Annotated in this window: 47 protein-coding genes (2 of these 47 only partly in view); 25 read left to right on the top strand and 22 right to left on the bottom strand. The window is 64.3% G+C overall.

All coding sequences use genetic code 11. The features are described 5' to 3' along the window. Window positions 1-1,193: the 5' portion of a serine/threonine-protein kinase gene (locus A9976_RS05525; RefSeq protein ID WP_183018155.1), read on the bottom strand. 877 nt of this gene lie to the left of the window's left edge; 1,193 of the gene's 2,070 nt are visible here — the first part of the coding sequence; the start codon lies at window positions 1,191-1,193; the stop codon falls past the left edge of the window. A 615-nt stretch (window positions 1,194-1,808) separates the two neighbouring features. On the opposite strand from A9976_RS05525, the gene A9976_RS05520 reads away from it, so the two are divergent. The 4 genes from A9976_RS05520 to A9976_RS05505 all read left to right on the top strand — a co-directional run bounded on the left by A9976_RS05520 (window position 1,809) and on the right by A9976_RS05505 (window position 6,697). Then, window positions 1,809-2,291: a type VI secretion system tube protein Hcp gene (locus tag A9976_RS05520; protein WP_013802370.1), complete on the top strand. Its 483-nt coding sequence runs from the start codon at window positions 1,809-1,811 to the stop codon at window positions 2,289-2,291. 814 nt (window positions 2,292-3,105) lie between these two features. Further along, window positions 3,106-3,843: a GntR family transcriptional regulator gene (locus A9976_RS05515; protein ID WP_183018154.1), complete on the top strand. Its 738-nt coding sequence runs from the start codon at window positions 3,106-3,108 to the stop codon at window positions 3,841-3,843. Window positions 3,844-4,066: 223 nt separating this feature from the next. Then, on the top strand, window positions 4,067-4,900 hold the full coding sequence (gene fliD / locus A9976_RS05510; protein WP_183018153.1) for a flagellar filament capping protein FliD: 834 nt from the start codon (window positions 4,067-4,069) through the stop codon (window positions 4,898-4,900). A gap of 39 nt (window positions 4,901-4,939) precedes the next feature. Beyond that, on the top strand, window positions 4,940-6,697 hold the full coding sequence (locus tag A9976_RS05505) for a methyl-accepting chemotaxis protein (RefSeq protein ID WP_183018152.1): 1,758 nt from the start codon (window positions 4,940-4,942) through the stop codon (window positions 6,695-6,697). Between the two features lie 11 nt (window positions 6,698-6,708). On the opposite strand, the gene A9976_RS05500 is transcribed toward A9976_RS05505, so the two are convergent. The 3 genes from A9976_RS05500 to A9976_RS05490 form a co-directional block, all read right to left on the bottom strand. Continuing rightward, a complete protein-coding gene (locus A9976_RS05500; RefSeq protein ID WP_183018151.1) occupies window positions 6,709-7,116 on the bottom strand; it encodes a hypothetical protein in 408 nt (135 codons plus the stop codon). Between the two features lie 107 nt (window positions 7,117-7,223). Continuing rightward, on the bottom strand, window positions 7,224-7,613 hold the full coding sequence (locus tag A9976_RS05495) for a hypothetical protein (protein ID WP_183018150.1): 390 nt from the start codon (window positions 7,611-7,613) through the stop codon (window positions 7,224-7,226). Then, on the bottom strand, window positions 7,610-7,822 hold the full coding sequence (locus tag A9976_RS05490) for a hypothetical protein (protein ID WP_183018149.1): 213 nt from the start codon (window positions 7,820-7,822) through the stop codon (window positions 7,610-7,612). Before A9976_RS05490 ends, A9976_RS05495 begins: the two co-directional genes overlap by 4 nt. Between A9976_RS05490 and A9976_RS05485 the strand changes: the two genes are divergently transcribed. Genes A9976_RS05485 through A9976_RS05470 form a run of 4 tightly spaced genes read left to right on the top strand, consistent with a single transcriptional unit; the run spans window position 7,821 to window position 14,014 of the window. Then, window positions 7,821-11,342, top strand: a complete 3,522-nt coding sequence (locus A9976_RS05485; protein WP_183018148.1) for a response regulator — start codon at window positions 7,821-7,823, stop codon at window positions 11,340-11,342. The genes A9976_RS05490 and A9976_RS05485 overlap by 2 nt on opposite strands. A gap of 39 nt (window positions 11,343-11,381) precedes the next feature. After that, window positions 11,382-12,221: a protein-glutamate O-methyltransferase CheR gene (locus tag A9976_RS05480; protein WP_183018147.1), complete on the top strand. Its 840-nt coding sequence runs from the start codon at window positions 11,382-11,384 to the stop codon at window positions 12,219-12,221. Continuing rightward, complete coding sequence (locus tag A9976_RS05475) at window positions 12,221-12,835, top strand: chemotaxis protein CheB (RefSeq protein WP_183018146.1); 615 nt, start codon at window positions 12,221-12,223, stop codon at window positions 12,833-12,835. The genes A9976_RS05480 and A9976_RS05475 overlap by 1 nt, the downstream gene beginning before the upstream one ends. A gap of 48 nt (window positions 12,836-12,883) precedes the next feature. After that, window positions 12,884-14,014: a hybrid sensor histidine kinase/response regulator gene (locus A9976_RS05470; protein WP_183018145.1), complete on the top strand. Its 1,131-nt coding sequence runs from the start codon at window positions 12,884-12,886 to the stop codon at window positions 14,012-14,014. Between the two features lie 44 nt (window positions 14,015-14,058). Here A9976_RS05470 and A9976_RS05465 read toward each other — a convergent pair whose 3' ends face one another. The 4 genes from A9976_RS05465 to A9976_RS05450 all read right to left on the bottom strand — a co-directional run bounded on the left by A9976_RS05465 (window position 14,059) and on the right by A9976_RS05450 (window position 19,209). Continuing rightward, window positions 14,059-14,427 (bottom strand): response regulator, encoded by a 369-nt coding sequence (locus A9976_RS05465; protein WP_012205652.1) that lies wholly within the window; start codon window positions 14,425-14,427, stop codon window positions 14,059-14,061. Between the two features lie 184 nt (window positions 14,428-14,611). Then, a complete protein-coding gene (locus A9976_RS05460) occupies window positions 14,612-15,427 on the bottom strand; it encodes a metallophosphoesterase (RefSeq protein WP_183018144.1) in 816 nt (271 codons plus the stop codon). Window positions 15,428-15,450: 23 nt separating this feature from the next. Further along, window positions 15,451-16,452, bottom strand: a complete 1,002-nt coding sequence (locus A9976_RS05455; protein WP_183018143.1) for a diacylglycerol kinase family protein — start codon at window positions 16,450-16,452, stop codon at window positions 15,451-15,453. Window positions 16,453-16,575: 123 nt separating this feature from the next. Continuing rightward, window positions 16,576-19,209 carry a GGDEF and EAL domain-containing protein gene (locus A9976_RS05450; protein WP_183018142.1) on the bottom strand — a complete coding sequence of 878 codons (2,634 nt, stop codon included), beginning with the start codon at window positions 19,207-19,209 and terminating at the stop codon, window positions 16,576-16,578. A gap of 441 nt (window positions 19,210-19,650) precedes the next feature. Between A9976_RS05450 and A9976_RS05445 the strand changes: the two genes are divergently transcribed. The 8 genes from A9976_RS05445 (at window position 19,651) to paoC (ending at window position 33,633) form a co-directional block, all read left to right on the top strand. Further along, window positions 19,651-20,139, top strand: coding sequence for a YjfI family protein (locus A9976_RS05445; RefSeq protein WP_232245805.1), 489 nt, complete (start codon window positions 19,651-19,653; stop codon window positions 20,137-20,139). 41 nt (window positions 20,140-20,180) lie between these two features. Then, window positions 20,181-20,891 (top strand): PspA/IM30 family protein, encoded by a 711-nt coding sequence (locus A9976_RS05440; RefSeq protein WP_183018140.1) that lies wholly within the window; start codon window positions 20,181-20,183, stop codon window positions 20,889-20,891. A gap of 75 nt (window positions 20,892-20,966) precedes the next feature. Next, complete coding sequence (locus tag A9976_RS05435; RefSeq protein ID WP_013802385.1) at window positions 20,967-21,635, top strand: hypothetical protein; 669 nt, start codon at window positions 20,967-20,969, stop codon at window positions 21,633-21,635. Window positions 21,636-21,733: 98 nt separating this feature from the next. Next, the gene (locus tag A9976_RS05430) at window positions 21,734-23,809 is read left to right on the top strand and encodes a hypothetical protein (RefSeq protein WP_012205645.1); all 2,076 of its coding nucleotides are present in this window, start codon (window positions 21,734-21,736) and stop codon (window positions 23,807-23,809) included. Window positions 23,810-23,959: 150 nt separating this feature from the next. Continuing rightward, window positions 23,960-29,539 (top strand): DNA repair ATPase, encoded by a 5,580-nt coding sequence (locus A9976_RS05425; RefSeq protein WP_259649112.1) that lies wholly within the window; start codon window positions 23,960-23,962, stop codon window positions 29,537-29,539. A 236-nt stretch (window positions 29,540-29,775) separates the two neighbouring features. Next, window positions 29,776-30,429: an aldehyde dehydrogenase iron-sulfur subunit PaoA gene (gene paoA / locus A9976_RS05420; RefSeq protein WP_183018138.1), complete on the top strand. Its 654-nt coding sequence runs from the start codon at window positions 29,776-29,778 to the stop codon at window positions 30,427-30,429. Beyond that, window positions 30,426-31,376: a xanthine dehydrogenase family protein subunit M gene (locus tag A9976_RS05415; RefSeq protein ID WP_183018137.1), complete on the top strand. Its 951-nt coding sequence runs from the start codon at window positions 30,426-30,428 to the stop codon at window positions 31,374-31,376. The genes paoA and A9976_RS05415 overlap by 4 nt, the downstream gene beginning before the upstream one ends. 4 nt (window positions 31,377-31,380) lie before the next feature. Then, on the top strand, window positions 31,381-33,633 hold the full coding sequence (gene paoC, locus A9976_RS05410; RefSeq protein WP_183018136.1) for an aldehyde oxidoreductase molybdenum-binding subunit PaoC: 2,253 nt from the start codon (window positions 31,381-31,383) through the stop codon (window positions 33,631-33,633). A gap of 255 nt (window positions 33,634-33,888) precedes the next feature. Here paoC and A9976_RS05405 read toward each other — a convergent pair whose 3' ends face one another. Together A9976_RS05405 and A9976_RS05400 are read right to left on the bottom strand one after the other, a co-directional pair. Next, on the bottom strand, window positions 33,889-34,902 hold the full coding sequence (locus tag A9976_RS05405; RefSeq protein ID WP_183018135.1) for a helix-turn-helix domain-containing protein: 1,014 nt from the start codon (window positions 34,900-34,902) through the stop codon (window positions 33,889-33,891). A gap of 129 nt (window positions 34,903-35,031) precedes the next feature. Further along, window positions 35,032-35,184: a hypothetical protein gene (locus tag A9976_RS05400; RefSeq protein WP_183018134.1), complete on the bottom strand. Its 153-nt coding sequence runs from the start codon at window positions 35,182-35,184 to the stop codon at window positions 35,032-35,034. Between the two features lie 14 nt (window positions 35,185-35,198). On the opposite strand from A9976_RS05400, the gene A9976_RS31855 reads away from it, so the two are divergent. From A9976_RS31855 to A9976_RS05355, 9 genes are all read left to right on the top strand, one after another. Beyond that, window positions 35,199-35,549 (top strand): TIGR04438 family Trp-rich protein, encoded by a 351-nt coding sequence (locus A9976_RS31855; RefSeq protein WP_409049531.1) that lies wholly within the window; start codon window positions 35,199-35,201, stop codon window positions 35,547-35,549. Next, window positions 35,524-35,679: a hypothetical protein gene (locus A9976_RS05390; protein ID WP_183018175.1), complete on the top strand. Its 156-nt coding sequence runs from the start codon at window positions 35,524-35,526 to the stop codon at window positions 35,677-35,679. Before A9976_RS31855 ends, A9976_RS05390 begins: the two co-directional genes overlap by 26 nt. 70 nt (window positions 35,680-35,749) lie before the next feature. After that, window positions 35,750-36,184 (top strand): type IV pilin protein, encoded by a 435-nt coding sequence (locus A9976_RS05385; RefSeq protein WP_183018132.1) that lies wholly within the window; start codon window positions 35,750-35,752, stop codon window positions 36,182-36,184. Continuing rightward, complete coding sequence (locus A9976_RS05380) at window positions 36,151-36,741, top strand: GspH/FimT family pseudopilin (protein ID WP_183018131.1); 591 nt, start codon at window positions 36,151-36,153, stop codon at window positions 36,739-36,741. The genes A9976_RS05385 and A9976_RS05380 overlap by 34 nt, the downstream gene beginning before the upstream one ends. Further along, entirely contained in the window at window positions 36,735-37,247 is a 513-nt protein-coding gene (locus A9976_RS05375; protein WP_183018130.1) for a hypothetical protein, read from the top strand. Before A9976_RS05380 ends, A9976_RS05375 begins: the two co-directional genes overlap by 7 nt. 9 nt (window positions 37,248-37,256) lie before the next feature. Next, window positions 37,257-38,381 carry a PilW family protein gene (locus A9976_RS05370; RefSeq protein ID WP_183018129.1) on the top strand — a complete coding sequence of 375 codons (1,125 nt, stop codon included), beginning with the start codon at window positions 37,257-37,259 and terminating at the stop codon, window positions 38,379-38,381. A 5-nt stretch (window positions 38,382-38,386) separates the two neighbouring features. Next, complete coding sequence (locus tag A9976_RS05365) at window positions 38,387-38,947, top strand: hypothetical protein (protein ID WP_183018128.1); 561 nt, start codon at window positions 38,387-38,389, stop codon at window positions 38,945-38,947. A gap of 123 nt (window positions 38,948-39,070) precedes the next feature. Then, the gene (locus tag A9976_RS05360; protein WP_183018127.1) at window positions 39,071-44,977 is read left to right on the top strand and encodes a PilC/PilY family type IV pilus protein; all 5,907 of its coding nucleotides are present in this window, start codon (window positions 39,071-39,073) and stop codon (window positions 44,975-44,977) included. Between the two features lie 539 nt (window positions 44,978-45,516). Next, window positions 45,517-47,007 carry a multiprotein-bridging factor 1 family protein gene (locus tag A9976_RS05355; protein ID WP_003462893.1) on the top strand — a complete coding sequence of 497 codons (1,491 nt, stop codon included), beginning with the start codon at window positions 45,517-45,519 and terminating at the stop codon, window positions 47,005-47,007. Between the two features lie 35 nt (window positions 47,008-47,042). Here the strand turns inward: A9976_RS05355 and A9976_RS05350 are convergent, their stop codons facing one another. The 12 genes in view from A9976_RS05350 to A9976_RS05295 are tightly spaced (at most 17 nt apart) and all read right to left on the bottom strand, a layout consistent with a single transcriptional unit that may run on beyond the window. Beyond that, window positions 47,043-47,261, bottom strand: a complete 219-nt coding sequence (locus tag A9976_RS05350; RefSeq protein WP_183018126.1) for a DUF2274 domain-containing protein — start codon at window positions 47,259-47,261, stop codon at window positions 47,043-47,045. Beyond that, on the bottom strand, window positions 47,258-48,535 hold the full coding sequence (locus A9976_RS05345; protein WP_183018125.1) for a TrbI/VirB10 family protein: 1,278 nt from the start codon (window positions 48,533-48,535) through the stop codon (window positions 47,258-47,260). Before A9976_RS05345 ends, A9976_RS05350 begins: the two co-directional genes overlap by 4 nt. Before the next feature lie 2 nt (window positions 48,536-48,537). Then, the gene (gene trbG / locus A9976_RS05340; RefSeq protein ID WP_183018124.1) at window positions 48,538-49,542 is read right to left on the bottom strand and encodes a P-type conjugative transfer protein TrbG; all 1,005 of its coding nucleotides are present in this window, start codon (window positions 49,540-49,542) and stop codon (window positions 48,538-48,540) included. Further along, the gene (gene trbF, locus A9976_RS05335; RefSeq protein ID WP_183018123.1) at window positions 49,539-50,243 is read right to left on the bottom strand and encodes a conjugal transfer protein TrbF; all 705 of its coding nucleotides are present in this window, start codon (window positions 50,241-50,243) and stop codon (window positions 49,539-49,541) included. The genes trbG and trbF overlap by 4 nt, the downstream gene beginning before the upstream one ends. 17 nt (window positions 50,244-50,260) lie before the next feature. Then, window positions 50,261-51,655: a P-type conjugative transfer protein TrbL gene (gene trbL / locus A9976_RS05330; RefSeq protein WP_183018122.1), complete on the bottom strand. Its 1,395-nt coding sequence runs from the start codon at window positions 51,653-51,655 to the stop codon at window positions 50,261-50,263. A 12-nt stretch (window positions 51,656-51,667) separates the two neighbouring features. After that, window positions 51,668-52,411 (bottom strand): P-type conjugative transfer protein TrbJ, encoded by a 744-nt coding sequence (gene trbJ / locus A9976_RS05325; RefSeq protein ID WP_183018121.1) that lies wholly within the window; start codon window positions 52,409-52,411, stop codon window positions 51,668-51,670. Further along, entirely contained in the window at window positions 52,408-54,858 is a 2,451-nt protein-coding gene (gene trbE, locus A9976_RS05320) for a conjugal transfer protein TrbE (protein ID WP_183018120.1), read from the bottom strand. Before trbE ends, trbJ begins: the two co-directional genes overlap by 4 nt. Window positions 54,859-54,870: 12 nt before the next feature. Next, window positions 54,871-55,140 (bottom strand): VirB3 family type IV secretion system protein, encoded by a 270-nt coding sequence (locus A9976_RS05315; RefSeq protein ID WP_183018119.1) that lies wholly within the window; start codon window positions 55,138-55,140, stop codon window positions 54,871-54,873. Continuing rightward, the gene (locus tag A9976_RS05310; RefSeq protein WP_183018118.1) at window positions 55,137-55,523 is read right to left on the bottom strand and encodes a TrbC/VirB2 family protein; all 387 of its coding nucleotides are present in this window, start codon (window positions 55,521-55,523) and stop codon (window positions 55,137-55,139) included. The genes A9976_RS05315 and A9976_RS05310 overlap by 4 nt, the downstream gene beginning before the upstream one ends. Next, window positions 55,520-56,590: a P-type conjugative transfer ATPase TrbB gene (gene trbB, locus A9976_RS05305; protein WP_183018117.1), complete on the bottom strand. Its 1,071-nt coding sequence runs from the start codon at window positions 56,588-56,590 to the stop codon at window positions 55,520-55,522. The genes A9976_RS05310 and trbB overlap by 4 nt, the downstream gene beginning before the upstream one ends. Continuing rightward, a complete protein-coding gene (locus tag A9976_RS05300) occupies window positions 56,587-57,063 on the bottom strand; it encodes a ribbon-helix-helix protein, CopG family (protein ID WP_183018116.1) in 477 nt (158 codons plus the stop codon). Before A9976_RS05300 ends, trbB begins: the two co-directional genes overlap by 4 nt. Next, window positions 57,060-57,671, bottom strand: partial view of a conjugal transfer protein TraG gene (locus A9976_RS05295; RefSeq protein WP_068639533.1) — the final stretch only. 1,386 nt of this gene lie beyond the right edge of the window; the window shows 612 of its 1,998 coding nt (coding positions 1,387-1,998); its start codon lies beyond the right edge, outside the window; its stop codon occupies window positions 57,060-57,062. The genes A9976_RS05300 and A9976_RS05295 overlap by 4 nt, the downstream gene beginning before the upstream one ends.

The raw sequence follows: 57,671 nt of genomic DNA, 5'->3' as shown, positions 1-57,671 counted from the left end.
GCAGATGGGAGTGCCATCTGAGGCGTCGCCATGGCAGCAGGTGTGCCGGGGGCCGGTGATGCCGGGGCCACGGGTGGAACCGTCGCCACAGGCGCCACAGGCGTAGCGGGTGCCACCGGCATGACCGTCGCCACGGGCGCAACCTGCGGGGTGGGGGCGGGAACGTAGGTTTCCGTGATCGGCAGGAACCGGGGTGCCTGCGCGGATGCCGACCCGCTGGCCATGGCGGCCTGAACGGACGCAGGCGTCGTGATCGGGATGTAGATGGGGCTGGGCTCCACAGGCGCAGGCGCCACCCGGTTTCCGGCAGACAGGCCCAGCAGGCTGCGCAGCTCGGCAATCGACTGGGGCCGGTCCTGCGGACGCACGGCCAGGGCTTTTTGCATGCCCTGCAGGAAAGCGTCGGAGTAGCCGGGAACCTGCTCGGAGGTCAGCGGCTGCATGGGGTCCGTGACCATGCGAGCCACCGAGGTGGCCGGGGTGCGGCCCGTGGCGGCCTGGTGAATGAGGGCGCCGACCTGGTAGATGTCCGTCCACGCGCCCTGGGGCATCGCGCCGTCGTCCACGTACTGCTCGATGGGTGCGAAACCGGGCTTGAGCACCATGGTCAGCGCCTGGGTCATGTCGCCGATGATGCGGCGCGCGGCGCCGAAATCCAGCAGCACGGGGCTGCCATCGCGCTGCACGAAGATGTTGTCCGGCGCGATATCGCGGTGGAAGCAGTCCTCGGCATGCAGGACCTCGAGCACATCGAGCAACGGGGCCAGCAGGGTGCTGAGCTGGGCCTGGTCGATGCGGCCCGACGATGCCTGCAGCACGCGGCCCAGCGTCTGGCCCTCGTAGTGGCGCATCACCATGTAGGCCGTGCCACCGGCTTCGAAGAAGCGGTAGACATGCACCAGGGTGGGGTGCGAGAAACGCGCCAGCAGGCGGGCCTCGTTGATGAAGCTGCGCAGCCCGGCGTCGAACGCGCCACGGTGCTGCGAGCGCACGTGCACCTGATGGGAGCTTTGCCGTCCGGCCAGGGCCGAAGGCATGTACTCCTTGATCGCGACCTCGCGGTCCAGCGAGAGGTCACGGGCCTTGTAGACGATGCCGAAACCGCCTTCGCCGATGACATCGAGCACGCGGTATTCGCCAATCTGGACACCTGCCGGAAGGCAGTTGGTCGAACATGCTGCTTCGCTATCCATGCAATCCCACCCAAGATGTTGTTTCCCACCCTGGCGGGCGATGTCTGTAGCGCAGCCAGGGTGCCGAACCTGTTCGAGGCCATTGGGCAAGGAGAAAGCCGGCATCACGCCGGCAATGCGTCTCTGCAACCCGTTGGTTTTCCTCAATCAGCCTATTGTCTGAAGCCGGGGGCCAAAGACGAGCGTCATGGATTCGTCATGAATACAAGATCGTATTTCAATCGGACTCCGAATGCGGCGTGAGTGTAGCTTGAGTTCCGCAAAAAGCCATGACACGAATCGAATGGATATGAGGTGGATACATTTTTTTTCAGATGTATCCGCCGTAACAATTCAGTCTGCTCAATTGTTTGTATTTTTCTGGCCTTATCCACTATCATCGCGGCTCCAACAAAGGAGGGCGGTTCACGACAGTGAGGATTGCAGGCGATCGTCAATACATTCCTTGACCATACAGGGTATGCGCCGCACTGATCTGAATCACGTGTTAAGTGAATCGGTTTCGTGCGCTCTACCCGAGAGTGGTTTCCCCTTTGTTCGCATGTGAACTATCCGATGCAATCAGGCTATTGGGTTGCATGCGAACGTTTAATCCATTAGTTCGAGAGGTGTGCAATGTCCGTTGATATGTTCATGAAGGTCGAGGGCGCCAGTGGCGAATCCCAGGATTCCAACCACAAGGGCTGGACCGACATCGACTCCTTCACCTGGGGCGCGACCCAGCCCAACACCATGTCCAGCGGCGGTGGTGCCGGCGCCGGCAAGGTGAGCTTTCATGACCTGAACGTCATCGCCAAGGTGGACAAGTGCTACCCCGCCGTGCTCAAGCACTGCGCCACGGGCAAGCACCTGGGCCAGGTCGACATCTCGCTGTGCAAGGCCGGCGGCTCGCAGATCGAGTTCACCAAGATCACCCTGACCGATGTCATGGTGACGAACGTGACCGTCAGCGGCGCCAACTCCTCTGACACCGTGACCGTGAACTACTCGTTCCAGGCTGCCAAGGTCAAGACCCAGTACTGGGAACAGACCAACCAGGGCGGCAAGGGCGCCGAGAGCCAGATGGGCTTCAACATCAAGGAAAACCGCGAAGCCTGAGTCTTCTTCCGCAGGCTTGCTGCTGCGGCGACGCGCGTCGGATGCATCTGGCGCGCGGATCGCCGTGGGCGCGCGGGAATATGGCCTCCATCTATCGATGGAGGCTTTTCAGTATGGAGGGCTGGAATCTGGCTGTGAATGGATTATCAGAGAGGACGTGCTTTGTGGCTGTGCCGGCAAGAGCACCGCTAGCAGATTCGCATGTCAGTTCCTTGACGTGGGACAGCCTTCCATTCCTGTCAGAAGCTGAATGTCAGGATATCTTGCAATATTTGACAAACACAGAAACCCATGGCCGCAGGCATGGGGTATGGACGTGCTCGCTGCACTGTGAGTGTGCAGGAATTCCTGGAAAAAAGGATTGGCGTGAATATGCGCAGGATTACCGTGTATGGGTTCCTGTCTTTTTTGATCCAAGCACTATGAATGCCTGGTGCCGGGGCCTGCGAACCGTTGTGGTGCGTGCGGTCCGTACGGCGGCGAGTGGCGGAGCATACACGAAGATCGGCCGTTGTCGAGAATATTTTTGTTGGTCCAATTATTAAAACGCAATTCGTTTCTTTAATAAATTCCACTGCCAACTTGTGTACAAGAAAGAGTACTAAATGCGTGAATGGACCATTGCCCATTGCCTGATTGCAAATCAGGCAAAGAGATTGCTGCTGCACTCAGCGTATACCCTGTCTCCGGCCGTGCGCGAGTCCCGCGCCGAGGGCATGGTCTTGCCCTTCTTCAGGGTCTCGAGCACGGTCCTGGCGGGCCTTGGCAGCCGCCAGCGGCAGGGCCGGTGTTCCCCAGCGGGCGCGGCAGTCGCATGAGCATCGCGGTTGTTTCCTCGCCGGCGAGCGAGACGCGCCAGGGGCCTGCAAGCAGCGCGCATTCGCTGGCTGCGCAGATCTACGCCTGCCTGAAGAACGACATCTTCGATTTCCGCCTGCTGCCGGGCGACCGCTTCAGCGAGGGCGAGATCGCCACGCGCATGCAGGTCAGCCGCACGCCCGTGCGTCAGGCGCTGTTCTGGTTGCAGCGCGATGGCTATGTGGATGTGCACTTCAAGAGCGGGTGGCAGATCAAGGCCTTCGACTTCAAGTACTTCGAGGATCTCTATGAGGTGCGAACCCTGATGGAGACCAGCGCCGTGGCCAGCCTGGTGGGCGAGTCGCTGAAGTCATTGCAGCCGCTGCGCGAAGTCTGGTGCGTGCCCGAGGAGCAGCGCGAGACCGACCCCGCCGTGGTGGCCTCGCTGGACGAGGCCTTCCATACCGGCCTGGTGGCTGCAACCGGCAACCAGGAGATGGCGCGCATCCACCTGGACATCACCGAGCGCATCCGCATCATCCGGCGCCTGGATGTCATCAAGCTGCCGCGGGTCTCGGCTACCTATGACGACCATGCCGCCATCCTCGCGGCCATCGAGGCTGGCGATGCGGCGCGGGCCCAGTCCTGCCTGAGGCAGCACATTGCCGACAGCCGGGCCGAGGTCAAGCGCATCACGTTCTACATGCTGCAAACGGCGCGCGAGCGCTATGGCGCCCTGACGCAGATGGCCTGAGGCCCGCAATGTGTTGGTGGAGGGCCTCTTCGGAGGCCCTTTTTCATGGCCGGGCCGCTGCGGGAAGGCGGCGGACATTCGTTCCAGCGCAGCAAAGCCTGCAAGTCGTGGGCAAGGGGCCTGCTTTTCCCCGTATCGCTGCGGCGGCGTCCCGGTAGTCTTCCTGCCAAACCGTGGACGGGCCCTGCGCCCGCACCATCCGCAAACTTACAGGGAAGAGAACATGAGCATCAGAACCGACAATCTGAACGTGCAAAGCCTGCTGGCCCGAGCCCAGTCCAGACTCAACAGCAGCAGCACGGCTCAGACGCCTTCGGACTCGGCCAGCAAGAAGAACGCTGCAGAGACCAGCGCCACGAAGACGGAGAGCACCAAGACGGAGACCACCGAGGCGGAGAAAGTCCGCAAGCTGGCGCCGTCGCTGTCCAAGGCGCACGAACGCATTGCGGCCCAGGCCCAGGCGGGCTCGACCTCGCTGTCGGCGTTGGGACAGTTCAAGTCGTCCCTGGTGGATCTGGCCACGGCGGGCAAGGATGTGGCGGCCCTGACGGCGACCAGCACCACCCAGTCGGTTCAAGGTGCGCTGGAAAAGCTGGTGGCGCGCTACAACGCCAGCGTGGCCAAGGGCAGTGCCAGCGCGGCAGCAGGGTCCACCACCGACGTGGGGGCCAGCCGCGCGCTGCGCGAGCTGCGTTCGGCCATCATGAGTGTCACGGGCAGCGCGACTTCGCCCAGCCTGGCCAGGATCGGCATCGTCCAGCGCCAGGACGGGACGCTGGCGCTGGACGCCAAGGCCCTGGAAAAGTCCATGGCCGCCGATGCCGCAGGCGTGACCTCGGCCCTGGCCGGCATTGGCAAGGCGGTGGAAAACAGCGCCAACGATGCACTGTCCACGGGCAGCCGCCTCAGCTCGTCCATGGCCAGCCTGGGCGACCGGGTCAAGGCGCTGCAGCAGCAGCAAAGCGCCGTGGTGGCGACGGCCGAGAAGCTCGGCGATTCCCTGGTCGGCTCGGCCAACTGGAATCGCATGGTGCTGGACGCCTACCTCAAGAACTAGCTTTCGTCGCGTTCCCGTCCAGCATCCTGTTTCTCCATCATGAAAAATTTGCGCATAGGCCTTCGTCTCGGAGGCGGTTTCACCGTTCTTTTGCTGATCATGCTGCTGATCAGCGTCACCAGCATCGTCAGCATGGGGCACATGGCCCGCTCGACCACGGAGATCACCGAGGTGGCCCTGGCCAAGGAGCGGATGATCAGCGACTGGTTCCGCAACATCCACTCCGGCTCGCGCCGGACCACGGCCATTGCCAAGAGCAGCGATCCCTCGCTGGCCACCTTCTTTGCGGAAGACGCGGCCGAGTCCTCGCGCCAGTCGGGCAAGCTGCAGGACCGCATCGAGCCGCTGCTGCAGACCCAGGAGGAAAAGGACATCTGGGTCGAGATCAAGAAAGCTCGCGCCGGCTACCTGGCTGGCCGCGACGTGGTGACCAAGGCCAAGGCCGAGGGCCGCGCCGAAGACGCCGAGCGCCTGTTCACCCAGGAATACCAGCCCGCCACGCAGCGCTATATCGACATGGTGCAGCGCCTGCTGGACATGCAGCGCGCCGCCATCGACAGCTCCGCCGCCGATGTGCTGGTGCGTTTTTCGGCCAGCCGTACAGCCATCATCACGGTGGTCTCGCTGGCCTTTGTGCTGGGCGCGCTGGCCGCCTGGTGGATCACGCGCGGCATCACCAGGCCGCTGGCCGAAGCCCTGCGCGTGGCACGCACCGTGGCCAACAACGACCTGACCAGCCGCATCACCGTCGATTCGCGCGATGAAACCGGCCAGTTGCTGCAGGCGCTGCGCCAGATGAATGACAACCTGGCCCAGGTCGTGGGGCAGGTGCGCTCGGGGGCCGACAGCATTGCCACGGCTTCGGGCGAGATCGACGCGGGCAACCAGGACCTGTCCTCGCGCACCGAGCAGCAGGCCAGCTCGCTGGAGCAGACTGCCGCCGCCATGGAAGAGCTGACCAGCACGGTCAAGCAGAACGCCGAGAACGCGCGCCAGGCCAATCAGCTGGCCGCTTCGGCTTCGCAGACTGCCGTGCAGGGCGGCAAGGTGGTGGCAGGCGTGGTGGACACCATGGGCGGCATCAGCGAGTCCAGCCGCAAGATCGCCGACATCATCGGCGTGATCGACTCCATTGCCTTCCAGACCAACATCCTGGCGCTGAACGCCGCCGTGGAAGCGGCGCGTGCCGGCGAGCAGGGCCGCGGCTTTGCCGTGGTTGCGGGCGAGGTGCGCGCGCTGGCCCAGCGCAGTGCCTCGGCGGCCAAGGATATCAAGGACCTGATTGCCGACTCGGTCTCCAAGGTGGATGCGGGCACGCGCCAGGTGGCCGAGGCCGGCCGCACCATGGACGGCATCGTGCAAAGCGTGCAGCAGGTCAGCGACCTGGTGGCCGAGATCACCGCCGCCAGCCAGGAGCAGAGCAGCGGCATCAACCAGGTGCACCAGGCGATTTCGCAGATGGACACGGTGACCCAGCAGAACGCCGCGCTGGTCGAGGAGGCGGCCGCTGCGACCGGCTCGCTCAAAGCCCAGGTGCACCAGCTGGCGGCTGCAGTGAGCGTATTCCGTATCGAGGGCGTGGCGTCCGCTCGTCTGGCTGTGGCCCCGGCCCCCGCCGCACCACGTGCACAGCCTGCGCCAGCGCAGGTGCGTGCTCCGGCCAAGCCGCTGGCCGCGCCTGCGGCTGCTCCGTCCCCGGGCGCACCCGCCGTCAAGCCTGCAGCCGCCAAGCTGCCGGCCGCGCGGCAGTCCGTGCCCGCCACTGGCAATGACGATGGGGACTGGACCTCGTTCTGAGTCCGGCCAGCCTACTTGGGGGCGCCCAGCTGGTACTTGGAGCCCTCACCCTGGCCGTCGGTGATGGCGGCGGCCTGGCCGGCGGCCGGGTTCACGCCGCCGGCATCTTCCTTGTTGGTGGCACCCGACCCGCTTGCAGGTTCAGAGGCCTTGGCGGGCAGGGGCACGGCAGCCGGCAAAGGCTCGTGCGGATCGCCCTTGGCAGGGGGCATGACCTGTTCGGCCACGATCACGGGCTGGCCCAGCAGGGGCTTGTCCGGCGGGGGCTGGTTGAAGCGAGGCACTTCCGCCATGGGAAATCCCGCGCGCGTTGACGAGGTCTCGCCCGAGCAGGCGGCCAGCGCCAGCAAAGAGCTTGCGGCGACGCCCAGGGCCAGCCGTCTGGCGAGTGTCGTGGCCTGCACAAATTCATGGGGCATGATTGTTCTCCGGTGGTCTATCTTCCGGCCGACATGCTGCCACGCGCCCAGGGCTGGTGGCGTAGGTCCATGCCGGATTTCCGGCGGCCTGCCACTGCAGTCCTTGCTCAGGGCTGGCTGCCGCTGGCCTTCCACGAGCCGTCGGACTGCTTGCAGAACCAGAAACGCCAGTTTTCCGAGGTCTTTTTCAGGCGCACATCGGCCGACAGCAGGCGGCAGCTTCCAGCCGTCCCTGTCTGCACGGTCTGCTGCGGCTGCAAGGCCATCGTCACGCGCTGGTTGGCACGGTTCGGGCCACTGGTCCATTCGGTCACGGAACCATCGGCTGCCTCGTTGAGCACCTTGGCCACGGTGGCCTTGGCATCGGGCAGGTCCTTGGCGGGAATGCGCGCGGCGATGGTGTCGTTGAGGAAGATCGACGCCGCAGCACTGGCGCTGGTCGACACCAGCGAAGCGGCAGCGGCCAGCGATGCGATGGTGATGGCAAAGGTTTTCATGCAATGGGTCCTGGAAAGTGGGCCGACGCCCGCAGCGGGATGTCGGAAGAAAAATACCGGGCCATGTTAACGGCTGCAATGGCGCCTGCGGGCGTCGCGCGCCGCTGAAACCAGCGCAAGCGGCGCCGCAGTGCGGCCGAAGGCTGCGCAAAACGTTTACAGTCCTTGGCGGATTTCCCCGTCCATTCCTGCCAGAAACTCCACTGCATGCCACGATCCTCCCGTAATCAGAGCACCCAGCGCTTTGCCATTCCATGGACACTTGTTGCCGGCTTTGGCGCGGCGGCACTGGCCACCCTGGTCATTGCCTTCGTCAACTTCAGGGCGTCGGAGACGCGGGGCCAGGCCGTGGCGGCCATGGACCGCACGACGCTGGCCATGCGCCAGCTCAGCCAGCTCAATGCCTCGCTCAAGGACGCGGAGACGGGGCAGCGGGGTTTTCTGCTCACGGGCGACCAAGCCTATCTGCAGCCCTACCAGCAGGCACGCGATGTGCTGCAGCAGCAGCTGGAGGCGCTCAAGGCGCGCACTTCCAGCGACTCCGTCCAGCACCGGCTGCTGGCGCAGATCGAGGAGATATCTGCACAGAAGCTGCGCGAGCTGCAGGAGACCATAGACCTGCGCAAGACCGGCGATCTGGACGCCGCCATGGCCCTGGTGCGCCTGGATGTGGGCAAGAACGCCATGGACCGGCTGCGCGAGCTGATCGACGACCTCTACACCCGCCAGACCCGGGAGCTGGAGCAGCGCCGCCAGCTGTGGGTGGAGGCATCCACCACCTCGACCTACTACTCCTGGGGCGGCTCCTTCATCTTGCTGGGCCTGATCCTGGCATCGGCTGCGCTGACGGTGCGCGAGTACCGCGTCAAGGCGCGCCAGTCGTGGGTGACGTCCGGTCTCTCCGGCCTGGGCCAGCAGTTGCAGGGCGACCGCCGGCTGGAAGACCTGGGCCAGAAGGCGCTGGAATACCTGGCCACCTATCTGCGTGCCGAGGTGGGCGCCGGCTATGTGGTGGACTGCGCCGACGGCGGTCTGCGCCTGTTCGGCGGCTATGCCTTGCCGCGCGAGCGCCTGCAGCACAAGCTGCTGCCCGGCGAGGGCCTGGCGGGCCAGGCGGTCGTCTCGCGCAGGCTGCTGCATGTCAGAGACGTGCCCGCGCAGCATCTGCCGGTTTCCTCGGGCACCGGCCAGTCCAGCCCGTTGCAGCTGATGGTGGCGCCCGCCATGGAGAACGGCGAAGTGTTCGCAGTGATCGAACTGGGCTTTCTGCGTCCCGTGGGCGAAGCCGAGCGCAGCCTGCTGGAGCGGGCGTCCGAAATGCTGGCCGTGGCCATCCGCTCGGGCCTGGACCGTTCGCGCCTGGAGACCTTGCTGGAGGAAACGCGCCGCCAGTCGGAGGAGCTGCAGGCCCAGCAGGAAGAGCTGCGTGTGAGCAACGAGGAGCTGGAGCAGCAAAGCCGCATCCTGCAGGAGTCGCAGACCCAGATGGAGCACCAGCAAAGCGAGCTGGAGCAGACCAATGCCCACCTGGAAGAGCAGACCCAGCAGCTGGAGTACCAGCGCGAGCAGTTGCTGCGCGCCCAGGGCGCTTTGACCGACAAGGCCCGCGAACTGGAGCTGGCCAGCCAGTACAAGAGCGAGTTCCTGGCCAACATGAGCCACGAGCTGCGCACGCCGCTGAACTCCACGCTGATCCTGGCCAAGCTGCTGGCCGACAACAGGCCGGGCAATCTTCAGGCCGAGCAGATCAAGTACGCGCAGACCATCCACGCGGCGGGCAGCGACCTGCTGGCGCTGATCAACGACATCCTGGACCTGTCCAAGATCGAGGCGGGCCAGGTCACCGTGACCGCCGAGCCCGTGACCATTGCCACGGCGCTGCAGACGCTGATGGAGCCGCTGCGTCCCATCGCCCGCGAAAAGGGCCTGGAGCTGGCCTGGACGGTGGACCCGGGCGTGCCCGCCTCCATGCATACAGATCCCATGCGGCTGGCCCAGGTGCTCAAGAACCTGCTGTCCAACGCGCTCAAGTTCACGGCCAAGGGTTCGGTGGGCCTGCAGGTGTCCTGCGCGCCCCAGGGAATGCTGTCTTTCGCGGTGCGCGATACCGGCATCGGCATTGCCGAGCAGCAGCAGCAATTCATCTTCGATGCCTTCCGCCAGGCCGATGGCAGCACGCACCGCAAGTTCGGCGGCACGGGCCTGGGCCTGTCGATATCGCGTGATCTTGCCGGGCTGCTGGGCGGCACGCTGACCGTCTCCAGCACGCCTGGGCAGGGCAGCGTGTTCACGCTGACCGTGCCAGTGAACCTGGCGTCGGCCGAGCCGGGCCAGGCTACCGCTGCCGCACCGCATCCGCATTCGCATTCGCAGCCACAGGACATGCGCGCGGCGGTGGCACCCGTGGCCTCGGCAGCGTCCGTGCCTGCCCTCGCAACGGCCAATGTCGCTCCTGCCGCGCCCGCGTTCGTGCCGGCCATGTCGCCTTCCATGGCATCGCCCGCGTCGCCGGCTACGGACGCCCTGCGCAAAAGGGGTCACAGCGGGCGCCGCATCCTCGTGATCGAGGATGACCTGCGCTTTGCCGACATCCTGTCCGAGCTGGCACGCGAGATGGATTTCGAGTGCGACATGGCCAATACCGCATCCGATGGACTGGCCATGGCGGCTGCCAACCAGCCCAACGCCATCGTGCTCGATATCAACCTGCCCGACTTCTCGGGCCTGGGCGTGCTGGACCAGCTCAAGCGCAACCCGGTCACGCGCCACATTCCCGTGCACGTGGTCTCTGTGGCCGACTATTCGCAGGAGGCCATGGGGCGAGGGGCCGTCGGCTATGCGCTCAAGCCCGTCAAGCGCGAGGAACTGGTCCACGCCCTGCAGCGGCTGGAGGCCAAGTTCACCCAGGACCTGCGCCGCGTGCTGGTGGTGGAGGATGACGAGCGCCAGCGCGAGAGCGTGCGCCACCTGCTCAGCCGCAGCGATGTGGACATCGTCTGCGCGGGCACGGCGGCGGCCGCGCTGGATCATCTGCGCGGCTCCACCTTCGACTGCATGGTGATGGACCTGAACCTGCCCGACATCAGCGGCTACGAGCTGCTGCAGCGCATGACGGACCAGGACGATGTGTCCTTCCCGCCCGTCATCGTCTACACGGGCCGGGCGCTGTCGCGCGACGAAGAGCAGCAGCTGCGGCGCTTTTCCAAGTCCATCATCATCAAGGACGCGCGCTCGCCCGAGCGCCTGCTCGACGAGGTCACGCTGTTCCTGCACCAGGTGGAGTCGGAGCTGTCGGCCGAGCACCGCCAGATGCTGCAGGTCGCGCGCAGTCGCGAGTCGGCGCTGGAAGGGCGCACGGTGCTGGTGGTGGAGGACGATGTGCGCAATGTGTTCGCGCTGTCCAGCATCCTGGAGCCCACGGGCATCCGCGTGGAGATCGCACGCAACGGGCGCGAGGCGCTGGAAACCCTGGAAGCGCGGGGCACGGCGCAGGCCGGCATCGACCTGGTGCTGATGGACATCATGATGCCCGAGATGGACGGCTACACCGCCATGCGCGAGATCCGCAACCGCCCGCAATGGCGCCGCCTGCCCATCATCGCCCTGACCGCCAAGGCCATGAAGGACGACCAGGAGAAATGCCTGGCCGCCGGTGCCAACGACTACATCGCCAAGCCGCTGGACGTGGAGAAGCTGCTGTCGCTGGTGCGGGTGTGGATGCCCAAGTAGCAAGGAGGACGCGATGCCGCAGCTAAATAGGAGGACGCGATGCCTCAGCTGAAAAAAGCCCGCACCGCCGACATCGAGCAGCGCCTGCTGATCGATGCCATCTACCACCGCTATCACTACGACTTCCGGGGCTACGCCCAGGCCTCGCTCAAGCGGCGCCTGCAGTCGGCCCTGGTGCAGTTCGACTGCAAGACGCTGTCGCAGCTGCAGGACCGTGTGCTGCACGATACAAGCGTGTTCCCGGCCCTGCTCGAATACCTCACGGTCCAGGTCAGCGACATGTTCCGCGACCCGACCTACTTCCGCTCGCTGCGCACCGAGGTCGTGCCGCTGCTGCGCACCTATCCCTCGCTCAAGGTCTGGGTGGCCGGCTGCAGCGCGGGCGAGGAGGTGTATTCGCTGGCCATCCTGCTGCATGAAGAGGGCCTGCTGGACCGCACCCTGATCTACGCCACCGACATCAACCCCCAGGCGCTGAAGGCGGCAGAGCAGGGCGTGTTCGACATGGGGCGCGTGGCGGCATTCACAGACAATCATGCGCGCTCGGGCGGGCACAGCTCGCTGTCGCACTACTACACGGCGCGCTACGGCCGCGTGGTCTTCGACAAGGGGCTGCGCGAGCACATGGTGTTTTCCGACCACAGCCTGGCCACGGACAGCGTGTTCGCCGAGATGCACCTGGTGTCCTGCCGCAATGTGCTGATCTATTTCGAGCGCGAGCTGCAGGACCGGGCGCTGGGGCTGTTTCGCGATGCGCTGTGCCATCGCGGGTTCCTGGGACTGGGCTCCAAGGAGTCGCTGCGTTTTTCAGGGCATGCCGAGGCCTTCGAGGACTTCGTGCTCGAAGACCGCATCTACCGCAAGAGGGCCGGGCTGTGATGCCCGCGACCACGAACACACCCGCCTCCGACGCCGCCACGGCCTACGAGGCCATCGTGATCGGCGGCTCGGCCGGCGCGCTTGATGCGCTGTCCGTGGTGCTGCCCGCGCTGCCCGCCAGCTTGCGCGCTTCGGTGCTGGTGGTGCTGCACCTGCCGCGCGACCGGCGCAGCCTGCTGGGCCAGCTTTTCGGGCCGCGCTGCGCCCTGCCTGTGCGCGAAGTGCAGGACCAGCAATGGCTGGAGCCGGGCTGCCTGTACTTTGCGCCGGCCGACTACCACCTGCTGGTGGACAGCGGGCCCAGGCTGGCGCTGTCGCTGGATGCACCCTGGCATTTTTCGCGGCCCTCGATCGATGTGCTGTTCGAGTCGGCCGCCGACTGCTATGGCGAGCGCCTGCTGGCCGTGCTGCTGTCCGGCGCCAACGAGGATGGCGCGCAGGGCATGGCCAGCGTGCACGCGGCCGGCGGCCTGGCGGTGGTGCAGTCGCCAGACAGTGCCGCAATGCAGACCATGCCGCGGGCGGCCCTGGCCCGCGTGCCACAGGCCCAGGTGCTGGCGCCGCAGGGCATTGCCGCCCTCATCGCATCGCTGCACGGCCGGGGGAGGCTTTGAATGTCCATTCAGCGCGCCCCCACCAGACAAAATACCGAGAGAGAATCCATGTCCCAAACAGATCGCGTCAAATGCCTGATCGTCGATGACATTGCCGAGAATCTGATCGCCATCGAAGCGCTGCTGCAGCGTGACGGCATCGAGTTCCTCAAGGCGCATTCCGGCCCCGAGGCGCTGGAGCTTTTGCTCGACCATGGCGATGTGGCGCTGGCCCTGCTGGACGTGCAGATGCCCGAGATGAACGGCTTCGAGCTGGCCGAGCTGATACGCGGCAGCGAACGCACGCGCCACATCCCGCTCATCTTCATGACGGCCGGCTCGCGCGAGCACAACTGGCAATTCCGCGGCTATGAAAGCGGCGCCGTGGACTTTCTGTACAAGCCCATCGACCCGCACATGCTGACCACCAAGGCCAACGTGTTCTTCGAGCTGCACCAGCGCAAGCAGGCGCTGGCCCAGCAGCTGCAGGAGCGCACCGAGGCGCTGCGCATCAACGAGATGTTCATGGCCGTGCTCAGCCACGACCTGCGCACGCCGCTGCAGTCCATCAAGGCGGCGGCCACCGTGCTTGCGCGCCAGCCCGATCCCGGCAAGGTGGCCAACATGGCCGAGCGCATGCTCAGCAGCAGCCAGCGCATGTCGCGCATGATCGAGGATCTGCTGGACGTGACCCGCATCCGCCAGGCAGAAGGCCTGCCGCTGTCGCCCCAGCCGGCCAGCCTGCAGACGCTGCTGCAGCGCACGCTGCAGGAGGTGGAGACGGGCTTCCCGGAGCGGCGCCTGGAAAGCGAGATGCTGGGCAATCTGGAAGGTATCTGGGATGGCGAACGCCTGTGCCAGGTGCTGACCAACCTGCTGGGCAATGCCATGCACCACGGAGATCCCGCGCAGCCGGTGCAGGTGACGGCCGATGGCCGCCAGGACGATCGCGTGTCCATCACGGTGCGCAACGGCGGCACCATTCCCGCGGACCTGCTGCCCACGCTGTTCAACCCGTTTCGCGGTGGTGAACGCCGTCCCGGCCAGCACCAGGGACTGGGCCTGGGGCTGTTCATTGCGCACCAGATCGTGCGTTCGCACGGCGGGCGCATCGATGTGCGCTCCGCCGATGGAGTGACCAGCTTCAGGGTGGAATTGCCGCGCGAGGCGGCGGTGGGAGGCTCCAAGGCCGTGCTGTGACGGCGGGAGCCGGGGGGCGCCGGGGGCGCGAGAGCGCGAACGCTTCAGTGGGCGGGGTTGCCGAGCGCTTCCTGGATGGAGTCCAGCAGCGTCTCCAGGTCCTCTATCTCGAAGGGCTTGAGCAGGGTCCGCACATGGGGGCCCCAGGCCGTGGGGTAGGGGCCCAGGTCGTAGCCGGAGCACAGGATGATCCAGCGCTGGGCATCGGCCTCCAGCAGCTGCCGCGCCAGGTCGGTGCCTGACAGGCCGGGCAGGCTGACATCGGAAACCACCACGTCGAAAGGCTGGGCCGCATCCAGTTCCAGGGCCTGCTCGGCGGTGGCACAACTGGTCACGAAGCGTGATTCGCTCTCCATCAGCAGGCCAATGGTTTCGCGCAGGTCGGCATTGTCTTCAACGTACAGGATTCGCATATCTCTTTGTTGCAGTGCATCATGCTGCTATCAAAAAGGCAGCATTGACGAGGGCTGATCATCCACACCCCCGAGCGGCCATCGCGTAGGACAGCATGCAAACTTTTCTGCCGCCGCCTGCGTGGAGCCGAGGCTGTGGATTGTGCAATACAACCAAGAACGCCAGAACAAGGCTTGCGCGCGTTCAGCGGGTGCAGGCCTGCGGCGGGTCCAGAACATGCTTTTGCACGGGCAGGAATTCATCCGCCTGCCGTGAATAGTCCCAGCGCGTGAGCTCGCGGCGCCAGGCCGGGCCCTGTCCAGCCAAGTCCTCTTGCTGCTGCAGCGTGAAAAGGCTGTTGGGCGCATGCGCGCGCAGCCGCAGCGATACCGCAGTGCCCGCCTGCGCCGCCCACAGCCCCGGCAGCGGCTGGACCAGGCCGGGGTCATGTCCATGGCCTGAAAGCACCAACTGCGCTCCGGCGTCGCGCCAGGCCGCCAGGGCCGTCGCTGCGCGGTGCGGGCGGTGGCTGCGGTCCTGCGCATGGGCGGCGGCCAGCGGGTGGTGGCTGACCACAATGCGCCAGTCGCCGGGGCTGGCCTGCGCCAGCCTTTGGGCCACCTGCCGGATCTGGCGGGCCGACAGGCTGCCGCGCTGGTGGCGCCACCAGCGCGTGGTGTCCACGCCAATCACGCAAAAGCCCTGCTCTGCGCACCAGGGCTGCAGTTCGGCACTGATCCAGCGGGCGTAGCGATCATGGGCATGGCCGCCCAGCCGCTCCCACCAGGCAAGCAACGGCAGATCGTGGTTGCCCGGCACAACCAGGCGGCGCGGTACGGGAAGGGCCTCGAGAAACTCGCGCGCCTGGGCAAACTGCGCGGCCGTTGCACGCTGGGTCAGGTCGCCGGAGACCACCAGCAGCGCCACGGGCAGACGTGCGGCCAGTCTTGCCGCGGCGGCGCACACGGCCGGATCGTGGGCGCCGAAATGCAGGTCCGACATATGCATGAGCAAAGCCATGGGCGTTCCTTGTCCCTTGATGATCAGGAGGAGGGCCCGGCATCGCCCGGAACGACCAGCCACAGCGGCTTGTCGCCCAGGCGAAAACGAATGGGCGGGGCCATCCATTCGCGCTCGCCATCAAAGGCCACCTTCAGGCGCCGCGGGCGCCGACCTGCGGGCTCCGCCACCAGCTCGGTGCAGGCCAGGCTGGCCACCGCATCGTCCTGCGCCAGCCGTCCCAACACGGCATTCCAGACCACGCGCGCCGGGGCTTCGCTGGCCTGCGGCAGCAGCAGCACGGCGGCCAGGTGCTGGCCGTCGGCCACGGCGCGGGCTTCGGCAATGCCCACGCGCTCCAGCTGCATCGGGTTGTTGCCCACGAACAGTGTGCTGGCCAGGTGTTCCTGCTGCTGCAGCGGCGCCTGGCGGTCGGAGCGCAGGGCGATGCGCCAGCGGCGCGCGCTGCCACCGCGAAGAATGCTCCAGATGGAGGCGGCAATGGCCACCAGCCGCGTGCGGCCAAAGCGTGTGGACGCGCGCTCGCGTTCGTCCAGCAGGCGCGGGTACAGGCCCAGGCTGGCGTTCACCAGGAAAAGCCGTTCGTTGACCAGTCCCACGTTCACGGCCCGCATCTGGCCGCTCTGCAGCGCCTGGAGAATGTCCTGCACGGCCTGGGCCGGCTCCAGCGACAACGCCTGCTCGCGGGCGAAGTAGTTGAAGGTGCCCAGCGGCACCACGCCCATGGGCACGCCGCGCGCCCATGCCGCGGCGGCCACCGCATTGATGGTGCCATCACCGCCAGCGGCCACGACCAGGCCGCCGTCCCGGCGGGCGCTGTCCACGGCGCTCGCGGCCAACTGCACGATGTCGGCCCTTGCGCCCGGCACATGCCAATGCACGCTGCGCTGCTGCAGCGCCTGCACGCCGGTCAGGCGGGCGCGCAGCTGCTCCAGATCGGCGCCAGGGCGCAGCGGCACGATCAGGTGGATGGGGCCGGCGGGATCAAGCCTGGGCGGCTGGCTGTCGCAAGAAGAGGGTGTCATGGAAGGCGGGCGGCTGGAACAGGCGCCGATTGTTTCGTGGCCGGCACGTGCGGGTGCACCGGATCATGCAAGCGGTGCGCGTCAGCCAAAGCCGACAGTCTGCGCGCTGCAGGCCGTGCCGGCTCACTCACGCCAGGGCGCGCGGTAGTCCAGCATCTGCGCCAGCGGCACGGGCCGCTCGAACAGATAGCCCTGCGCATGCTCGCAGCCGAGCTCGTGCAGCAGCTGCGCCTGGGCCTGTTCTTCCACGCCTTCGGCGACCACCTTGACGCCGAAACCCTGGGCGATGCGCAGCACGGCGGTCACGATGGCCCTGTCGGACTCGGAGGTCGGCAACTGGTCCACAAAGCTCTGGTCGATCTTGATGCAGTCAAAGCGCAGGCGGCTGAGATAGGCCAGGGACGAGTAGCCGGTGCCGAAGTCGTCAATGGCGATCTTCACGCCCAGTGCGCGGATGGCGGCAATGCGCTGCAGCGTGGCGTCGCTGTCGTCCAGCAGCATGGATTCCGTCAGCTCCAGGGTCAGCAACCGGGCCGGCAGGCCGCTGGTGGCCAGTGCCTGCTCCAGCGTGCAGGCGAAGTCGGACTGGATGAGCTCGCGTGCCGACATGTTGACGTGCAGCTCGAATTCGGCGGGCAGCCGGGGCAGGTGGGAGGCGATGTCGTGCGCCGCCGTGCGCAGCACCCATTCGCCCACGCTCAGGATCAGGTCCGACTCCTCGGCCACCGGAATGAAGATGCCGGGCGGCACCATGCCGCGCGTCGGGCTGTGCCAGCGCACCAGGGCCTCGGCGCCGACCATGCTGCCCGTGGCCAGGTCCACCACGGGCTGGTAGAACACGCGCAGTTCGTTGCGCTCCAGCGCCTGGCGAAGCTCCATGGCCAGCTGCGTGCGGCCCAGCATCTTTTGCGCCAGGCTGGGCTCGAACAGCAGGAAGGGGTGCGAGCCGCGCTGCGCCTCACCCAGCGCAATGCTGGCGTTGCGCAGCCACTCGGGCAGCGCGCCTGGCTGCAAATGGCCGCTGACCGCGCCCGCGCAGGCGCGCAGCACGATGTCGTCCTTGCCCACGGAAAATGGCTGGTCGAAGATTTCCAGCAGATGGCGGCATTTGTCCTGCATCTGCTGCTGCGTGCAGTCATGCAGCCACAGCATGGCGAACTCGTTGCTGGCCGTGCGCGCCAGCAGCGCAGGAAACTGCAGATGGTGGTTGCGCAGCCGCTCGGCAACGGCCCGCAGCAGCTGCTCGCCCGTGCCGTGGCCCACATCGTCTCGGACACTGCGGAAATTCTGCAGCTCCAGCAGGCACAGCGCGGCAGGGCAGGGCGTGTTGGCGGTGGACGCCGCATCGGCCTGTTCGATCAGGCCGGCCCGCGTGAGCAACTGCGTCAGGCTGTCGTACTGCAGCAGGGTGCGCATGTGCTCGAAGGACTCCTGCAGCCGCCGCGCCATGTTGTGGAACGCCGAGACCAGGGACGAGGTTTCAACCACGGACGTGTCCGGCAGCGCCTTCACCGCGCTCCAATCGCCCTGGGCCAGGCGGTTGGCCGCGTCGGCCGTCACTGCCAGGGGGCGCAGCGCCCTGCTCAGGCACCACAGGCCCAGCGCCAGCCCGAGCAAGGCCAGGCCGAAAGCCAGAAAAAGGGTCTGGCGGCTGTCCTCCCGCATGCTGCTGACCAGATCGGATTCGGGCTGCAGCACCAGAATCCGCCAGTCGATGCCGCGTGCATCGTGGAAGGCGGTGACCTGGCCGTGGTAGATCTGCCCCTGTTCCTTGAAGCTCAGGTTGATGGCGTTCTCTGGGGCCGCTGGCGCCGATGGATCCGCGCTCAGATGCGGAGGCAGCAGGGCGGCCAGGCTGCGCAGCGCAAGATCGGGGCTTTCGGACAGCCGCAATCGCACGGGCGGGTCATAGGGGCCTTCGCGCCGTTTCAGCACCGACAGCTCGGACGAGTGCGCCACCATGTAGCCCTGTGCGTCGACCACGGCGATATGGCCGTTGCCACGCAAGGGCTCGTCGCGCAGAAAGCGGTTCATGCTGCTCAGCCGCACATCGGCGGCCACCACGCCGGCCAGCTGGCCGGACACCCGCACGGAAGTGGATGCGGAAATCGTGGTATCGCCGCGGTCGCCAGTCACCGTGTAGATGGGCGACCAGTGCGGGCCGTCTTTGTGGATGGCAGGCTGGTACCAGGGGCGCACGCGGGGGTCGTAGCCGGCAAGGCTGGACATGGGCGGGCCGGGCTCCAGCCCCTCGAAGATCTGCAGGGCGCCCTGGGTGCTGCGGTCCTGGAGAATCAGGCGGTAGCGGCCATCGGGCTCCAGCCGCACCCCCGTGTATTCGCCTTGTACGCCGCCAAAGCTCAACAGGCTGATCTGGTGGTGCTGGGCATACAGCTCGGTGAATGAGCGTGTCAGATAGCCATAGATGGGGCGCAGGTCGCCGGGGGTGTAGAGCGCCTGCCGGGCCACGGTTTCGGCCAGGGCCTGCTGCACGCGCAGCGGGGTCTCCAGGTAATCGGCCAATTGGTGGCGCGTGGTGGTGGACAAGGAGTCGAGCAGCCGCAGGCTTTCGCGGTTGATGAGCTGGTCCACCTGGCGCTGCTGCCAAGCCGCCAATAGCCCGGCCGTGACCACGAACACCGCAATGAAGGGGGCTGTGACTGCCGTGCGAAGTGAGAGCCTGAAGGCGGGCATGCAGAGGTTTCCGTAGCGTGCGCCGGGCAGCCAAGGGCCGGATCTGCCTGCGGCAGCGGCCATTGTGCAGTGCCTTCGCAGCCCCGCACCGCCGCCGCCGCAGTCCGCGCCTGGGCGCTCCCGTGGTTGATAGGAAAATTTGTTGATAAATGGTTTTCGGTAGAAAAAATGAATTCTTGATGGTTATTTGCCAGAACGCAAAGGCTGGGTCGCGGCCTGCGCAAAGCCGGTCATTGCGACACTCGGCTTACATATCCATTTACAAATTGATCATCATTACATGTGGACATCACATGTAATGGCCGCTATGGTGTCCGCATGGAACAAAAGACATCAGCCCACTACCAGCGCCTGCACCGGCAGCGGCTGCGCGAACAGGGGCTGGTGAAAAAGGAGGTCTGGATTCTTCCAGAGTACGGCGCGGCATTGCAGCAATTGGAAAAGCAAATGCGCATGCCGGGATTGCAACCGGAATCAATGGTTCTCATCCACAAGGAGGGCGGCATGGACAACAGCAGACAGGCATATCGGGATATTCACGCCTTGGCGGGCGATCTGCAGCAATCGGCACTGGTGCAGGGCGGCCGGCTCCATATCGAGGTGCTGGAAGGCGCAGACGCCAGTGTGCTGGTCAGCCTGCCCGAATTCGGCGATCTGCCGGTGCATGTGGCGCTCTCGGGCGACCAATTGGTGGTGGAGGCCTTTCTGTGGCCCGCCGACCAGGTGCATGACCGAGCCGGTCTCAACGAGCAGATGCTGCGCCTGCAAAAACTGTTTCCCTTCACCACGATGGCGCTGGAACCCCAGGCCCATGGCGGCGAGGGCTATGTGATGTTCGCCGCCCTGCACTCCAGCAGCAGCGTGGGGGACATCATTGCCGAGATCCTGACCCTGGCCGACAGCGTCATCCAGGCCACCGAGGCACTGGCCCACTACCTGACGCCGGTGCCCGCACCCACATCCGCATCCGCATCCGCACCGGTGCAGGCCTGAAGCCCCGCCCGTTGAAGACACTGAGCCCCTAGGAGATCATCATGACCATCTGGAACAAGCTGGTGACAGCGTTGCGCGGCGCCGCCCACGAGGCCGGCGAGACGGTGACCGACAGCCAGGCCCTGCGCATCCTGGACCAGGAAATCCGCGATGCCGACAGCGACCTGAACAAGTCCAAGGAAGCGCTGGCCGAGATCATGGCCAAGCAAAAGCTGGCGGCCGGCAAGCTCAAGCAGACCCAGGAACGCATTGCCGAGTACGAGGGCTATGCCGTCAAGGCGCTGGACACCAGCGACGAGGCGCTGGCGCTGGAAGTGGCCGGCAAGGTCTCCGTGCTGGAGACCCAGCGCGACGAGGAGCAATCCCAGCTGGACGCCTACACGCAAAGCGTGGAGCAGCTGCGCGTGGCCATACAGACGGCGCAAACGCATATCAAGCGCCTCAAGCAGCAGGCCGACACGGTCAAGGCCACGGAAAGCGTGCAGCGCGCCCAGGCCACGGTGGCCGGCCGCTACGCAGGCTCGCAGACGCGCGTGCAAAGCGCGCTGGATTCTCTGGAGCGCATCAAGCAAAAGCAGGCCGAGCGCGGTGCGCGCATGGAAAGCGCGGCCGAGCTGGCGCGCGACAGCAACGAAGACGCGCTGGATGCCAAGCTGCGCGCTGCCGGCATCACGCCCCAGGCGGGCAATGCGCAATCGGTGCTGGAACGCCTGAAGGCGCAGCGCGCCTCAACTGGCGGAAAAAACGCTTGATGCGCGGCCGTTGTCCGGGCAGGCCCTGCCAGGCCTGCCGCCTCGGCTGCCGGATTTGAGGGGGAGGGGAGAAACATGTCTGCGTTCCTGCAATACGCGTTCGGCTTTCCGACTTTCATCTTTGGCGCCTTGCTGCTGTTCATGCTGCTGTACTGGCTGATCGCCATGCTGGGCCTGCTGGAGGTGGACTCGCTGGACCACTGGGTGCTGTTCGACGGCAGCGACCATGCGCACGGCGTGGAGCATTCGGTCAGCGCGCTGGCCGGGCTGCTGCTCAAGGTGGGCCTGGGCGGCATTCCGCTCACGGTCATCCTCACCGCGCTGTTCCTGATGTCCTGGCTGGCCTCGTATGTGCTGTGCCATTTCGTGCCCATGCCCCAGGGCTGGACCCTGGTGAACCTGCTGACCGGCTCCCTGGTGGCTGCGGCAGCCATGGTGCTGGGCTTTGCCGCCACGGTGCTGCTGCTGCGCCCGCTGCGCGGCATCGTCAACAAGGTGGCGCCTGCAGAGGAGCCCAAGGTGCTGCTGGGCCGAACCGGCCTGGTACGCAGCGCCGTGGTGGACGGCACGCAGGGCTACGGCAGCGTGGAGGACGGCGGCGCGGGCCTGAACGTGCAGATGCGCTCGCCCGAGCGCGCACTGGGCCGGGGCACCGAGATCGTGCTCATCGAGCACCTGCCCGAGCACAACGCCTGGCGCGTGGTCAGCAAGGCCGAGTTCGACGGCACCGAGCTGCCGCGCTAGTTCCGGGATTCCCACAAGGCCCGAGCGTCCGTTCGGCGGGCGCGGCCTTTCCGTTTTTTCAGCGTTTTCACAGATAGCAATTCACAGGGGAGATTCGCATGAACATGAGCAATATGGAGTGGTACATCGTCGCCGGGGTGGTGATCGGCTCCGTCTTCGTCGTCATCCTCGGGCTGTTCGCCCTGGTCAAGGCCTTCTACATCAAGGTCCCGCAGGGCACGGCGCTGATCATCAACGACACCACCTCGCAGCCCAAGGTCAAGTTCACGGGCGGCCTGGTGCTGCCGGTGATCCACAAGAAGGAATTCATGCAGATCTCGCTGCTGACGCTGGAGATCGACCGGCGCGGCAAGGAGGGCCTGATCTGCCGCGACAACATGCGCGCCGACATCACCGTGGCCTTCTACCTGCGCGTCAATGAAACGGCCGAGGATGTGCTCAAGGTGGCCAAGGCCATCGGCGTGGACCGGGCCTCGGACAAGACGGCCGTCAACGAGCTGTTCAACGCCAAGTTCTCCGAGGCGCTCAAGACCGTGGGCAAGCAGATCGAGTTCGTCAAGCTGTTCGAGAACCGCCAGGATTTCCGCGACCAGATCATCCATGTCATCGGCAACGACCTCAACGGCTATGTGCTGGAGGACGTGGCCATCGACTACCTGGAGCAGACGCCCAAGTCCTCGCTGGACCCCAACAACATCCTGGATGCCGAGGGCATCCGCAAGATCACCGAGCTGACGGCCAACCAGAACATCGTCACCAACGAGCTCGAGCGCAACTCGGACCTGGCCATCACCAAGAAGAACGTGGAGACCAAGGAAGCCATGCTGGCGCTGGAGCGCCAGCAGGCCGATGCCGAGGCGCGCCAAAAGCGCGAGATCGCCACCATCCAGGCGCGCGAGCAGGCCGAAACCCAGAAGGTGCAGGAAGAAGAGCGCCTGAAGGCCGAGCAGGCGCGCATCCAGACCCAGGAGCAGCTGGACATCCGCGAGGAAAACCGCCAGCGCGAAGTGGCCGTGGCCCAGCAAAACCGTGAGCGTGCCGTGGTGATCGAGGTCGAGAAGGTCACGCGCGCCAAGGAGCTGGAGATCGTGGCCCGCCAGCGCGAGGTGGAGCTGCAGCGCATCGAGAAGGAAAAGGCCATCGAGGTCGAGAAGGCCAACATCGCCAACGTGGTGCGCGAGCGCGTGGTGGTGGAAAAGTCCGTGGCCCAGGAAGAGGAACGCATCAAGGAAGTGCGCGTGGTCTCCGAGGCCGAGCGCATGAAGCAGGTCACCGTGCTGACCGCCCAGGCCCAGGCCGAGGAAGACATGGTGCGCCAGGTCAAGAAGGCCGAGGCCGAAGAGGCTTCCTCGCGCCACAAGGCCGTGGAAGTCACGACCATGGCCCAGGCCGAGCTGGAAGCGGCCAGCAAGACCGCCGAAGCCAAGAAGAAGCTGGCCGAGGCCATCGAGGTCGAGCGCGCCGCGCCCGGCCTGGCCGATGCCAAGGTGCGCGAAGTCACCGCCGCCGCCCTGGAAAAGGAAGGCCTGGCCCAGGCCCGCGTGATTGCCGAGAAGCTGATGGCCGAAGCCAAGGGCCATCAGGAAAAGGGCCTGGCCGAGGCGCGCGTCATCGAGGCCACGGCCGACGCCAACGAAAAGCAGGGCCTGGCCGATGCCAAGGTGCTGGAAGAGCGCCTGCTGGCCCAGGCGCGCGGCGAGGCCCAGGTGGGCGCCACCAAGGCCACGGTCACCCGCGACGTGGGCATGTCCGAGGCCGATGTGCTGCGCGACAAGCTCTTCGCCGAGGCCAAGGGCCTGACCGAGAAGTTCACCGCGCTGGCCTCGCTGTCCGACCAGGCGCGCTCGCATGAGGAGTTCCGCATGCAGCTGGAGAAGAACTTCGAGCAGGCGCTGGCCGCCATCGAGGCCAACAAAAGCGTGGCCAAGGACCAGTCCGAGGTGCTGTCGGCCGCACTCAGCAAGGCCAACATCGACATCGTGGGTGGCGAGGGCGCCTTCTTCGACAACTTCGCCAAGGCGCTGTCCGTGGGCAAGGCCGTGGAAGGCGTGGCGGGCAAGAGCCCCATCGTGCAGGACCTGATCAGCAAGTTCCTCAGCGGCAAGGGCGGCGCATCGCTGCTCAACGCGCTGGGCGACGGCAAGGGCCTGCCGCCCACGCAAAGGGTCGACTGAACGGCCGACCGCCCGGCCGCTCCCTCCACCGGCTGCTGCCCAGCCTCCCGCATCCGCCTTCCTCCGCCCGCCCGCCTGCCTGCCAGTCAGTCAGTCAGCTGGCCGGGGAGGGCGTGAATGGTCCCTGACACGCGAAAGCCCGTGACGCCCATGTCCCAACCGTCCCCATCGTCCACACCGTCCCTCTCCCCCGACACGGCCGCCTCCGCCGTGGACCAGGCAGTTGCCAGCGGCGGCTCCTACGAAGTGCTGGCCAAGCGCCTGGACGGCCAGGGGCAGGCGCTGGAGGCGCTGGTGCGCCAGCTCAACGAGGAGCGGCTGGAAGAATTCGGCCGCAGCCAGATGGAAGTCATCGGGCGCATGCGCGTGCGCACCGAGAACAACTGCCTGGGCCGCGACATCGCCCAGGTCGGCGGCTACCTGCTGTTCGGCTACAACGTCTTCATGGGCCTGAAGCAGTCCACGCGCGTGGAAGACGTGTTCGGCCTGTACCGCTTGCACGAGGGAGAGCAGGGCTACGAGGTCACTCCCGTGGACCTCAAGGACAGCTTCCTGGGCATACAGAGCTTCGTGCAGGACTTCCAGGAGCTGTATGCCTACTACAAGAACACCCGGCTGATGCAGCTGGCCGTGCGCGACGGCAAGCTGCTGGCGAGCTTCCAGATCGGCGAGCGCCTGTCCGATGTGCGCGTGTTCCGCTGGTCCGTGCCCGTCGACGGCCAGCCCATACGCTACATAGACAACCGGGGCGAGCGCGACATCGAACTGCCTGCGCCCCATGACTTCGAGTGGCAGCGCGCCGGGCGCGAGCAACTGGTGCAGGGGCGCCATCCGCACATCAACGTGCTGGACAAGGTCTTTGTGGAGACACTGGGCGGCACCCTGACCATCAAGGTCGAGAACAACACCAACGACGGGCTGGGCATCTACAGCGAGCCCGTGCAGGAACTGAACCAGTCGCTGGACGACGCCGTGTTCGAGTACGCGGCCGTGGGCAGCCTGATCCTGCTGAAGATCCTGCCCTACCGCGAAGAGCAGTGGCGCTACCTGATCTTCAACACCGTCTCCCGCCAGGTGCTGCGCATGGACGCCATCGGCGCGGCCTGCATCCAGCTGCCCCAGGACCACGGCATCATCTTCCCCGGCGGCTACTACCTGCAAAGCGGCGAGAACCGCTCGTTCGAGCAGAACATGCAGGGCATGCGCTACCGGCGCAGCATCCGCTCGCCCAACGGCGAGGACGTGCTCTACGTGTTCTACGAGCCAGAGAGCGGGCGCATGGCGCTGTTCAAGTACAACCTGATCGAGCGCGCCCTGCAGCCGCCCATCATCGGCCACGGCTATGCGCGCATGGACGACGGGCGCATCGTCATCTTCGCGGCCGAAAGCAACGAGGCCTCGCGCGTGCACCCCATGCAGGTCTGGCGTACGCCCTTCGCCTCGGACGACTACGCGGCGCGCCAGCCGCAGCGCGACAGCTTCCTGGGCCGCATCGGCAATGCCGAGCTGGTCAGCGGTATCTCGGATCTGTACAGCGTGCGCAAGGAAATCGCGGCCACCGAAGTCTCGCTGCCGCGCTACGAGCGCCTGATCGACGCCGCACGCCGCCTGTTCGAGCGCTACCACTGGCTGGGCGCGCCGCAGCTCCAGGGCGTGCACGAATCGCTGCTGGGCATCGTCGCCACGGGCGATGCGGTCATCGACGAGTACGAAAAGGTCGAGAGCATCCGCAATGCCTCGGCCAAGGCCATGGGCGAGGTTTCCGGCCGCCACGGCCAGTTGCTCAAGCAGTTGCGCCTGGCGGACTGGAAAGGCATTGGCGAGTACGTGGACGCGCTCACCCAGCTGGGCCAGTTGCGCGGCCAGCTCATGGCCACGCGCGACCTGCGCTATGTGGACCAGGCCGCCATCGACGCCATGGTGCAGGGCGTCAACGAGGCCCAGGCCGAAGTCTCCCAGCGCACGGCCGCCTTCATTGCCACCGACGAGGCCATGCAGCCCTATGCCGACCAGCTGCAGGCACTGGACCAGGCCGCGCAGTCGGCAGCCACGGTGGCGCAGATCAACGAGCCGCTGGCGCGCATGGCCGACATGGCGGCCGCGCTGGACATGCTGTCCGAACTCATGGGCAGCCTGTCCATCGACGACGCCACGCAGCGCACCCAGGTGGTGGATCGCATCTCGGCCGTCTATGCGCGCCTGAACCAGGTGCGTGCGCGCGCCGAGCAGCGCAGGTCGGGCCTGGGCGGCGCCGAGAACGTGGCCCAGTTCGCAGCCCAGCTGGCGCTGTTCTCGCAAAGCATCGTCAGCGCCCTGGGCCTGGCGCAGACGCCCGAGAAATGCGACGAGCAGCTGGCGCGCCTGCTGGTGCAGCTGGAGGAAATCGAAAGCCGCTTCGGCGAGCACGAGCAGTTTCTTGGCGACATCATGGCCAAGCGCGAGGAGGTGCTGGAAAGCTTCGAGGCGCGCCGCCAGTCGCTGCAGGACGAGCGCCAGCGCAAGGCGCAGGGCGTGCTGGACGCGGCGCTGCGCATCGTGCAAAGCCTGCCCAAGCGCACCGAAAAACTCGCCAGCGCCGACGCGCTGCATGCTTTTTTTGCAGGCGATCCGCTGATCGGCAAGCTCAAGGAGCTGGCCCAGCGCCTGCGCGAGCAACTGCATGACCCGGTCAAGGCCGACGACATCGACGGCCGCGTCAAGAACCTGCGCGACCAGGCGTTTCGCGCGCTGCAGGACCGCACGGAGCTGTACGAAGGCGACGGCGCCATCATCCGCCTGGGCCGCCACCGCTTCAGCGTGGGCAACCAGGAGCTGGACCTGACCCTGCTGCCACGCAACGGCGAACTGTTCCTGCACCTGGTCGGCACCGAGTATTTCGAGCCCATGGACAACCCGGAGCTGGCCGCCCTGCAGGCCTACTGGGATGCCTCCACGCCGGCCGAATCGCCGCAGTTCTACCGCGGCGAATACCTGGCCCTGGAAGTGGTGCTGGCCGCGCGCCAGCGCCGTGACGGCTGGAGCGAGGCCCGGCTGGCCCAGTTGCTGCCCGACGAGGCGGCGCTGACCCAGGCCATCCGCGAATTCTCCGCGCCGCGCTACCGCGAAGGCTATGAGCGCGGCATCCACGACCATGATGCGGCCCGCATCCTGCAGGTGCTGCTGCCCCTGCGCGATGCCGCCGGCGTGCTGCGCTTTGCGCCCGACGCCCGTGCGCTGGCCCTGCTGTTCTGGAGCGCACAGGCCCAGGTGCAGCAGCCGCAGCTGGCTGCCGCCATGGCGCAGTGGCCGCTGCGCGCCCAGCAGGCCCAGGCCATGCAGCAGATGTTCGGCAGCGAGGCCGAACAGCTGAGCCTGCGCACCGACATCTCCGAGCGCCTGCGCGCCTATGCCGAAGAACGGGGCCTGCTGCGCGACCTGCTGCCAGGACAGGCGGCGCCCGCAGACAGCGATATCGACAGCCTGATCCACGGCGCCGCCGACTACCTGCAGGCCGAGCTGGCGCAAAAGGCCGTGCGCTTTTCCTTCTCCAGCTACAGCCAGTCGGCCATTGCCGCGCTGCAGGCCGCCGTGCAGCAGCAGGCCCAGCCGCTGCAGCGCTGGGAAGAAATGCAGGCCTACTGGCAGGGCGAGGACCGGCGCGACAAGGCCGTGGCGCCGCTGGACCAGCGCTGGCGCAGCGCGCTGCACTGGCTGCAGACCGCCTGCCACGCGCTGGACGACGGGCAAGGGCAGGCCTGGCTGGCCTATTGCGGCGAGGCCGCGGCATGGCTGTGCTGTGCCGGCCAGTTGCCCTGCAAGGTCAGCAGCGTGGACCTGCGCCACGAAGTGCCGGGCCTGCTGGGCCAGCATCCGCGCATTGCGGACGGCCGCATGTGGCTGCAGATCGACGACCTGGGCCAGCGCGCCGCGCGCCATTTCCGCAGCTTTGTTCCCGAGTTCGGCCGCTACCAGGCGCTGCGCCAGCAGCTGCTACAGGACTGGCGCTCGCGCGTGCGGGTGGAGGAATTCAAGGCCCGGCCGCTGTCGTCCTTTGTGCGCAACCGGCTCATCAACGAGATCTACCTGCCCGTGATCGGGGACAACCTGGCCAAGCAGATCGGCGTGGCCGGCGAGAACAAGCGCACCGACCAGATGGGCCTGCTGATGATGATCTCGCCGCCCGGCTACGGCAAGACCACGCTGATGGAGTACGTGGCCAACCGGCTGGGCCTGATCTTCATGAAGATCAACGGCCCGGCGCTGGGCCACTCCGTGCGCTCGCTGGACCCGGCCCAGGCGCCGGACGCCACGGCGGCCAAGGAGCTGGAAAAGCTCAACCTGGCGCTGGAGATGGCCAACAACGTGATGCTGTACATCGACGACATACAGCACACGCACCCCGAGTTCCTGCAGAAATTCATCTCGCTGTCGGACGGCACGCGCCGCATCGAGGGTGTGTGGAAGGGCCAGACCCGCACCCACGACATGCGCGGCAAGCGCTTTTGCGTGGTCATGTCGGGCAACCCCTATACCGAGTCGGGCGAGGTCTTCAAGATCCCCGACATGCTCGCCAACCGGGCCGATATCTACAACCTGGGCGACGTGCTGGGCGGCATGCAGGAGGTGTTCAAGCTCAGCTACATCGAAAACAGCATGACCTCCAACGCCGTGCTCGCGCCCATGGCCACGCGCAGCCTGCAGGACCTGTACCTGCTGCTGGACAAGGCGCAGGGCCGGGATGTCTCGGGCAATGCGCTGTCGCACGACTATTCATCGGCCGAGCTGCGCGAGATCGAGGCCGTGCTGGCCCGCATGGTGCAGGTGCGCGAGCTGGTGTTCAAGGTCAACCAGCAGTACATCCAGAGCGCCGCGCAGGACGACGGCTACCGCACCGAACCCGCCTTCAGGCTGCAGGGCAGCTACCGCAACATGAACAAGCTGGCCGAAAAAATCACCCCGGTGATGAACGACCAGGAAATGCAGCAGATGCTGGCCGACCACTACCAGGGCGAAGCGCAGATGCTGACCACGGGCGCCGAGGAGAATCTGCTCAAGCTCGCCGAGCTGCGCGGGCAGATGAGCGATGAGGACAGCGCCCGCTGGCAGCAGATACGCCAGCAGTTCCTGCGCCGCCAGGCCGCAGGCGGCGCCAATGCCGACGCCGCCACGCGCGTGACGGCACAACTGGTCGACCTGGTCGCCGCCACGCGCGAGGTGGCCCAGTCCCGCCAGCAGGCGATGCAGGAAGACGCCGCCGCCGACCAGATCCACGCATCGACGGCGGCCGCGCAGGCCGCCGCCAGGGACGCGGACCAATCCCGGACGCTGCAGGCGCTTCAGGCTCTGCTGGCGCGGCTGCTGCAGGCGCAAAGCGCGGCAGGCGACTCGCTGCACGGCATACGCGAGCTGATGGCGCAAAAGTTGGCCAGCGAGCCTGCTGGCCCCCATGCCGGCGCCCCGTCGGATACGCAGGAGGCCCAGAACAGGCAGGCCCTTGCCCACATGCTGGGCCAACTGCTGACCCGCTCGCTGACCGAGTCCCTGGAGCCCGTGGTCACGCACCTGGATCAGGCTCGCCGCCAGCAACTGGGCCTGCACCGCGTACTGATGCAGGTGGCCACGCGCATGCAAGAGCAGATCGACGCCCAGCGCGCGGGCCGTCCCGTTCCGGCTGCGGGCGCCATACGCTCCGAGGAAATCGACAAGGCCTTCGAGCGCATGCAGCGCGGCGACGTGCCGCCTGCGGCCTAGGCGCTGCGCCCGGGGGAGGGCGCATCGGGAAAGGCTGGGGGCGCCTTGTCGGCCCTGCCTTTGCATGTGCCGGCGGCCATCGGAAGTCTGCACGCACTGATCCGTCATCGGACATCCCGATGTCCCGGAAGTTGGGTCGTCACCTACAACCCGGGGCGCGTCGCGCCCCGATGCTGGGACGGCGAGTGCGCTGCGGCGTGCGCGCCCCACGAACGAGCCAACACGATGGACGCCCCATGGAACACAACCCCCAGCTTTCCGTTTCGCGCAGGGACCTGCTGATTGCAGGTGCCTCCACGGCTGCGGCAACTGCCGTGCCCCTGCCGGCCGGTGCGCAGATGCAGCCTCCCTCCCCACCCGGCGTTCCCGATCCGCCCCGGTTGCCCGTCACCCTGCAGGTGAACGGCAGTGCGCACCGCCTGGACCTGGACACCCGCACCACGCTGCTCGACGCCCTGCGCGAGCATCTGCACCTGACCGGCACCAAGAAAGGCTGCGACCATGGCCAGTGCGGGGCCTGCACGGTGCTGGTCAATGGCCGGCGGGTGGTGTCCTGCCTGAGCCTGGCCGTGATGAACCAGGGCGCCGCCGTGACCACCATCGAAGGTCTTGGCACGCCGCAATCCCCGCACGCCATGCAGGCGGCCTTCGTGCGGCACGACGGTTTCCAGTGCGGCTACTGCACGCCGGGGCAGATCTGCTCTGCCGTGGGCGTGCTCGACGAGATCCGGCAAGGCATGCCTAGCCATGCCAGCGAAGACATCGTCGCCCAGCCCCTGGTGTCGGCCCATGAACTGCGCGAACGCATGAGCGGCAATCTGTGCCGCTGCGGGGCGTATTCCAACATCGTCGATGCCATCACCGAAGTGGCGGGGGAGGGGCGGACATGATTGCCTTCACCTACGAACGCGCCCAATCCCCCGCGCAGGCTGCAGCCGCCGTGGCGGCCCGGCCGGGCGCCTGCTTCATCGCCGGGGGCACGAATCTGCTGGACCTGATGAAGCTGCAGATAGAAACCCCCGTGCATCTGGTCGATGTGAACGGCACCGGCATGGACACGGTGGAGCCCACCGCGCAGGGCGGGCTGCGCATAGGCGCGCTGGTGCGCAACAGCGACCTGGCCGCCCATGCGCGCGTGCGGCGCGACTACGGCGTGCTGACGCGCGCCCTGGTGGCCGGCGCCTCGGGCCAGTTGCGCAACATGGCGACCACAGGCGGCAATCTGCTGCAGCGCACCCGCTGCGCGTATTTCTACGACACCAACATGCCATGCAACAAGCGCGTGCCGGGCAGCGGCTGTTCGGCCATTGCCGGCGCGAGCCGCCAGCATGCGGTGATCGGCGGCAGCGAGGCCTGCATTGCCACCCACCCCAGCGACATGGCCGTGGCGCTGCGCGCGCTGGACGCCACGGTGGAAACCATCCGGGCCGACGGCAAGGCCCGCGTCATTCCCATTGCCGACCTTCACCGGCTGCCCGGCAGCTCGCCCCATATCGAGACGGAGCTGCAGGCCGGCGAACTGATCACCGCCGTCACGCTGCCGCCGCCGCTGGGCGGCAAGCACATCTATCACAAGGTGCGCGATCGCGCCTCCTACGCCTTTGCCCTGGTATCCGTGGCTGCCATCGTGCAGCCCGACGGCAGCGGGCGCGTGGCCCTGGGCGGCGTGGCGCACAAGCCCTGGCGGCTGGAGGCGGCCGAAGCGTTGATGCCGCAGGGCGCCAGGGCCGTTGCCGACCGCCTGCTGGCAGGCGCCCGGCCCACGCACGACAACGCCTTCAAACTCCCGCTGGCCGAGCGCACGCTCGCCTCCGTGCTGGACCAGGCAAGGAGCTGACGCGATGAAATTCGACACCCCCGCAACCCTCAACCCGATTGACCAGCTCAAGACCATCGGCCAGCCGATGGACCGCATCGACGGCCTGCTCAAAACTACCGGCACGGCGCCGTATGCCTATGAACGGCATGACGTGGTCCAGCACCCGGCCTATGGCTATGTGGTGGGCTCGGCCATCGCCAAGGGCCGCATACGCAGCATCGGGCTGGCGCAGGCAAGCCGCGCGCCCGGCGTGCTCGCCATCGTCACCGCACAGACCGCCGGCAAGCTGGGCCAGGGCAAGATGAATACCGCGCCGCTGCTGGCAGGCCCCCAGGTGGCCCACTACCACCAGGCCGTGGCCCTGGTGGTGGCGGAGACCTTCGAGCAGGCGCGCGCTGCCGCGCAGCTGGTCCGTGTGGACTACGAGCCCGTGGCTGGCGCCTATGACCTGGCCAAGGCCAAGGACTCCGCCGTGCCACCCGACAGCATCAATGGCGATGCGCCGGATACGGCCATTGGCGACTTCGACGGCGCGTTCGCCTCTGCCTCTGTGAAGGTGGACGCCACATACACCACGCCCGACCAGTCGCACGCCATGATGGAGCCCCATGCCACGCTGGCCGCATGGAAGGGCGACCAGCTCACGGTATGGACCTCGAACCAGATGATTGCCTGGGGCCAGGGCGAGCTGGCAAAGACGCTGGGCATTCCCAAGGACAAAGTGCGCCTGGTCTCGCCATTCATTGGCGGCGGCTTTGGCGGCAAGCTGTTCCTGCGGGCCGATGCGCTGCTGGCCGCACTGGGTGCCCGCGCGGCAGGCCGGCCCGTCAAGGTCGCGCTTCAGCGCCCGCTGATGGCCAACAACACCACGCACCGCCCGGCCACCATCCAGCGTGTGCGCATCGCGGCAGGGCAGGACGGCAGGATCACCGCCATCGGCCACGAAAGCTGGTCGGGCGACCAGCCCGGAGGATCGGCGGACGGTGCCGTGGACCAGACCCGCCGCATGTATGCCGGCACCCATCGCATGACCGCCACGCGCCTGGCCGTGCTGGACCTGCCCGAGGCCAATGCCATGCGCGCCCCCGGCGAAGCCACGGGGCACATGGCCCTGGAGGTTGCCATGGACGAGCTGGCGGAAAAGCTCGGCATCGATCCCGTGGAGCTGCGCATTCGCAACGACACCGAGGTGGTGCCGGACAGCGGCAAGAAGCCGCAACCCAAGGCGAAGGAGGGCACGCCTGCCCATGAGCACAAACCGTTTTCCCGCCGTGAGTTCGTGCAGTGCCTGCGCACGGGCGCCGAGCGCTTCGGATGGAGCCAGCGCAATCCCCAGCCGGCCCAGCAACGCGATGGCCGCTGGCTGGTCGGCCTGGGCATGGCCGGCGCCTACCGAGGCGCCCCTGTCATGAAGTCCGCCGCCCGCGTGCGCCTGGACAGACAGGGCATGCTCACCGTGGAAACCGACATGACCGACATCGGCACGGGCAGCTACACCATCATTGCCCAGACGGCGGCCGAGATGCTGGGCCTGCCGCTGCAGCAGGTGCACGTGCGGCTGGGCGATTCCGGCTTTCCCGTGTCGGCCGGTTCCGGCGGGCAATGGGGCGCGGCCAGTGCCACCTCCGGCGTCTATGCCGCCTGCGTGAAGCTGCGCGAGGCCGTGGCGCGCAAGCTGGGCATGGACCCGGCGACGACCGAGTTCTCGGATGGGCATGTGCAGGCGGGCGGCAAGCGCCGGGCCCTGGCCAGCGCTGCCGGCGACGCCGACCTGACGGCCGAGGATGCCATCGAATTCGGTGTGCTCGACAAAAAGATGCAGCAATCCACCTTTGGTGCGCACTTCGTGGAGGTCGCCGTGGACGCCTTCACCGCCGAGGTCCGCGTGCGCCGCATGCTTGCCGTTTGCGCTGCGGGCCGCATCCTCAATCCCAAGACAGCCCGCAGCCAGGTCATAGGCGCCATGACCATGGGCGTGGGAGCGGCCCTGATGGAAGAGTTGGCCGTGGACACGCGCCTGGGCTATTTCGTCAACCATGACCTGGCAGGCTACGAGGTGCCCGTGCATGCCGACATTCCGCACCAGGAAGTGATCTTCCTGGACGAGGTCGATCCCATGGCCTCGCCCATGAAGGCCAAGGGCGTGGGCGAGCTGGGCATCTGCGGCGTAAGCGCAGCCATTGCCAACGCCATCTACAACGCCACCGGCGTGCGCGTGCGTGACTATCCGGTCACGTTGGACAAGCTGCTGGCAGGGATGGGGCGGCTGACATAGGAAGGGAAGGGCGGTTGGCATGGTGGCGGTCATTCGGTGACCACAGGGCCAATGCCATCCCTGCATTCTTCTGCCCGGCGCTGATCCTCCCCACTGCAGCCTATGACCTCCTACCTGCCAAATACAACCTTCGTTACGGAGGCACAAGACCCTCATGTGCTTTCGCTGATGGTTCCACTCAGGCTGGGAGAACCCCGCCAGACCCGATTCTGAAAACTGAATTTTTCATGGCGGACCATTTACTGTCGAGGCGCACTATTCGATGTCCCTGCGATACTGACCAGGTGTCACCCCCAATTGCTGTCGGAAGGTGCGATTCATGTGGGTTTGGTCAGAAAATCCACAAGCACTAGCAACCTCGGAGAGCGTCATTTCGCCATTTTTAATGAGTGCCTTGGCCTGTGCAACCCGCAGATTCTGCCGATACTGGTGGGGTGTTAGATGCAAGGTTCGTGTAAATCGCTGGAAGAGTGCGGTACGGCTCAAGCCAACATATGCAGCCAATTCTCCGAATGTGAAAGGCCGCTCCAGGTGGGAACGCATATATTCTTCCACTTTTTTGAGTTGAGACGCTGACAGCCGTACATCGGCATGAGGGGGCCTCTTGCTGTCAAGCACACAGTGTCGCTGGAGGATATGGCTGCCAATTGCGCGCGCGAGGTACTCGCTGCGCCAGTCCTGATATATACCCTCCAAAAGCATCTGCTTGGTCGCGCGCATCAGTTGCGACAATATGGGGTCGGTGGCACCGAAAGAAGCCTTGTAGCGGAATTCCACCTTTCCTGAGTCGTATATGTCTTCAGCAACTTCCCTGAGCACACTGTCCTTCAGGAATAAATGCAGCATGCGAGGATTGTTGTCTATCGTATCGACGACGACCTCGCCGGGCGGAGTTATGACAAGCGCCTGAGGGTCAAGCAAGCCTGCAAAACTTGCCTCCTGCGTATTCCGCTGAATGTCTGCTGGAGTCAGTGCCATCGCAATCCATATGCTGGAGATCGGCCGGTGCTCAATGGTGTGCGGTGACTCCTGAGTGATCGCTGCCGCTAAATCGCCCCAACCGTACCCTTCACTGGAATGAAGGATCTTGATGCCATCAATCAGCGGCAGTGAAGTTTCCTCCAGTCTATATTCAAGCGCGGACCATGACTGCGTGCGCAGGCGTGAGGAAGAAGCCGATTGCTGCGGAGGATCCCAAATGCCTGAATAACTGTTTTTCTTACTGCATTTTTTCATGGCTTTTCTGATGATTGCCTGTTGATTTCCCATGGAGGCTGTTGCACGGATCTTGTGGATATATATGGTACTGTGGAAGTTTGGTATTGCTCAAGAGTGATCTGTCCAATAAGGTGCATCGGTTTCATATTCAGGAAGATCATCAGAAATATGTACGATAAATCAATAAGCAGTACGGATATACTTTTTTTTACAGAATTCATCACCAATAATCGCTGGCAGGGCCTGAGCTGTAGTCCAGGTGCTGAGCAGGTGATTGGGAATGATCTTCTTGGCTTTGGGAATTGCTGTTCTTTTTTGTGCTTTGGCTTGCATGCGCAGCTAACGAAATGGCTTGTCGCCGATCAAGAAATTGCAGCGAAGTGAATATCTCTCGACTGAAAACTGCATATTTCAAATGTTCAATGGAGGGAGATGGAATGTATTTCTTGATTCTATTGGGTGCAGTTGTTTCAGCATTGAAATTAATGCAGATCGAACCAGTCGTGGATTGGTCGTGGTACTCGTTGAGTATGGTTTTTGGATTTATGTTGTTGTGGTCGATTCTGGCGACTTTTCGCAAAAATAGGAAAATAAGCGAAGCAACACGCAACCAAAAAGATGTCAACTCAAATCGTCCGGAGCAATCGGGGGTAGACGCTTGGGAGAATCTTCATGAATGGGAAAGGAATAGAAAATAAAAATTATGACAATGACGGGGTTTTTAATTCCGGCGCCAACAGTACCCACATGATTGATCCGGAAACTTGGGTTGAAGAATGTACTTTACGCACAGGCTCCTTAGCCCCTATAAGAATTTTCTTATTTTGAGATTTGCGATGGGAGTTTTCCGTGTTTTCGCTTAAATTCGCGCCCTGAATTTAATAAAAACTGAGTACCAATGCATAAGAGTGAGTGTGTGAGCGGCTTCACACTGATCGAAATTCTGATCGTCATAGCCATGATGGCCATCCTGATGGCAATCGCCTTGCCCAGCTATAGCGACTACCTCAAGCGCGGGCGCATCGTTGATGGCCTGGTGCCTCTTGCGGACATGGGGGCCAAGCTGGAGCAGTATTTCCAGGACCACCGCACGTACACCGGTGCCTGCTCGGCGGACTCGATCGCGCCGTTGCCTGCGGAAACCAGCCACTTCGAGTACACCTGCGCCCTGACCGAAACACCCCCGAAGGTCACCGCCTCGGGCAAGGGCAGCATGAGCGGCTTTGTCTTCACCCTTGACACCCAGGGCGTGCGCAAGACCGCCGAAACGCCTGCTGGCTGGACGAAGCCCACAGCCAATTGCTGGTCTTCACGCAAGGATGGAAGCTGCTGATGCGCCGCGCCGAACAGGGTTTCACCCTTATCGAGATGCTCGTGGGCCTGGGTCTCACAGTCTTCTTCATGCTGATGACGCTGCCCAGCGCCAGTGCCTACCTGACCGACGCACGCATCCGCGCAGCGGCGCAGGCCTACTACAGCGACGCACAGCTTGCGCGCGCCGAGGCTGTACGTCGCAATGCCGAGGTACGGCTCCTGCTGACCGATGATCCCCGCGCTCCCACTGCCAGTGTGAATGGCCTTGGCTGGGTATTGCAGGCAGGTCCGCAGGGAGTCGACTGGAGCACGTTCGAGGAAGCGGAATGGGTCGGCAGCAAAGATCCTGAGGATGCACGAACAACGGGACTGCACGTGGCGGCCAACGAGGCCGTCGTGCTGTTCGACGGCCAGGGTGCGGCCTCCGTCAACCAGATCGTCAAATTCCTGGGCCCCGTAGCGGACAACTGCTATCCGCAGGGTCCCCGCTGCCTGCATGTCGTCATATCGCGTGGCGGACAGGTTCGTTTGTGCGATCCAGGCATTTCACAAGAGGGAGATAACCGCACATGCTGACCTCGCCCGCCAGTACAGGCACAAGACAGGGCCGCAACCAGCACGGCATTGCGCTGCTCGAGTCACTTGTATCCATCATCATCGTCATGACTGGCATCCTCGGAATCGCCGGACTGACCATGAAGTCCGCGACCTGGGCCGGCCATGCGCAGTACCGCACGGAGGCGGGCATGTTCGCTTCGCAGATCGTGCGGCTGATCGAACTCAAGGTGAGTCGCAGCTCGCCAGAAAATCTGGCGACCTCGCTTGCGGCGTTCCAGCACCAGCCCGGTGGCGAGATGTGCAGCTTCAGCGGCAATAGCGCAGGAGACTCCACGTTCAACAGCGTTCTCAAAGCCGCGCGGGGTGAGAAATCCAACGTACATGGCCTACCTGGCGCCACGGCCGCCATGCAGCAAGTGAAGGTTGATACAGCGAACGACAACCAGATCACGGTCACGCTGTGCTGGCAAGGGCCCAATGATCCGGCCGTGCGCAACTACCAGATCCAGGCCTTCGTGCACTAGGGAATGCCAATGCACAAACGCAAGCTCCCATGTGGAACGCCGCCGGTAATGGGTCGGTCCCTCGGCTTTTCCCTGATCGAAATCATGGTGGGGCTGGCCATAGGTCTGGCCAGCATGCTGGCCATCTACCAGTTGTATGCAACGTCCGAAGGGCGGCGGCGCACCATCGTCTCGATCAGTGAAGCGCAGACGGCAGGCTCCATGGCGTTGTTCGCCATTGAACGCGACATTCGCTCGGCAGGGCTGGGGTTTGCAAGCATCGACCCCCGCTATCTCAACTGCTCGGTGAAAGCGTACAACAGCAAACGCAGCACGCCCGCTTTCGAATTCCCGCTGCTACCTGTGCGCATAGCAGACGGGAGAATCTGGGTACTGACCGGCTCTTCCAGCAATATGTTTGCTGGCGCCCGCTATGTGAGCAGCAGTGGCGGTGAATTCAAGATGGAGAAATCCAATGCAGGCTTCCAGGCCGGCGATGTGATCCTGGGCACCAGCGACAGCTTCACCAACAATTGCCTGCTGATGGAAGTGACCGCCGGCGCCGACACGACGTCCACCACGGCAGCCGCCAACAAAAACAAGGTCCATCGAAAGGCCGGCACCTACCAGGATTTTTACCAAGGCAAGGAGGTCGAGGCCACGCGCAATGATGGCGCTCACATCGGCCTCCTGGATTCGAGCAAAAGCAGTCTGGGCGAGGGCATGCTCTACAGCCTGGGGCCGGAGCCCACCCTCACCGTCTGGAGCTTGGACGGCAAGAGGCAGCTGACCCGCTACAACCTTCTCGATGAAACCGAGACGGACAAGGTCGCCGTGGCCCAGGACATATTTCAACTTCAGGCTGAATACGGCTATGACGCCAACGCCAATGGCGCGATCGATGAAGAAGTCGAATGGACCGCCTCGCTTTCCCCCGACACGACCAGGTGGGAGCAGGTTCTTGCCGTGCGTGTCGCGGTCCTGATGCGTATTCCGCACTACGAAAAAGACAAAGTCACCAACTCCGCACCCCGCTGGGCCAACGGCACCAAGCAATTCGGCATGGGGGACGCGGATGAATGGATGCACTACCGCTACCGGGTATACGAAAGCATTGTCCCGCTGCGCAACACGCTATGGGGCCAACAGTTATGAAAGCCGTGCATTCACCTACCCATCGCGCCAGGCAGGCCCCGCAACGCGGTGTCATCCTTCTGGTCGCACTGATCGTGCTGCTGGTGATGACGCTCACCGGCCTGGCCGTGGTGCGCACCTCCACCCAGGGCGCCAGCATGGCAGGCAGCCTTGCGCTCAAGCAAGGGGCCACATCGGGTGCCGACTTGGGGCTGGAGAGAGGCATGGCCCAGCTCGATGCGCTGTACTCCGCTGGCAGTGCGACGCTGGAGGCCGACGCCGGCGGTGGCTACTTCGCCAGCCATGACCCCAGGGCGCCGCTGGATTGGAGCCAGGCCAAGCTGGTCGCCGAAGACGATGGCCTGGGCAACAGGGTGGAATTTCTCATTCACCGGCTGTGCAGGAATGCGGGCCGCTGGGATGCGCCTGGCCAAAGCTGCGTGCTGCCGCAGGAGCTGGATTGCCCAGGCTCCTCAGAGACGGCGGGCAGTGTTTCCTCTTGCAACGCCCGCCCCATGTACCGCATCACGGCACGAGCCACGGGCCCGCGCAGCACCCAGAGCCGGGTGCAGATGACCGTGTATTGACCGTGTATTGACCGTGTATTGACCGTGGGTGGCGGCAAAACAGAGGCCGTGGACAGCTCGGCATGCATGAAGAACAACAGACAGACACTCGGATCAACCGAGATTGGACAAGGGAGGCTTGAGATGCACCAGAAACTGACGTATAGGCTACGGCCATTCGTAGCGGCGTCGCTGGCTGGACTCATCGGTTTGGGCATGCTGGTCTTTGCTGGCCGCATGGCCGTGGCCGACGCTCCGGCCCAGGATGTCGTTCAGATATCGGATACGCCGCTGGGCATCATGGCCGATCAGAACAAGCCGAACGTGATGCTGCTTCTGGACACCTCCGACTCCATGAAGTGGACTCACATGCCCGACGACTGGGAACAGGACACCACCACCTACTTCCCCGCTGGCTACAAAAGTGCGCTATGCAATACGCTGTACTACAACCCAAAAACTACCTATGAGCTGCCCAAGAGGCCTGATGGCCGGGATATGGACGCACCTGCGTTTGAGAATGCATGGAAGGATGGCTACGACCAGTCTCTGGGTACGGTAGACCTGTCCAGGAATTTTCAGGCTTACGACAACGACACCCGCCGCAGGGCGCTTATTGAAGATCCCGCCCAGCCAGCCTATTTCTTTGAGTGGCGTAATTACTACGCTGCAGGCGCAAGACCGGAGCCCCACTTTGAGGAGCCGTCCGAAGATATCGGTGTTTGCAACAAAATCAGCAGCAGTAATCCGAACTATAACTCAGTGCGAGTGGACGACGGGAAACTGGGCATCGACGTTTCCAGTCCCAACATCTATGGGGGCGGTGGTCCGGACGGATATTGGACACGCCGTTCCATACCTGACGCCCAGAAGCAAAACTTCGCCAATTGGTATAGCTATTACCGCACGCGCATCAATATGGCCAAGTCGTCGGTCAGCCTGGCTTTTTCCACACTTAACGACAATTTCCGCATCGGCTTTCTGACCGTGGCCAACCCCGGTGCCGGGGAGCACAGCAAGTTTCTACCGGTAAATGATTTCAACATAGAGGGCAAGCGACAGTGGCTCGAGGCCATACAGACGATCAAGACTGGCGGCTCCTCGCCAGCCCGCGAGGCGCTGGCCCGTGTAGGCCGCTACTATGCAGGCCAAAGCGACAGCATCAATGCCAGCATGACGCCCTTCGTCGATCCCGTGGTGTCGGCCTGCCAGCGGCATTACGCTATTGTTACAACTGACGGATACTGGAACATCGGGCAAGAGAGCGCAGGGCCTGTGGAGATCGATGGCACAACCCTGGTAGGCCAGCAGGACGGCCCGCCGGCATCGCTGACCGATGCCGATGGTCTGCGGCCACGGCCCATTTTCGATGGCTCGGTCGGCGGCACAAAAGACATACACGATGCCAGCGTCAGCTATCGGTTGGCACAGTGCAGACTGGGCTGGAAGGTAACGACGCCAGGCGGCGGCACCAAGACCGAGACCACCTACAAAAAGATCGTCAAGAAGGACGTTCTCAAGAAACAGTGGAACACCGCCACTCTCCAATGGGCAAAGAAAACCACGAATACGCTGCAAGAGCATTTCGGAAAAATCGGCGACAGAGAAGAGGAACTCAAACAGCCCAAGCGCGTCCGCACCTATTGGAACTCGCAAGGGACACACAGGGTCACCAGCAAGCGCTACAGACAATTGCTTACCTGGGACTATGTCACCAAGACGCAATACCGATTCAGGGCCACAACCACCTGGAGCACGGAAACACAGACGCCATGGGCTTCGGCCCTGGCCATACAGACCCGGCAAAAGCGCTATTTTTACTGGTACAAGAACCCTGCCGTGGGCGAACAGGACCTCAAGACCACCGACAAAAAGGTGTGCGATCAATTTGCAGGCGGCTGCAGGCTGGAGGGCAGCGACCAGTGGAGCGTGGTGCAGTCCTGTTCTTCCGGCACAGACGGATTCTTCAAGGTCGAATGCGACACCCCTCCGCCCGTACCAGTCAGCGCAAAGGATTTTTGTGGCAGGAATGGCCAGTATGTGGAGGGACTGGGGCGCATCCAATGCGACGGTACCTGGGTCGCGCCTTATTCAGGGCCTGTTGCCTCTTGCGGGGCCATTCACCCGGACCTGCAGCGCGATATTCTGGCTGCATCGCAAGGCCATGCTGGCAATCCTCTTTCAATGGTGCAGTTCTCCAACTGCAACAGCGGGCACAGGGAAGAAAAATTCGTCACAGCCGACGAATGCAAATCGGTGCCGCCCAGCAAGGACAACGGATTCAAGACGACCAGTTGCATGAGAGTGACGGCCGGATCGGTCACGGACAATAGCTGCCAGATTACGACAACCCCTGTGCTGGATGCATCCAGCAACAACCTGTATTCGGAATGCACAAAGTCTTCTGGCCAGGAGTGGACGGCAGTCTGTACCCCGGGTCCCATTCCCGACACATCGGTGCGAATGAATACCCAGTGCGGCAGCCGTGGAGACCCTGTGGTCGCGACTGTTCCTCCGAGCTCTTGCAAACCCGGCGCCAATACGAACGGATATTTCTATGAATGCACGCCCTTGCCGAGCACTTGGAGCGGTCCGGTTCAACCGGGCTATTACACCTGCCGGACAGACGCTTCGGCGGGCCTGACCTGTGAGCAAAAATACAGTGACTGGCGGCCTGCGGAGACTTGTCCGGCTGACGAGGCTCCCTCGGCAAGCAATGGCTGGATCGGCCGCGAGTGCAAAAACAAAGGCGAAGTCCAAGACCCGCCATCGTGCAAGCCAGCGCCAGGCAAGGAGGGCATTGCGCTCCCGGTGGGCGGCCCCAGGGCTCCAGGCACCTGCACGCCACAGGCCGCCACGGCAGAAAATGGCTGTATTTACAGCATTTGTGATATGCATACCCCCGATCCGACGGACGTTGCAACGAATCAGTGCACTTCCAGCGCCCCTTCGGCGGCCAATAACTGGACGCAGACCACATGCACCAATGTCTCCGAGCCAGGCAAATCCGTGCCATCCTGCTCGGAATCATCGATAGACTTCAAGAGCGTTTCAGGCTGTAAAAGCAATTCCGATGCCACGGACATGGCCTTCGGCACCTGCGAATCTTCGCTGCTTGGGCTGGATGGGGGCGGGAAGCCAACGCAAGCCAATGGCTGGACCACCAGCAGTTGCAGCAAGGTCGATGAAGGAGCGGGCGGACTGAGCTACTTGCAGTCCGAAGCGGACTTTGCGGCTTGCGAGGCCGGCAAGGGCACGACTGACAATGGTGTCGAAATCCAGTGTATCAAGGACGGCCCCCACACAGTCGCAGTGGTTCAGGGCGAAGGCTGTATCCCAGGCTACAACGCGAGCACGGGAAAGGTGACGGACTGCGCAGGCGTGGACCAGCCCACAAGCGAAATCGTGGCCGACAAGCCCGCCAATTGCCCGGCGGCGACCTGCGGGGAGGTTTTTGGCCGGAAGAAGATCTACGAGGGCTGGTATTGGTCCGACAAGAAGATAATGACGGGCACGATCGAGACGGGAACATCGTCGACGGGTAGCCGGGTTCCTTTCAGCGGTGACTTGGAGTCTCCTCCGAGATGCTATTCACCTGAGGAATGGGTTGCACTGGATCCGCTTGAACAGCCCCCGAAAGGGCGGCCGCAGCCAGGTACGCCGCCATGGACAAAGCTTCCCGCGACCCACACGGCCTGTGGCAGGCTCCCCTGCGAAGAGTTGAATATGCAAGACGCCAAAGGGGGGAGCACAAACTCGCTGGCCGACGTGGCCCAGTACTACTATGCTACCGACCTTCGCCCTGACAGCGACGATGTGGTGAAGCCCGCAGGTAACGGAGCCGAGGATGACAAGGCTACATGGCAGCACATGAGCACCTATGTGATTGGCATGGGCGTTTCGGGGACACTCAAGTACGACAAGAACTACAAGAATGGCGCGGGCGATTTCGCCGACCTGCGCACGGGCAGGAAGACCTGGCCGATCTGGCCCACTGAGGGCACGTCGAGCTACGAGCAACGGCAATCCATCGATGATTTCTGGCATACCGCCGTGAATGGCCGGGGCCTGTACTTCAGTGCCAATGATCCCAAAGCCATTGAGGCCGGCCTGAGCGAGGTGTTTACCGACATCCGCGCCGCCATGGGGTCCGGAGCCAGCGTGGCGGTGTCCTCTGCACTGGTAAGTGCCGACAGCAACTACGCCTATGGCGCCACCTACAAGACCGGCCGATGGTCCGGCGATCTGCTGGCCTACAAGATTGATCCGCAATCTGGCCAGCGCACACAGATCGATGGCTGGTCGGCACGTGCCAGGCTCGATGCCCGTGATCAGGCCGACGACCCCCGTACGATTTATTTCATGGACGGCAATACGCGAAAGCCATTCACATGGAGCCAACTGGGCAGCCTGCAAAGCAACTTCAGTGGCAAAAATGCCTCGAGCCGCCTGGCGCAGTACGACCAGATGTCGCAAGCGCAAAAGCAGGAGGCTCTGGGCCAGAATCTGGTGAACTTCATCCGCGGCGACCAGAGCAAGGAAGGCTTCACCAAGGACCACAATAGCAAGCTGTACCGTACGCGCGAGAGCAGGCTGGGGGACATCATCGGCTCCCAGCCGCTGTATGTGGGGGCCCCACAGCGCAAGTACCAGGACGCAGGCCATAGCGCCTTTCGGCTGGCCCAGCGCGGCCGCACGCCGATGGTGTATGTGGGTGGCAACGATGGCATGCTGCATGCCTTCTATGCCGAGGTGGACCCGGCTGCCACTGGCACCGAAGGCCAAAAGCTGGTGCAGACAGCTGCACGCGAAGCCTGGGCCTTTGTGCCAACGACCGTGATGCCAGAGCTGCCCAGGCTGGCCAGCATCAGCTATGAAGGCGGTCACCGCTACTTCGTGGACGGATCCCCGGTGATGGCCGACATCCAGGCCGGTGGCACCTGGAAAACCATCCTGGTGGGTGGATTCAACAAGGGCGGCAAGGGCTACTATGCGCTGGATATCACCAACCCGCAGGACCCCAAGCCGCTATGGGAAATCAACAGCACGACCCTCTCCACCATGGGCCATAGCTTTGGCCGACCACTGGTATCAAAGCTGCCAGACGGCCGCTGGGCAGTGTTCCTGACCTCGGGCTACAACAATAGTGACGACAAAGGGTATCTCTATGTGCTTGATGCCAACAACGGCAGCATCATCCACACGCTTGGCACGGAAGGCAGCGGCCTGAGGGAGATCAACAACTACGTGCGCAACCCAGCCATCGACAACACCACCCAGTTGCTGTACGGCGGCGATCTGGAAGGCAATATCTGGCGCTTCGAGTTCAAAAAGGACGGCTCAGCCAAGGATGCGAAGAAGGTCGTTCAACTCGTGGACGATAGCAGCAAGCCCCAGCCCATCACCACGCGCCTTGAACTGGTACCCACTTCTGCGGCGACCGAGAGGCCGCGCATCCTGGTGGGAACCGGCAGGCTGTACGGTTCATCCGATCTTGCAGACAAGAGTACGCAAAGCGTCTATGGCTTCGATGACAACATGGACGGCATTTCGGGGGAATCGCTGCGCAGCCGGCTCAAGCAGATGCTGCTGGAACCCAGTACCGGTGCGGGCGGCCAGCGCACGCGTACGATTAAGTGCCTGGGCAGTTCGACTGACTGCAAGGATGATGCCAAGGGCTGGTACGTAGATTTGCCCGACTCAGGCGAACGCGTGAATATCGACATGCGGGTGGTCAACTCAACCTTGGTCATCGCCAGCAACGTGCCTTCACCCGATGTATGCCTGGCAGGAGGTTATGGCTGGATCAATTATCTGGACTTCAACACTGGCCAGGCCGTGATCCAAGGGGCGGATGGCAAGGGCGATGCATCGACCATGGTGGATGGCTCAACGATCTCGGGACATGCCACCACCATCTCTGGCGATGGCAAGGCAACCGATCACATATCCACGACCGGCGTCAGGGACAAGCCGTTGGACATTGACATTCCCTATGCTGCGCCCAAGCCGTTGGGTAGACGCATCAGCTGGCGTGAGCTGGTGAAATAAGCGTTGGGGAGTACCGGGAGCCCAGCGCAAGAAGCAGCTCCTGGTGAATTTGTTGTCGCAATAGCAGGCTGGACGGCCTTGCCGACCTGCGCGACCCCAAGCTTTGCTCATCGCTTGCATTGCCTAGCTCGCCCAGGAGGGGGGTCACGCGCTGGATGAAGTGCAGCACATCCGCCATGGTGGCGCCGGCCTGGTCGGCCACCCAATGTGGGCCACCTCGCTCCTCAAGGAGACAAAAAAGGGCCGGTGTCAAGTCTTTTATGCGGCTCACGCAAAACTTGAAACTGTATATGAGACAGCAGGTTAGCTCGTTCTTAGGCTGCTTTGCAGAGGTGCGACTTCGTGGTCTAGGAGCCACATAGGAGCGTCGCAGTGGCAAGCCATGTCGCGTTGCATCGGTATCGAAAACCGATGGACATTGCGAACAGCAGGTTGTCAGCATAGCCCAGTTCTTCACATCCCAGCTTGACCCATGGCTTGACTCCCAAACTCTTTCATAGAATAATTGATGTCATATTTTTTAACTGACATCGTGTTTTATGGCATCAGAAACCATTCCAAGACCGGAGCAAGTTCGTGCCGCGCGCAGCTTGCTCGGCTGGTCGCAGCAAGATCTCGCCGCCAAGGCAGGGGTTGCAATCTCCACGATCGCTGACTTCGAACGCGGGCAGCGCAGTCCTATACCAAACAACGCGCTTGCCATCCGTCAAGCGTTGGAAGCGGCGGGTGTGCTATTTACCGAGACAGGCGTTAGTCATGGCTTTCATTGGACGTTCATGACTGAGCGCGGGACGAGTGGCTTGATCGTCACTTTTACCCCCGAAGCGGCCGGGCCAGTGATCGACTTTGCGTCAATCTTTGGCAAAGTCGAGCCTCCAAAGGTTTCGATCGACACAATCCAGTGCGCAACGCCAGAACTCAGGAACAAGGTCCACGATTACGTCGATCGGCATGCGGCTAAAACGCCACATCTGTTCCGCTTGCGCAAGATGCTCGACGACATGCCTGACGGGGAGTTCTTCCTGCTCCTGCCAACGCCGCCGTCCTCAACGGCTGAGCAATTTCGCTATGAGCAGGTACTGCACCAGCTCAATCATCCGCAAGAGCAACCTCTAGATGAACACTTGCAGGTCTTCGGGCGCTTGCTTGAGAAATATGACTTGTGCATGCCTCGAACCGACAAACATTTCAACATCGGCAATGCCAAGAAGGCAGACAGAACTTGTCGATTTTGTGGCAACTCAAGGAAGACTGGAGCACAATTCAATAAGGAGGCCCATGCCATTCCAGCCGCACTGGGCAACAAGTACCTCAAGCTCGCTGACGAATGTGACGATTGCAATCAGTATTTCGGAGACAAGATCGAGCCCACCCTTGTCGAGCTTCTCAATATCCAGCGGGTGTTTCTCGGCATTGAAGCTCGCGGGTCATTGCCTACTGTTAAATTCCCAGGGGGCAGGCTGTTCCGTGATGGCAACAACGACAAGATGATGGTCGTTGTATCCGAGAAAATCTCTGAGGATGCTTCCGGTGTACTGACTGCGCAACTAGGAACGGGAAAACCCATAGTCCCACAGAGTTTCTACCGCGCTCTGAGCAAGATCGCCCTATCTGTTATTCCAGAACAAGAACTTCCTGCACTGGCGAAAACGATCCGTTGGGTACGCTATGGCGAATCTTCCGAAGCTCCTTTGCCGAAGATAGCCGCTGCAGTGGTAATGCTCCCTCCCGACCCATCGGCCCAGATCACTTTGTACATCCGCAAGGAGCCTCATTCGAAGATGCCCCATGTCTTGTGTGAATTCCGACTGGGGTGCTACATGTACGTCTATGCCCTGCCTTTCTCCGAGAGAGATGATGGAAACCTTTTGGGATTCTTCGAGGAAGAGGAATTCAAGCAAACTTTTCGGCACTACGCATCGGTGCCCTCGTGGAGTCAACAGGACTACAGCGGAAACCAGGAAATCCAGGTGCTCCAAAGTATTAGACTGCAACCGAGCAACGCGCCTATTGATGGGCAACCATCCTGATCGCTGATTGCCTAAGCTGCTCTCGTGTCATTCCCTCACTTTGAGAGCCGCTTGAAGTTTCGATCCCCCGCCATGAACGCCTCCAGCATGTGCGGGATCAGCGTCGTGGCATCGACCGCCTCGCCATACGCTTGCGCGTGCAGCGCGGCGTAGCGATCGAGGTCGGCTTTCAAGCTGGCCGGGCAGGCAAAGGTTAGCTTCATACTCTCGGTCTTGGGCAGCGGCCCCAGCCGCAGCTTCTTGGTCGTGCTCATCTGGAAGTCCCCTTGTTGAAGAACAGCGGCTGATAAGGCCGTAACACCAGATCACGGTTCACGATGATGCGCACCGGCAAGCCGGGGCGGCTGGTCAGCGTGGGTTGGATGTTGAGGTTGCGCCGGGTCACTTCCTGGCCGACCTGGTTCACGGTGTCCTGCAAGCTGTCGCGCCCGGCGATGATGATGCGATTGCCGTCCTGGCGGTTCTCGGGTGCGGCCAGTTCGGCACCTACGCCCAGCAGCGTGGTCAGCACGGCACCGGCAAAGATCCGATCCCAATGCCAGTCCACGTCGTCTTCCAGACCCGCATACCCTGCTGGGTCGGTGCCGACCAAGTTGTCGAGCGTCAGCGATGACGTATCGGGCAGGATAATGCGGTTCCACACCACCTGCACGCGGCTCTGTCCGTAGCTGACCTGGCTGTTGTACTTACCCAGGATGCGCGAACCCTGTGGGATCAGTAGGAACTTGCCAGTGGCCGTGTCATAGATCGGCTCCGTCACCGTGGCGATTACGTCGCCCGGCAGATCGGACTTGATGCCCGTGACCAGTGCCCCTGCGATGACCGTTCCGGCCATCACCTGATACGGCGAGGTGGGCATTTGCAGGTTGCCGGAGTTACGGGTTTCCGTAGAGCCGCCTGTCAGGAACGCCTCTTTCTGGTCTTGCCGGTTCTGCACGGCAGTCGGATCAGCAGGCTGGGCCGCCGTCGAGGCTGGGCCAGCGGCCAGTGGATCGAAAGCGGCATTGGCGGCGAAGCCCGGCGTAGCAGCAACCTGCGACTGCGCCACGGGCGCAGCCTGCTGTGAGCCGGTGCGGAAGAATACCGAAGAAGCTGCCGCCGCTTCTTCTTCCTTGCGCAGCGCATCGTTGGGGTCGTAGCCCGGCGCGGCATAGGTGGCGGCAACCGGCTGCTGCGAATTGACGATGGCTGGCCCCAGGTCGCCGGGCAAAGGAGGCCCCAGCTCCGGCACGTCGGGCGGCAGCGCTGGCAACTTGGAATAGTCCGTCGGCAGCGCATCCAGCCCTTCCGAGCGCGACACACGATCCACGTTGTACAGCTCGGTGGATTCGCCCGCGCCGCGTTGCTGCGGTTGCAGAGACCAGATCAGTGCGCCCATCACGCCAACCGACAAGCCGCCGGCGAGGATGGCAAGCGTGCGCCGGTTCAGGCGCGTGACCGGGCGTGGTTGGGCGCGCAGCGCCACCGCCTCGGGTGCCACCTTGTCCACCTGCGGCGCGGCAAAGTTGGGAATGTCATCCTGGCTCATGCTCAGTTCCTCCCGACAATGCCATCCGTGCGCTCGATGCGCACCACGTCGCCCTTATCGGCCCCCAGGCGCAGTTCGGCTGCGCCGAACAGGCGATCCACGATGTAGTACGGCGAGCGGAAGCGATAGTTCACCAGTTGCCCGTCGCCCTGCGCGCCGATGACGAACAGCGGTGGCAGCTCGCCCTGGGCGATGCCGGCCGGGAACTGGATATAGACCTTCTCGCCATCATCGAAGGCGCGCAGCGGCTTCCACGGCGGATTGCTGCCACTGATCGCATAGCGAAAGCGGATGTTCTCCAGCGACAGGCCCGCATCGACCGGAGCGGTAGCGCTGGCGGCTTGGGCCTGGCGCTGCAAGGCCAACATCCGGTCTTTCGGGTAGTCCCAGGACACCGACGCCATCCACGCCCTTTCTGTCGAAGTCAGCTCCAGCAGATAGGTGCGGCGGCTGGTGGTGATGACCAGATTGGTCTTGAGACCGGAACGGATGGGTTTCACCAGCACATTGACGCGCAGATCGGCCCCACTGCCGCTGGAGGTGTCGCCCACGATCCAGCGCACGGTATCGCCCGCAGCGACCGTCACCAGTTCCTCGCCGGGCTGGAGCGCGATCACCGTCACTCGGCCCACGGACGCATAGACCTGGTACAGCGCGCCATCGGTGAACGGCCAGACCTGGATTGCATTGACGTAGCCTTCGCGGGTTGGCGCGATCCGCGCCTCGGCATTGGCGCGAGAAACGCGCACCTTCTCGTCGGCGGGCTCCGGTGCCACCGGGGCCGAATCAACATCGGGCAGCGGCTTCAACTGCGCGGGCAGCGCCAAGGGCTCGGGCACAGCCACGACTTCGATGGGTTTGGGCGGCTCGGGCAATGGCTGCGCCTGCACCGGCTCATCGAGCGAAATGACCGGCGGCGGTTTGCCCTGCGTGGCGCAGCCTGCCAACAGAACAGTCGATGCCAGCAGGATCACCGGCAATGCAGTTTTACGGAAATGTGCATTCATGGTTTGGCTCCTTCAGAAGAATCCAGTTCACGGCTCCACGACAGGCCATTGACGTAGATGCCCAACGGGTTGCGGCGCAGGCGTTCTTCGGTGCGCGGGGTCTGCTGCACGATGGACACCACCGCTGTCCATCGCTCCAGCCCAGCCGCCGCGCCATTGACATAGCGGCGTTCTGTCCAGCGCACGTTGAACGACGCATCGCTGGCGCGAACCACACTGGTGATCTGCACCGTCACCGACTCCTTGCCGATGCGGGCGAACGGGTCGTTGGTGCGGGCGTAGTCATTGAGCACGGCCGCACCCCGGTCTGTGGTGTAGTCGTAGGCATCGAGCCAGTTCTGGCGCACGACGATGGGGTCGATGGACAGCGAGCGCACTAGACCAATCAAGCGCGCGATGTGGTGCGCCGTCTGGGCATCGGTGGGCCGGTACGGCGTGGTCGCTTCGCCCACGGTGCGCACCTGGCCGGACTGATCCACCTCGATGACATAGGGCGTGACGATGGACTGTGCTGAGCGCCACACCAGGCCACCGGCCATCAGCAGCGCGAGCACCAGGCAGCCGAAGGCCATCAGCCGCCAGTTCTTGGCCTGCACGCGGGCCGAGCCAATACGCTCGTCCCACACCTGCGCGGCGGCTTGATACGGGGTGGCAGGCTGCGGCGTATCGGCATAGCGCACCTGCGGTCGTTTGAATCGCATGGAGTTCTCCTTGAAAGTCAGCTATCGGAATCCCGCAAGCTCGGGCCTTGGCCCGAACCGCCGCCGTCGCCACCGCGCAGCGTGTGCGCGGCCGTGGTGGTGGCCTGGGTGAGTCGTTGGCGGCGTTGCAGGCGCTTGGCCCAACTGGGTTGTTCCTGCTTCTGTGCGTTGGCCGTGTCGCCAGCGGCATCGCCTGTGGTGGCCTGCCCGGAACTTGCAGCGCCACCGCCTGAAACACCATCGGTGCCGGAGCCTTGCCAGCCTGCTTTGAATGGCGCGGCCGCCTTGGCTGCCGCCGCTTTGATGCCTGCACCGGCGCGTTGGCCTGCCGCTTGTGCGCCGTCCTTGGCGACACTGCCCAGCCCTGCCATCGCGCCTTTGGCTCCGCCGCCCGCAGCGGCAGAACCGGCCTGAAATGCCGACTTCGCGCTGCCAGCCGCCGAAGTCGCGGCCCGCGCGCCAGCCCCGGCGAGCTTGGCGGCAGCCGGTGCCATGCGTGCCCCGGCCATCACAGCACCGCTCACGCCGGTAGCTGCGGCACCTACGGCAACCGCCGCGCCTGCGGCACCAATCGCAGCACCGGCCATGGCACCGGCACCCAACTGCGGTGCGCCGGATACCAGGCCCGTGGCAATGCCCGGCCCGAAAATCCCCAACGCCAGCAGCGTGAGCGAGGCCAGCATGATGACCACCGCATGGTCGATGGACGGCTCGGCCGGATGTACCTGGAACTCGGCGAACAGACCCGAGCCGATGCCGACGATGACGGCCAGCACCAACACCTTGATGCCCGAGGACACCACGTTGCCCAGCACCTTTTCGGCAAGAAAGCTGGTCTTGTTCCACAGCGCGAACGGCACCAGCACGAAGCCCGCGAGCGTGGTCAGCTTGAACTCGATCAGCGTGATGAAAAGCTGGATCGACAGCACAAAGAAACACAGGATCACCACCGCCCAGGCCAGGAACATGACCACGATGGGCGTCAGATTCACGAACACTTCGGGGAAACCCGCCATATCGCTGATCTGCTCAAGGATCGGTGCCGCCGCGTCGATGCCGGTCTTAGCCAGGCGACCCGGTTGCAGGAACTCGCCCATGCTCATCGTCGAGCCGCTGGCCGTCAGGCCCAGGCCCGCGAATGAGCGGAAGACGATGCTGGCCAGCCAGTTGAAGTTATTGATGATGTAGGCGAAGGCGCCGACGTACAGCACTTTGCGCAGCAGCTTGGCGATCACGTCATCGCCCTGGCCGGTGGCATGGCTCATCGCCCAGTACAGCCCGGCGATGGTCATGTCGATGACGATCAGCGTGGCGGTGAGGAACGCGACTTCGCCTTGCAGCAGCCCAAAGCCCGAGTCGATGTAGCGCGAAAAGGTAGAGAGGAAGCGGTCGATGACCGTCACGTCGTTCATGGCGGCGCTCCGTCAGTTGCCGTAGAAATCCACACGCTGCGGCGTGTACGGCGTGCCATCACCCAAGAAGCGGCGAGTCACTTCACGACCACGTTCGACAGCCGCCGCCTGGCGTGCCAGTTCCAGCGCGGCGGCGCGTTCCTGCGTGATCTGGAGTTGCTGAGCCTGAATGGACTGCTTGGCCTGCAAGGCCAGAAGCTGGTTGGTCGCCTGCATGGCTTGCAGCGCGCCGGTGGCGGACTGACTCTGGCTGACCAGGTCGGACAGCGCGCTTTCGTCTTGCGCCAGGTTCTGCGACACCTGCGCCTGCATCCGCATCGCGGTGTGCAGGCCGTTCAGCGTGTTCTTCCAGCGCTCCTGCGCGTCGCGCAGCATCTGGTCGCCGCTGACGGTCGCGGCGTACTGCTCCGGGTACAGCCGGGCGAAGGTGGCATCCATGCTCTGCACGTCGTAGGCTAGGCCGCGAGCCTCGGCGATCAGCCGCTCGGTGGTCGCCAGCGTCGAGCGCAGGCGATTGACGATGTTGAAGTCCAGGTTCGCCAGATTGCGCGCCTGGTTAATCAGCATCTGCGCTTCGTTCTGAAGCTGGTTGATCTGGTTGTTGATCTGCTCCAGCGTGCGCACGGCGGTCAGCGTGTTCTGCACGAAGTTCGACGGGTCGAACACTGTCAACGCGGATGCGGGCTGAACGGCCAGCAGCGATGCCGACAGCACGGCGGCGAGCGAGACAGACAGCAAACGGGGTTGGGTCTTCATGGTGAAACCTCCGGTCGTTGAGAAGCAAGGAAGGACGCTGCTGCCGGTGAAGACGGCAGCAGATCAGCGGCCCAATCGAGGCCACGATGGAGCAGCCAGGCACCGGCGAAGCCCGGTGTGCCTGCGTCCAACAGCACGCGATCCATATCGCGTTGGTCTTGTGGGGTGGATGCTCCTGCGAAAGCCAACGTGGCTGGCCCCAGGTCGAGGTCGAACAGACGATTGCCCAGGCGCGATTGGTAGTAGTAGTCACGCTTGGGCTGCGCGGTCGCCACGATCTCGATCTGGCGCGAGTTCAGCCCGAAGTCCTCGTAGATCGTGCGGATCTGCGGCTCGGTCGCCTGTGGGTTAGGGAGAAAGATCCGACTGGCGCAGCTTTCGATCACCGCCGGGGCAATGCTCGAATCCTTGATGTCGGCCAGCGACTGCGTGGCGAAGATGACGCTGACGTTCTTCTTGCGCAGTGTCTTCAGCCATTGCCGGATGCGGGCCGCGAACACCGGGTCATCGAGGAACAGCCAGGCTTCATCGAGGATCAGCAGCGTGGGCGCGCCGTCGAAGCGTTCATCGAAGCGGGCGAACAGGTAGCCCAGCACGGCCAGCACCGCCGCCTTGCTGTGCATCAGCTCTTCCATCTCGAAGCCCTGCACGCTGCCGGAACCCAGTCGGTCGGCATCGGCGTCCAGCAGCTTGCCGTGTGCACCGCCCAGCACATAGGGTGCAAGCGCCTGGCGCAGCGCATTCGATTGCAACAGCACCGACAGGCCCGTCAGCGTGCGCTGCTCTACCGGCGCACCGGCGAGGCTGCCCAGGGCCGACCAGATCGCGGCCTTCTCGTCCGGGCCGATGGCCACGCCTTCGTGCAGCAGACGGCCTTCCACCCATTCGGCGGCCCAGGTGCGGTAGCCCTCCTGGTCGATGCGGGCCAATGGCTGGAACGCAATCGCCCCGTCATTGCCCAGGTCGTAATGCTCGCCGCCTAGCCCGAGGATGGTGGCGCGCATGGAGCGGCCCATATCGAAGGCGAAGATGCGCGAGCCGGGATAGCGGCGAAACTGCATCGCCAGCGTGGCGAGCAACACCGACTTGCCCATGCCGGTTGGCCCGGCGACCAGCGTGTGGCCCACGTCGCCGATGTGCGTCACCAGCCGGAACGGCGTTGCGCCATCGGTGCGGGTGACGATCAGAGGTGGGCCATACAGATGTGCGTTCTTCTCCGGCCCGGCCCACACGGCGGATACCGGCATCATGTGCGCCAGATTCAGCGTCGAGACGATGGGCTGGCGCACGTTCGCATAGGCGTTGCCGGGAATGGACGACAGCCAGGCATCCAAAGCATTCAGGGTTTCGGGGATGGTGACGAAGCCGCGGCCCTGAATGACGCGCTCCACCATGCGCAGCTTCTCGTCGGCCACGGCCGGGTCGGTGTCGAGCACTGCCACGGTAGCCGTCAGGTAGCCGAAGGCCACCTGATCGCTGCCCAGTTCTTGCAAGGCGGCGTCTGCATCGGCGGCCTTGTTGTTGGCGTCGGTATCGACCAGCGGGCTTTCCTGCTGGAAGATGGTTTCACGCAACAGCGCGACGACATTCTTGCGCTTGGCGAACCACTGGCGGCGCAGGCGGCCCAGTTCTTTTTCCGCCTCGGCCTTGTCCATGCACAGAAAGCGCGTGCTCCAGCGATAGCCGAAGCCTAGACGGTTGAGGTCGTCCAGAATCCCCGGCCAGGTCGAGGTCGGAAAGCCCCGCACCGACACCACGCGCAGGTGCTGGTCGCCCAGCATGGGTGCCAGGCCACCGACCAAGGCGGAGTCGGCCAATAGTGCGTCGATATGGAACGGCACGTCGGGCACGCCGACGCGATAACGCCGCGTGGACACCGTGGCATGCAGGTAGGTCAGTGTCTGGCTGTCATCGAGCCAGGCAATCTCTGGCATCACACCGTCGAGCAGGTCGAACACACGATCCGTTTCAGCCACGAAGGCTTCCAACCGACCCTGCCAGTCCACACCGTCGCCCGGTGCGTTTTCATAGAGCATCTTGGCGGCGCGGGCGCGGGATTCTTCCGGCGGAAGGTACGCGAGCGTCAGGTGATAGGCGCTCTCGTAGTGGTGGCCGGACTCCTCGAAGGCTGCGCGGCGTTCTTCCTCCACCAGCCAGGACAACGGTTCGGGAAACTCGGAGCGTGGATAGCCCGCCGCTGCGCGGCGCTCGGCCTCGATGAACAAGGCCCAGCCCGATCCCAGGCGACGCAGTGCGTTGTTGAGTCGCGCCGACGTGGCGATCAGCTCGCCTTGCGTGGCGCTGTCCAGATCCGGCCCACGAAAACGTGCCGTGCGCTGGAACGAACCATCCTTGTTCAGCACCACGCCCGGCGCGATCAGCCCAGCCCAGGGCAACCAGTCGGCCAACAGCGCGGGCCGCTGGCGGTATTCGGCAAAGTTCAGCATGTCGGCATCTCCCTATGCGTCCAGCAGCGGCTTGTGTTTGATGTGCCGGGCAAAGACCTGCATGAACTGCGGATCGACGCGCGCGCCCCAGACCGCCAGCGAATGACCGGCGATCCAGAGCACCACGCCGGGAATCCAAAGTTGCAGGCCCAGCCCGACGGCGGCGGCCAGCGTGCCGTTGGCAATCGCCAAGGTGCGTGGCGCACCGCCCAGCAGGATCGGCTCGGTCAGCGAGCGATGCAGCGGCACTTCAAAGCCCGGAAGATCGGTGGCCGTGCTCATACGACTGCCCCGCCGGAGAAGCTGAAGAACGACAGGAAGAAGCTCGAAGCCGCGAAGGCGATGGACAGGCCGAAGACGATCTGGATCAGCTTGCGGAAACCGCCGCTGGTGTCGCCGAAGGCCAGCGCCAGACCCGTCGCAATAATGATGATGACTGCGACGATGCGGGCCACCGGCCCCTGGATGGATTCGAGGATGGATTGCAGCGGGCCTTCCCACGGCATCGAGGAACCGGCGGCCTGGGCCGTGCCGGCCAGGAACAGCAGCAGCGCGGCCAGCATCAGCCCTTGCCCCGCCAGGCGAGCGAGGCTGCGCAGACGCGCGAGGCCCGACAGGTGGGAAAGCGGATTTACGGAAACACGGAAAGCATCAACATGCGTCATGGCAGTTCTCCAGGTTGTTCAGGGATCAAGGAAGGCGCAGCGGCAGCGGCTGCAAGAGGAACCGGCGGCAGCTCGGGAAACGGCGTTTCCAGCGCATCCGCCAGTCGGTAGCCCGCGCCGTCGAAACCGACGACGCGAGAAATGGTTTCGACGTGGCGCTTGCGGCCACGGCCTGCGATGTGGATCACCACATTGACCGCCTCGGCGATCAGGGCACGGGGCGGATTCACCGCCACTTCGAGGATCAGTTGCTCCAGGCGCAGCAGTGCGCCCAAGGCGGAGCCGGCATGGATGGTGGCGATGCCACCGGGGTGGCCGGTGCCCCAGACCTTGACCAGATCCAGCGCTTCGCCGCCACGCACTTCGCCGACGATCACGCGATCCGGGCGTAGCCGCATCGTGGCGCGCACCAACTCCTGCATTGACACCACGCCCGCACGGGTACGCAGCGGCACATGGTCACGGGCTGCGCATTGCAGCTCGATGGTGTCTTCGAGCACTAGCACGCGGTCGCCGGTGGCGGCGATTTCCGCAAGCAAGGCATTGGCGAGTGTGGTCTTGCCGCTGCTCGTCGCTCCGGCGATCAGAATGTTCTGGCGCTCGCGCACCGCGCGGCGCAGGAACTCTGCCTGCCCGGTGGTCAGGATGCCGTCGGCGATGTAGCGATCCAGGCCGATGATGCTCACGGCGCGCTTGCGCAGCGCGAAGGCCGGGCCGGGTGCGGCCGGGGGCAGGATGCCCTCGAACCGCTCGCCGGTTTCTGGCAGTTCGGCGGTCAAGAGCGGTTGGCCGCGATGCACCTCCGCACCGACATGGGCGGCGACCAGGCGGATGATGCGTTCGCCATCGGCCTCGGACAGTTCGACGCCCAGCGGCGCACGGCCAGAGGACAGCCGATCCACCCACAATGTCCGGTCGGGGTTGAGCATCACTTCCACCACGTCCGGGTCTTCCAGCGCAGCAGCGATCACCGGCCCCATCGCCGTGCGCAGCATCTGGATGCGACGATCCTGGGATGCCGCAGCGGATGAGCGCGGTTCGGGTGGGATTTGAGGAACGGCACTCATGACGCCCGCTCCGCAGTGCGTTCATGGGCGGCAGCTATCGCCGCCGCGTCATCCATGCGCATGGGGTCGGGGTGCAGTTCTTCCACCACGTCGCGCACCAGGCTGCGGCCACGCAGGAGGTGGCGGCCCAACTGTTCGACGAACTGCTCGAAGCGCGCCTTACCCTGAGCACGAGCCGCATCCTGATGGGCTTCGGGCACCGGCGTACTGACGGTCAGGTAGTAGCGGATGAACAGCGCCAGCGTTTCGATCTGGATGTTCTGGTCACGCTCCAGCCGCTCAGCTTGCCGCGACAGGCGATCTAACCGCTTGGCAATAGCGGCCTCACGCTGGTCGCCGGCATCCGGCGACAGCCAGGACGCCAAGGCAGCGGCGACGATACTGGACTTGGACACGCCTTTCTTGGCGGCCAGCTCGTCGAGGCGCTTGGCGTGCTCGTGCTGGATGAACAGGTTCAATCGGTATTGACTCATAGGTCGATTCCGTCGTTGGGGTCGAGAGAAGCCAGTCGCGCCGTGCGTTGCAGGGCGGGGTCGAGCTGGCCGGGAAGCACCGGGGGCATGTCTTCGTCATCGAGCAGCGACAGGTCGCTGGTCGGGGCATCCATCTCGGGGGCATAGGCGATGGCTTCGGACAGTTCGGGCTGACGGCGGGGGCCGCCGTCATCGGTCGAACCCAGGGTCTCCAAGTCATCGGCGGATGCCGTGGCCGGTGCGGCGGGAATCGCCAGGCCGCTCCAATCGTCAGGTCGTGCAGGCGGCACATCGGCATAGCGAACAGCCGTCACCGCAGGCGGCGGCAATACCCGTTGCTTGAAATTAGCGTCGGCGAAATAGCGCAGCTTCTTCGCCTTAATCGGTGCGACACTGGACACCATCACGACCGCTTCATCGGGTGGAAGCTGCATCACTTCGCCCGGCGTCAGCAGTGGCCGTGCGGTTTCCTGGCGCGACACCATCAGGTGCCCCAGCCACGGTGCAAGCCGGTGGCCTGCGTAGTTGCGCTGGGCGCGTAATTCAGTGGCCGTGCCCAGTGTTTCGGAAATGCGTTTGGCCGTGCGTTCGTCGTTGGTGGCGAAGGT

The sequence above is a fragment of the Delftia sp. UME58 genome (assembly GCF_014170385.1).
Taxonomy (GTDB): Bacteria; Pseudomonadota; Gammaproteobacteria; order Burkholderiales; family Burkholderiaceae_C; genus Comamonas; species Comamonas acidovorans.
This window is presented reverse-complemented; position numbering and strand designations above follow the sequence as displayed.

What these genes read in the sequence shown, in the direction of transcription:
- A9976_RS05520 (WP_013802370.1), top strand. Translation starts at nt 1,809, where the DNA reads ATGTCCGTTGATATGTTCATGAAGGTCGAGGGCGCCAGTGGCGAATCC.
- A9976_RS05515 (WP_183018154.1), top strand. Translation starts at nt 3,106, where the DNA reads ATGAGCATCGCGGTTGTTTCCTCGCCGGCGAGCGAGACGCGCCAGGGG.
- fliD (WP_183018153.1), top strand. Translation starts at nt 4,067, where the DNA reads ATGAGCATCAGAACCGACAATCTGAACGTGCAAAGCCTGCTGGCCCGA.
- A9976_RS05505 (WP_183018152.1), top strand. Translation starts at nt 4,940, where the DNA reads ATGAAAAATTTGCGCATAGGCCTTCGTCTCGGAGGCGGTTTCACCGTT.
- A9976_RS05500 (WP_183018151.1), bottom strand. Translation starts at nt 7,116, where the DNA reads ATGCCCCATGAATTTGTGCAGGCCACGACACTCGCCAGACGGCTGGCC.
- A9976_RS05495 (WP_183018150.1), bottom strand. Translation starts at nt 7,613, where the DNA reads ATGAAAACCTTTGCCATCACCATCGCATCGCTGGCCGCTGCCGCTTCG.
- A9976_RS05485 (WP_183018148.1), top strand. Translation starts at nt 7,821, where the DNA reads ATGCCACGATCCTCCCGTAATCAGAGCACCCAGCGCTTTGCCATTCCA.
- A9976_RS05490 (WP_183018149.1), bottom strand. Translation starts at nt 7,822, where the DNA reads ATGCAGTGGAGTTTCTGGCAGGAATGGACGGGGAAATCCGCCAAGGAC.
- A9976_RS05480 (WP_183018147.1), top strand. Translation starts at nt 11,382, where the DNA reads ATGCCTCAGCTGAAAAAAGCCCGCACCGCCGACATCGAGCAGCGCCTG.
- A9976_RS05475 (WP_183018146.1), top strand. Translation starts at nt 12,221, where the DNA reads ATGCCCGCGACCACGAACACACCCGCCTCCGACGCCGCCACGGCCTAC.
- A9976_RS05470 (WP_183018145.1), top strand. Translation starts at nt 12,884, where the DNA reads ATGTCCCAAACAGATCGCGTCAAATGCCTGATCGTCGATGACATTGCC.
- A9976_RS05465 (WP_012205652.1), bottom strand. Translation starts at nt 14,427, where the DNA reads ATGCGAATCCTGTACGTTGAAGACAATGCCGACCTGCGCGAAACCATT.
- A9976_RS05460 (WP_183018144.1), bottom strand. Translation starts at nt 15,427, where the DNA reads ATGGCTTTGCTCATGCATATGTCGGACCTGCATTTCGGCGCCCACGAT.
- A9976_RS05455 (WP_183018143.1), bottom strand. Translation starts at nt 16,452, where the DNA reads ATGACACCCTCTTCTTGCGACAGCCAGCCGCCCAGGCTTGATCCCGCC.
- A9976_RS05450 (WP_183018142.1), bottom strand. Translation starts at nt 19,209, where the DNA reads ATGGCCGCTGCCGCAGGCAGATCCGGCCCTTGGCTGCCCGGCGCACGC.
- A9976_RS05445 (WP_232245805.1), top strand. Translation starts at nt 19,651, where the DNA reads ATGGACAACAGCAGACAGGCATATCGGGATATTCACGCCTTGGCGGGC.
- A9976_RS05440 (WP_183018140.1), top strand. Translation starts at nt 20,181, where the DNA reads ATGACCATCTGGAACAAGCTGGTGACAGCGTTGCGCGGCGCCGCCCAC.
- A9976_RS05435 (WP_013802385.1), top strand. Translation starts at nt 20,967, where the DNA reads ATGTCTGCGTTCCTGCAATACGCGTTCGGCTTTCCGACTTTCATCTTT.
- A9976_RS05430 (WP_012205645.1), top strand. Translation starts at nt 21,734, where the DNA reads ATGAACATGAGCAATATGGAGTGGTACATCGTCGCCGGGGTGGTGATC.
- A9976_RS05425 (WP_259649112.1), top strand. Translation starts at nt 23,960, where the DNA reads ATGTCCCAACCGTCCCCATCGTCCACACCGTCCCTCTCCCCCGACACG.
- paoA (WP_183018138.1), top strand. Translation starts at nt 29,776, where the DNA reads ATGGAACACAACCCCCAGCTTTCCGTTTCGCGCAGGGACCTGCTGATT.
- A9976_RS05415 (WP_183018137.1), top strand. Translation starts at nt 30,426, where the DNA reads ATGATTGCCTTCACCTACGAACGCGCCCAATCCCCCGCGCAGGCTGCA.
- paoC (WP_183018136.1), top strand. Translation starts at nt 31,381, where the DNA reads ATGAAATTCGACACCCCCGCAACCCTCAACCCGATTGACCAGCTCAAG.
- A9976_RS05405 (WP_183018135.1), bottom strand. Translation starts at nt 34,902, where the DNA reads ATGGGAAATCAACAGGCAATCATCAGAAAAGCCATGAAAAAATGCAGT.
- A9976_RS05400 (WP_183018134.1), bottom strand. Translation starts at nt 35,184, where the DNA reads ATGCAAGCCAAAGCACAAAAAAGAACAGCAATTCCCAAAGCCAAGAAG.
- A9976_RS31855 (WP_409049531.1), top strand. Translation starts at nt 35,199, where the DNA reads ATGGCTTGTCGCCGATCAAGAAATTGCAGCGAAGTGAATATCTCTCGA.
- A9976_RS05390 (WP_183018175.1), top strand. Translation starts at nt 35,524, where the DNA reads ATGAATGGGAAAGGAATAGAAAATAAAAATTATGACAATGACGGGGTT.
- A9976_RS05385 (WP_183018132.1), top strand. Translation starts at nt 35,750, where the DNA reads ATGCATAAGAGTGAGTGTGTGAGCGGCTTCACACTGATCGAAATTCTG.
- A9976_RS05375 (WP_183018130.1), top strand. Translation starts at nt 36,735, where the DNA reads ATGCTGACCTCGCCCGCCAGTACAGGCACAAGACAGGGCCGCAACCAG.
- A9976_RS05370 (WP_183018129.1), top strand. Translation starts at nt 37,257, where the DNA reads ATGCACAAACGCAAGCTCCCATGTGGAACGCCGCCGGTAATGGGTCGG.
- A9976_RS05360 (WP_183018127.1), top strand. Translation starts at nt 39,071, where the DNA reads ATGCACCAGAAACTGACGTATAGGCTACGGCCATTCGTAGCGGCGTCG.
- A9976_RS05355 (WP_003462893.1), top strand. Translation starts at nt 45,517, where the DNA reads ATGGCATCAGAAACCATTCCAAGACCGGAGCAAGTTCGTGCCGCGCGC.
- A9976_RS05350 (WP_183018126.1), bottom strand. Translation starts at nt 47,261, where the DNA reads ATGAGCACGACCAAGAAGCTGCGGCTGGGGCCGCTGCCCAAGACCGAG.
- A9976_RS05345 (WP_183018125.1), bottom strand. Translation starts at nt 48,535, where the DNA reads ATGAGCCAGGATGACATTCCCAACTTTGCCGCGCCGCAGGTGGACAAG.
- trbG (WP_183018124.1), bottom strand. Translation starts at nt 49,542, where the DNA reads ATGAATGCACATTTCCGTAAAACTGCATTGCCGGTGATCCTGCTGGCA.
- trbF (WP_183018123.1), bottom strand. Translation starts at nt 50,243, where the DNA reads ATGCGATTCAAACGACCGCAGGTGCGCTATGCCGATACGCCGCAGCCT.
- trbL (WP_183018122.1), bottom strand. Translation starts at nt 51,655, where the DNA reads ATGAACGACGTGACGGTCATCGACCGCTTCCTCTCTACCTTTTCGCGC.
- trbJ (WP_183018121.1), bottom strand. Translation starts at nt 52,411, where the DNA reads ATGAAGACCCAACCCCGTTTGCTGTCTGTCTCGCTCGCCGCCGTGCTG.
- trbE (WP_183018120.1), bottom strand. Translation starts at nt 54,858, where the DNA reads ATGCTGAACTTTGCCGAATACCGCCAGCGGCCCGCGCTGTTGGCCGAC.
- A9976_RS05315 (WP_183018119.1), bottom strand. Translation starts at nt 55,140, where the DNA reads ATGAGCACGGCCACCGATCTTCCGGGCTTTGAAGTGCCGCTGCATCGC.
- A9976_RS05310 (WP_183018118.1), bottom strand. Translation starts at nt 55,523, where the DNA reads ATGACGCATGTTGATGCTTTCCGTGTTTCCGTAAATCCGCTTTCCCAC.
- trbB (WP_183018117.1), bottom strand. Translation starts at nt 56,590, where the DNA reads ATGAGTGCCGTTCCTCAAATCCCACCCGAACCGCGCTCATCCGCTGCG.
- A9976_RS05300 (WP_183018116.1), bottom strand. Translation starts at nt 57,063, where the DNA reads ATGAGTCAATACCGATTGAACCTGTTCATCCAGCACGAGCACGCCAAG.